This is a genomic window from Polaromonas sp. OV174 (assembly GCF_900112285.1).
In the GTDB taxonomy this organism is placed as follows: domain Bacteria; phylum Pseudomonadota; class Gammaproteobacteria; order Burkholderiales; family Burkholderiaceae_C; genus Polaromonas.
The window spans coordinates 1-55,702 of the sequence record NZ_FOKZ01000016.1 but is presented as its reverse complement, the minus strand read 5'-3'; the positions used below and the strand labels follow the sequence as shown (position 1 = coordinate 55,702).

The 55,702-nt window shown below is 62.0% G+C and carries 55 protein-coding genes and 2 pseudogenes (1 of these 57 cut by a window edge); 33 read left to right on the top strand and 24 right to left on the bottom strand.

Translation table 11 applies throughout. The annotated features are described in order from the left end of the window. From BM160_RS14795 to BM160_RS14775, 5 genes are all read right to left on the bottom strand, one after another. On the bottom strand, positions 1-1,024 hold the 5' portion of the coding sequence (locus tag BM160_RS14795) for a c-type cytochrome (protein WP_092006946.1). The gene continues 155 nt to the left of window position 1, outside the view; only the first 1,024 of its 1,179 coding nucleotides appear in the window; it begins with the start codon at positions 1,022-1,024; its stop codon lies beyond the left edge, outside the window. Next, a complete protein-coding gene (gene soxC / locus BM160_RS14790) occupies positions 1,011-2,351 on the bottom strand; it encodes a sulfite dehydrogenase (RefSeq protein ID WP_092006945.1) in 1,341 nt (446 codons plus the stop codon). The genes BM160_RS14795 and soxC overlap by 14 nt, the downstream gene beginning before the upstream one ends. Positions 2,352-2,368: 17 nt before the next feature. Further along, a complete protein-coding gene (locus tag BM160_RS14785) occupies positions 2,369-2,770 on the bottom strand; it encodes an ArsR/SmtB family transcription factor (RefSeq protein ID WP_092006944.1) in 402 nt (133 codons plus the stop codon). Between the two features lie 190 nt (positions 2,771-2,960). Next, the gene (locus BM160_RS14780) at positions 2,961-4,877 is read right to left on the bottom strand and encodes a propionate--CoA ligase (RefSeq protein WP_092006943.1); all 1,917 of its coding nucleotides are present in this window, start codon (positions 4,875-4,877) and stop codon (positions 2,961-2,963) included. 276 nt (positions 4,878-5,153) lie between these two features. Continuing rightward, the gene (locus tag BM160_RS14775) at positions 5,154-6,449 is read right to left on the bottom strand and encodes an MFS transporter (protein WP_255368915.1); all 1,296 of its coding nucleotides are present in this window, start codon (positions 6,447-6,449) and stop codon (positions 5,154-5,156) included. 186 nt (positions 6,450-6,635) lie between these two features. Here BM160_RS14775 and cyoA point away from each other — a divergent pair, with 186 nt between their 5' ends. From cyoA to BM160_RS14740, 7 genes are all read left to right on the top strand, one after another. Beyond that, complete coding sequence (gene cyoA, locus BM160_RS14770) at positions 6,636-7,715, top strand: ubiquinol oxidase subunit II (protein WP_092006941.1); 1,080 nt, start codon at positions 6,636-6,638, stop codon at positions 7,713-7,715. Positions 7,716-7,790: 75 nt separating this feature from the next. Beyond that, a complete protein-coding gene (gene cyoB, locus BM160_RS14765; RefSeq protein WP_092006940.1) occupies positions 7,791-9,794 on the top strand; it encodes a cytochrome o ubiquinol oxidase subunit I in 2,004 nt (667 codons plus the stop codon). Continuing rightward, positions 9,787-10,449, top strand: coding sequence for a cytochrome o ubiquinol oxidase subunit III (cyoC, locus tag BM160_RS14760; protein WP_092006939.1), 663 nt, complete (start codon positions 9,787-9,789; stop codon positions 10,447-10,449). Before cyoB ends, cyoC begins: the two co-directional genes overlap by 8 nt. Next, positions 10,446-10,865 (top strand): cytochrome o ubiquinol oxidase subunit IV, encoded by a 420-nt coding sequence (gene cyoD / locus BM160_RS14755; protein WP_092006938.1) that lies wholly within the window; start codon positions 10,446-10,448, stop codon positions 10,863-10,865. The genes cyoC and cyoD overlap by 4 nt, the downstream gene beginning before the upstream one ends. Positions 10,866-10,890: 25 nt before the next feature. Then, complete coding sequence (locus tag BM160_RS14750) at positions 10,891-11,712, top strand: SURF1 family protein (RefSeq protein ID WP_092006997.1); 822 nt, start codon at positions 10,891-10,893, stop codon at positions 11,710-11,712. Continuing rightward, on the top strand, positions 11,696-13,039 hold the full coding sequence (locus BM160_RS14745) for an ATP-binding protein (protein WP_255368933.1): 1,344 nt from the start codon (positions 11,696-11,698) through the stop codon (positions 13,037-13,039). The genes BM160_RS14750 and BM160_RS14745 overlap by 17 nt, the downstream gene beginning before the upstream one ends. Beyond that, the gene (locus BM160_RS14740) at positions 13,029-13,565 is read left to right on the top strand and encodes a response regulator transcription factor (protein ID WP_092006936.1); all 537 of its coding nucleotides are present in this window, start codon (positions 13,029-13,031) and stop codon (positions 13,563-13,565) included. Before BM160_RS14745 ends, BM160_RS14740 begins: the two co-directional genes overlap by 11 nt. Before the next feature lie 217 nt (positions 13,566-13,782). On the opposite strand, the gene BM160_RS14735 is transcribed toward BM160_RS14740, so the two are convergent. Continuing rightward, positions 13,783-14,406 (bottom strand): isochorismatase family protein, encoded by a 624-nt coding sequence (locus tag BM160_RS14735; RefSeq protein ID WP_092006935.1) that lies wholly within the window; start codon positions 14,404-14,406, stop codon positions 13,783-13,785. Between the two features lie 28 nt (positions 14,407-14,434). Beyond that, positions 14,435-15,064 (bottom strand): TetR/AcrR family transcriptional regulator, encoded by a 630-nt coding sequence (locus BM160_RS14730; RefSeq protein ID WP_092006934.1) that lies wholly within the window; start codon positions 15,062-15,064, stop codon positions 14,435-14,437. A gap of 116 nt (positions 15,065-15,180) precedes the next feature. Between BM160_RS14730 and BM160_RS14725 the strand changes: the two genes are divergently transcribed. After that, the gene (locus tag BM160_RS14725; RefSeq protein ID WP_092006933.1) at positions 15,181-16,815 is read left to right on the top strand and encodes a 4-hydroxyphenylacetate 3-hydroxylase family protein; all 1,635 of its coding nucleotides are present in this window, start codon (positions 15,181-15,183) and stop codon (positions 16,813-16,815) included. On the opposite strand, the gene BM160_RS14720 is transcribed toward BM160_RS14725, so the two are convergent. The 6 genes from BM160_RS14720 to BM160_RS14695 form a co-directional block, all read right to left on the bottom strand. Then, positions 16,812-17,357 (bottom strand): RcnB family protein, encoded by a 546-nt coding sequence (locus BM160_RS14720; RefSeq protein WP_218156621.1) that lies wholly within the window; start codon positions 17,355-17,357, stop codon positions 16,812-16,814. The two genes, BM160_RS14725 and BM160_RS14720, sit on opposite strands and share 4 nt — an antisense overlap. A gap of 143 nt (positions 17,358-17,500) precedes the next feature. Continuing rightward, positions 17,501-17,959, bottom strand: coding sequence for a DUF2721 domain-containing protein (locus BM160_RS14715; protein ID WP_092006932.1), 459 nt, complete (start codon positions 17,957-17,959; stop codon positions 17,501-17,503). A gap of 63 nt (positions 17,960-18,022) precedes the next feature. Then, positions 18,023-19,366, bottom strand: coding sequence for a type II toxin-antitoxin system HipA family toxin (locus tag BM160_RS14710; RefSeq protein WP_092006931.1), 1,344 nt, complete (start codon positions 19,364-19,366; stop codon positions 18,023-18,025). Next, on the bottom strand, positions 19,363-19,704 hold the full coding sequence (locus BM160_RS14705) for a helix-turn-helix domain-containing protein (protein WP_092006929.1): 342 nt from the start codon (positions 19,702-19,704) through the stop codon (positions 19,363-19,365). The genes BM160_RS14710 and BM160_RS14705 overlap by 4 nt, the downstream gene beginning before the upstream one ends. A 118-nt stretch (positions 19,705-19,822) precedes the next feature. Continuing rightward, positions 19,823-21,121, bottom strand: coding sequence for an Hsp70 family protein (locus tag BM160_RS14700; protein ID WP_255368912.1), 1,299 nt, complete (start codon positions 21,119-21,121; stop codon positions 19,823-19,825). Further along, positions 21,118-21,648, bottom strand: coding sequence for a hypothetical protein (locus BM160_RS14695; RefSeq protein WP_092006925.1), 531 nt, complete (start codon positions 21,646-21,648; stop codon positions 21,118-21,120). The genes BM160_RS14700 and BM160_RS14695 overlap by 4 nt, the downstream gene beginning before the upstream one ends. A gap of 164 nt (positions 21,649-21,812) precedes the next feature. Here BM160_RS14695 and BM160_RS14690 point away from each other — a divergent pair, with 164 nt between their 5' ends. The 3 genes from BM160_RS14690 (at position 21,813) to BM160_RS14680 (ending at position 24,373) form a co-directional block, all read left to right on the top strand. Further along, on the top strand, positions 21,813-22,031 hold the full coding sequence (locus BM160_RS14690) for a hypothetical protein (RefSeq protein WP_092006923.1): 219 nt from the start codon (positions 21,813-21,815) through the stop codon (positions 22,029-22,031). Between the two features lie 111 nt (positions 22,032-22,142). Next, entirely contained in the window at positions 22,143-23,588 is a 1,446-nt protein-coding gene (locus tag BM160_RS14685) for an NfeD family protein (protein WP_218156620.1), read from the top strand. Then, positions 23,585-24,373 carry a slipin family protein gene (locus BM160_RS14680; protein ID WP_092006921.1) on the top strand — a complete coding sequence of 263 codons (789 nt, stop codon included), beginning with the start codon at positions 23,585-23,587 and terminating at the stop codon, positions 24,371-24,373. Before BM160_RS14685 ends, BM160_RS14680 begins: the two co-directional genes overlap by 4 nt. Positions 24,374-24,449: 76 nt before the next feature. Here BM160_RS14680 and BM160_RS14675 read toward each other — a convergent pair whose 3' ends face one another. From BM160_RS14675 to BM160_RS14655, 5 genes are all read right to left on the bottom strand, one after another. Then, on the bottom strand, positions 24,450-24,752 hold the full coding sequence (locus BM160_RS14675; protein WP_092006919.1) for a hypothetical protein: 303 nt from the start codon (positions 24,750-24,752) through the stop codon (positions 24,450-24,452). 90 nt (positions 24,753-24,842) lie between these two features. Further along, on the bottom strand, positions 24,843-25,211 hold the full coding sequence (locus BM160_RS14670; protein WP_092006918.1) for a glyoxalase superfamily protein: 369 nt from the start codon (positions 25,209-25,211) through the stop codon (positions 24,843-24,845). A gap of 118 nt (positions 25,212-25,329) precedes the next feature. Next, entirely contained in the window at positions 25,330-26,013 is a 684-nt protein-coding gene (locus BM160_RS14665) for a hypothetical protein (protein WP_092006916.1), read from the bottom strand. Beyond that, on the bottom strand, positions 26,010-27,008 hold the full coding sequence (locus BM160_RS14660) for an MlaD family protein (protein WP_092006914.1): 999 nt from the start codon (positions 27,006-27,008) through the stop codon (positions 26,010-26,012). Before BM160_RS14660 ends, BM160_RS14665 begins: the two co-directional genes overlap by 4 nt. Positions 27,009-27,029: 21 nt before the next feature. Then, positions 27,030-27,842 carry an MlaE family ABC transporter permease gene (locus tag BM160_RS14655; RefSeq protein WP_092006912.1) on the bottom strand — a complete coding sequence of 271 codons (813 nt, stop codon included), beginning with the start codon at positions 27,840-27,842 and terminating at the stop codon, positions 27,030-27,032. A gap of 82 nt (positions 27,843-27,924) precedes the next feature. Between BM160_RS14655 and BM160_RS14650 the strand changes: the two genes are divergently transcribed. After that, a complete protein-coding gene (locus tag BM160_RS14650; protein ID WP_092006910.1) occupies positions 27,925-28,581 on the top strand; it encodes a LysE family transporter in 657 nt (218 codons plus the stop codon). Between the two features lie 102 nt (positions 28,582-28,683). Here BM160_RS14650 and BM160_RS14645 read toward each other — a convergent pair whose 3' ends face one another. Continuing rightward, entirely contained in the window at positions 28,684-30,129 is a 1,446-nt protein-coding gene (locus BM160_RS14645; RefSeq protein WP_092006909.1) for an aminotransferase-like domain-containing protein, read from the bottom strand. 189 nt (positions 30,130-30,318) lie between these two features. On the opposite strand from BM160_RS14645, the gene BM160_RS14640 reads away from it, so the two are divergent. The 3 genes from BM160_RS14640 to BM160_RS14630 all read left to right on the top strand — a co-directional run bounded on the left by BM160_RS14640 (position 30,319) and on the right by BM160_RS14630 (position 32,021). Further along, complete coding sequence (locus BM160_RS14640) at positions 30,319-30,699, top strand: hypothetical protein (protein WP_092006907.1); 381 nt, start codon at positions 30,319-30,321, stop codon at positions 30,697-30,699. Positions 30,700-30,760: 61 nt separating this feature from the next. Further along, positions 30,761-31,396, top strand: a complete 636-nt coding sequence (locus BM160_RS14635; protein ID WP_092006905.1) for a LysE family translocator — start codon at positions 30,761-30,763, stop codon at positions 31,394-31,396. Between the two features lie 127 nt (positions 31,397-31,523). Next, on the top strand, positions 31,524-32,021 hold the full coding sequence (locus BM160_RS14630) for a RidA family protein (protein ID WP_092006903.1): 498 nt from the start codon (positions 31,524-31,526) through the stop codon (positions 32,019-32,021). Here BM160_RS14630 and BM160_RS14625 read toward each other — a convergent pair whose 3' ends face one another. Then, positions 32,022-33,182 carry a PQQ-dependent sugar dehydrogenase gene (locus BM160_RS14625; RefSeq protein ID WP_092006901.1) on the bottom strand — a complete coding sequence of 387 codons (1,161 nt, stop codon included), beginning with the start codon at positions 33,180-33,182 and terminating at the stop codon, positions 32,022-32,024. A gap of 163 nt (positions 33,183-33,345) precedes the next feature. Between BM160_RS14625 and BM160_RS14620 the strand changes: the two genes are divergently transcribed. Next, positions 33,346-33,984, top strand: coding sequence for a C40 family peptidase (locus BM160_RS14620; protein WP_092006994.1), 639 nt, complete (start codon positions 33,346-33,348; stop codon positions 33,982-33,984). A gap of 25 nt (positions 33,985-34,009) precedes the next feature. Here the strand turns inward: BM160_RS14620 and gltS are convergent, their stop codons facing one another. Beyond that, the gene (gene gltS, locus BM160_RS14615; RefSeq protein ID WP_092006900.1) at positions 34,010-35,218 is read right to left on the bottom strand and encodes a sodium/glutamate symporter; all 1,209 of its coding nucleotides are present in this window, start codon (positions 35,216-35,218) and stop codon (positions 34,010-34,012) included. Between the two features lie 396 nt (positions 35,219-35,614). On the opposite strand from gltS, the gene BM160_RS14610 reads away from it, so the two are divergent. Beyond that, the gene (locus BM160_RS14610; RefSeq protein WP_092006898.1) at positions 35,615-36,094 is read left to right on the top strand and encodes an EVE domain-containing protein; all 480 of its coding nucleotides are present in this window, start codon (positions 35,615-35,617) and stop codon (positions 36,092-36,094) included. Positions 36,095-36,150: 56 nt separating this feature from the next. Here BM160_RS14610 and BM160_RS14605 read toward each other — a convergent pair whose 3' ends face one another. After that, positions 36,151-36,459: a hypothetical protein gene (locus tag BM160_RS14605; RefSeq protein WP_143093268.1), complete on the bottom strand. Its 309-nt coding sequence runs from the start codon at positions 36,457-36,459 to the stop codon at positions 36,151-36,153. 667 nt (positions 36,460-37,126) lie between these two features. After that, complete coding sequence (locus tag BM160_RS14600; protein ID WP_092006894.1) at positions 37,127-37,780, bottom strand: TetR/AcrR family transcriptional regulator; 654 nt, start codon at positions 37,778-37,780, stop codon at positions 37,127-37,129. A gap of 123 nt (positions 37,781-37,903) precedes the next feature. On the opposite strand from BM160_RS14600, the gene BM160_RS14595 reads away from it, so the two are divergent. The 8 genes from BM160_RS14595 to BM160_RS14560 all read left to right on the top strand — a co-directional run bounded on the left by BM160_RS14595 (position 37,904) and on the right by BM160_RS14560 (position 47,042). Then, positions 37,904-38,746 carry an ABC transporter ATP-binding protein gene (locus BM160_RS14595; RefSeq protein ID WP_092006893.1) on the top strand — a complete coding sequence of 281 codons (843 nt, stop codon included), beginning with the start codon at positions 37,904-37,906 and terminating at the stop codon, positions 38,744-38,746. Then, positions 38,746-39,624 carry a branched-chain amino acid ABC transporter permease gene (locus BM160_RS14590; protein ID WP_092006891.1) on the top strand — a complete coding sequence of 293 codons (879 nt, stop codon included), beginning with the start codon at positions 38,746-38,748 and terminating at the stop codon, positions 39,622-39,624. The genes BM160_RS14595 and BM160_RS14590 overlap by 1 nt, the downstream gene beginning before the upstream one ends. 90 nt (positions 39,625-39,714) lie before the next feature. Continuing rightward, positions 39,715-40,752: a branched-chain amino acid ABC transporter permease gene (locus BM160_RS14585; protein ID WP_092006889.1), complete on the top strand. Its 1,038-nt coding sequence runs from the start codon at positions 39,715-39,717 to the stop codon at positions 40,750-40,752. 51 nt (positions 40,753-40,803) lie between these two features. After that, entirely contained in the window at positions 40,804-41,985 is a 1,182-nt protein-coding gene (locus tag BM160_RS14580) for an ABC transporter substrate-binding protein (protein ID WP_092006993.1), read from the top strand. A 121-nt stretch (positions 41,986-42,106) separates the two neighbouring features. Continuing rightward, complete coding sequence (locus tag BM160_RS14575; RefSeq protein WP_092006887.1) at positions 42,107-42,928, top strand: ABC transporter ATP-binding protein; 822 nt, start codon at positions 42,107-42,109, stop codon at positions 42,926-42,928. Between the two features lie 168 nt (positions 42,929-43,096). After that, positions 43,097-44,896, top strand: coding sequence for an AMP-dependent synthetase/ligase (locus tag BM160_RS14570; RefSeq protein ID WP_092006885.1), 1,800 nt, complete (start codon positions 43,097-43,099; stop codon positions 44,894-44,896). A gap of 139 nt (positions 44,897-45,035) precedes the next feature. Next, positions 45,036-45,824: an enoyl-CoA hydratase/isomerase family protein gene (locus BM160_RS14565; protein ID WP_092006883.1), complete on the top strand. Its 789-nt coding sequence runs from the start codon at positions 45,036-45,038 to the stop codon at positions 45,822-45,824. Between the two features lie 30 nt (positions 45,825-45,854). Next, entirely contained in the window at positions 45,855-47,042 is a 1,188-nt protein-coding gene (locus BM160_RS14560; RefSeq protein WP_092006880.1) for an acetyl-CoA C-acyltransferase family protein, read from the top strand. Between the two features lie 84 nt (positions 47,043-47,126). On the opposite strand, the gene BM160_RS14555 is transcribed toward BM160_RS14560, so the two are convergent. Then, entirely contained in the window at positions 47,127-47,987 is an 861-nt protein-coding gene (locus tag BM160_RS14555; protein ID WP_255368911.1) for an IclR family transcriptional regulator, read from the bottom strand. Between the two features lie 335 nt (positions 47,988-48,322). On the opposite strand from BM160_RS14555, the gene BM160_RS14550 reads away from it, so the two are divergent. The 8 genes and pseudogenes from BM160_RS14550 to BM160_RS22320 form a co-directional block, all read left to right on the top strand. Beyond that, on the top strand, positions 48,323-49,084 hold the full coding sequence (locus BM160_RS14550; RefSeq protein WP_092006878.1) for an ABC transporter substrate-binding protein: 762 nt from the start codon (positions 48,323-48,325) through the stop codon (positions 49,082-49,084). Between the two features lie 81 nt (positions 49,085-49,165). Then, complete coding sequence (locus BM160_RS14545) at positions 49,166-49,825, top strand: amino acid ABC transporter permease (RefSeq protein ID WP_092006876.1); 660 nt, start codon at positions 49,166-49,168, stop codon at positions 49,823-49,825. Then, positions 49,822-50,553, top strand: a complete 732-nt coding sequence (locus tag BM160_RS14540) for an amino acid ABC transporter ATP-binding protein (RefSeq protein ID WP_092006874.1) — start codon at positions 49,822-49,824, stop codon at positions 50,551-50,553. Before BM160_RS14545 ends, BM160_RS14540 begins: the two co-directional genes overlap by 4 nt. A 73-nt stretch (positions 50,554-50,626) precedes the next feature. Next, positions 50,627-51,853 (top strand): NAD(P)/FAD-dependent oxidoreductase, encoded by a 1,227-nt coding sequence (locus BM160_RS14535; RefSeq protein ID WP_218156619.1) that lies wholly within the window; start codon positions 50,627-50,629, stop codon positions 51,851-51,853. 143 nt (positions 51,854-51,996) lie between these two features. Continuing rightward, positions 51,997-53,265 carry an NAD(P)/FAD-dependent oxidoreductase gene (locus BM160_RS14530; RefSeq protein ID WP_092006870.1) on the top strand — a complete coding sequence of 423 codons (1,269 nt, stop codon included), beginning with the start codon at positions 51,997-51,999 and terminating at the stop codon, positions 53,263-53,265. Positions 53,266-53,324: 59 nt separating this feature from the next. Then, positions 53,325-53,690 carry a cupin domain-containing protein gene (locus BM160_RS14525; protein ID WP_092006868.1) on the top strand — a complete coding sequence of 122 codons (366 nt, stop codon included), beginning with the start codon at positions 53,325-53,327 and terminating at the stop codon, positions 53,688-53,690. 13 nt (positions 53,691-53,703) lie between these two features. Beyond that, a pseudogene (locus BM160_RS14515) lies at positions 53,704-55,159 on the top strand (NAD-dependent succinate-semialdehyde dehydrogenase). Positions 55,160-55,568: 409 nt separating this feature from the next. Beyond that, a pseudogene (locus tag BM160_RS22320) lies at positions 55,569-55,702 on the top strand (IS5/IS1182 family transposase); the annotation flags it as partial.

Here is a 55,702-nt window from a genome sequence, read left to right as displayed (position 1 = left end):
ATTTGTTGGCTATATCCTTGAAGGATGGACCGACCAGCTTGGTGTCCATGCCGTGGCAGGCCACGCAAGCGTTCTTTTGCAGCAGCGGCATCACCGCAGCGGCCTTTACAGGCTCGGACTTGCCCGCAGAAGCTTCTTTTTCAGGAGCAGCCTGCGCCCGTCCCGCCTGGGCTACAGCACTATTTGACTCATTTTTAGCGAGCAGCTTTGGATCGGTCTGTATGCCCCGGCTGGCTCCCACCAGACGCGACTGATCTGCCAGATTGCCATGCGCATTGCGGGCGTAGTCGGGCAAGAAACTCTTGATCACGACCTCGGTTTTGCAATTGCTCATGCAGGCCGAGCCCTGGACATCGGGCTTGCTGGTGCCGCCCAGTTCCTTGCCAGGCCACATGGCATGCGCCGTCGTCACACCATTGCGATTGGGCATGCGCGCCTGCACCTCGCGAATGTTCTGATCGGACAGCGTGAAGTCGGCCGGCAAGATGTTGCCCAGATTCAGGATGTAGGCGGTGACGGCATAGACCTCGTCGGCGCTCAAGCTTTTGGGCGCGGTCCAGGGCATGGCCCGGTTGATGTAGTCCCACAGCGTTGACACGGTGGAGACCTTCATCAGGCTGGTCCGATTCGGCTGGTTGGCCCCCGGCATCAGGCCTTCCACACGGCCATTCTTGATGTCCTGGGCCGTCACGCCACCGGCGATGGGCGTGAACACCTCGGACGATTCGGCAAAAGTGCCGTGGCAGGACGCGCATTGCGCCTCCCACAAGACCTCGCCCTGCTGCACCGAACCCTTGCCCTTGGGCAAGCCTTTGAAGTCGGGGCGGACATCGATGTCCCAGGCCTTGATTTCCGCTGGCGTGGCACTGCGACCGAGCCCGGCCAGCGCGGCGCGCGATGCGCTAGCGGGTTCGGCCAGCTTTTTCGCTGGTGTCGACTGCGCCTGGCTGGCGCTCGCACCCAGCAGCCACAGGCCGGCCAGCAGGGTGAGCTTGGGAAGAAACTGCGACTCAAACCTGGACATTTTTTACCTCGCCGTTCTCTTCCAGTGACCACGATTGAATCGCGTTGTTGTGATAAATACTGCGCGAAGCGCGCACCTTGCGCAGCTCGCCATAAGTGGGTTGAATCTGTCCGGTTTCATCGACAGCACGGCTCTGGAAAATGGCGGGTTTGCCATCCCAGACAAAGTCGGCATTGAAGCGGGTCAGGCATTTCGACAGCACCGGCCCTTCCAGCCTGGCCGGCTTCCAGTTACGGCCGCCGTCCGTGGACACATCCACGCGCTTGATCTTGCCGCGGCCGCTCCAGGCCAGGCCGGTGATGTTGTGAAAGCCTTTTTGCAGCAGCATCTGGCCGCCGCTGGGCGAGGTCACCACGCTCTTGACTTCCTGAATGCTGGTGTATTGGCGATGCAGGCCGTCGGGCATCAAATCCACATAGTGAATGGTTTCGTCCTTGGTGCCGTAAGGCATGTCGCCGACTTCGATGCGTCGCAAATACTTGACCCAGCTCACGCCCTGCACGCCCGGCACGATCAGGCGCAGCGGGTAGCCGTTTTCAGGTCGCAGCATTTCGCCGTTCTGGCCATAGGCCACCAGCACCTCACCGCTCATCACTTCGCTCATGGGAATGGTGCGCGTCATGCTGGAGCCGTCAGCGCCCTCGGCCAGAATGAATTTGGCGCGATTGAAATCCACGCCACAGAGTTCCAAAATGGCGCGCAAGGGCACGCCGGTGAACTCGCTGCAGCTCAGCATGCCATGGGTGTACTGCACCGTGGGCACGGCGGAGTTGCCCCACTCCATGCCGGTGTTGGCGCCGCATTCGATGAAATGCATGCGACTGACATTGGGCATGCGCATCAACTCGTCCATGCCGAAGACCATGGGGCGCTTGAGCATGGTCTCGTCCGAGCCCGTGAGCATCAGGCGGTGTTTGCTCGGGTCTATGTCCCACCAGCCCTGGTGATGGCGCTCAAAGTGCAGGCCACTGGGCGTGATGATGCCAAACAGCCCTTGCAGCGGGCAAAAGCTCACGCTGCCCTGGCTGACACGCGTCAGGCCCGGGCTTTCGCGGCGCTGCAGGTTTTTTTCAAATTCGCTGGGCACGCCATAAGGCCTGGCCGCCACCGGCTGGCCCAGTCCCTTGCTGTGCGCGGGAAGGTTCAGGATGTTCGGGTCGCCAGCCGCCTCCTGGGCGCTGGCCTGCCCCACTGCCACGGCACTGGCACCGGCCGCTGCAGCGGCGAAGGCCTGGGCCAGAAAGCCGCGGCGGCCGCCATGCACTTCCTTTATCTGCTCGCGCGAGAGAAAGTTCTCGGGCGCACGTTGTATGAATCGACTCAACATATAGGCGTTTTCTCCGTTCAGGCGTCTTGAGCACCAGATAAAGGGGATGGTGGGGATTGGGGTGACAAACGCTGCTCAGTACTTACAGCGTCCGGCTCATCGAGTTCAATCGCAATCTGGGTGCAAACCGTGCGGCACAGGGCCACAGCTTTTTCACTTTGCACGCGGTAAATCACTTGCGTGCCTTCCTTGCGCTTGGCCAGCACACCGGTGCGATAAAGCACCGCCAGATGCTGCGAGAGATTGGGTTGGGTGGTATCGATTTCCGCCAGCAGCTCGCTGACGGATTTTTCGCGATCGCACAAGGCGCTCAGCACGCGCAGCCGCATGGGCGTGGACAGCACGGCAAACAACTCAGCGGCCAACTCAAAAACACGCCCTCTTTCGGCCTGGCCGCTGGCTTGAATCATTTGATCCATAAGACTTCACGTATATAAGCAATAACTGATATTGTGAACGAAAAAACAGTCATTTAGCCTCCGTGAATACCCTTTAGCGAGGAAAAAAGCACAAGGCGATGCGCTGGCAACCACCAAGCCGGCTGATCATTTGGCGGGGGATTGATGCCCCCGCCGCACAAGCTGCCTGGCCAAGCCGGCCAATCAAGGCCTACATCCGCTCCCGGATTTGCTGCAGCACGGCCGGATCCTCCATGCTCGTCAGGTCGCCCGTATCGCGATCTTCACACACCGCCTGAATCGCGCGGCGCAGCAGCTTGCCGCTGCGCGTCTTGGGCAAGGCGCTGACAAAGCGCACGCGGGCCGGCCGCGCCAAGGCACCCAAGTCGCCGTCCACGCGCTTCATGATTTCGCCTTCCAGCTTGAGCGATGCAGCCTCGTCCGCCATCAGGCTCGCATCCTTGAGCACGACAAAGGCCATGGCAACCTGGCCTTTCAGCGCGTCGGCCACACCGACCACGGCCACCTCGGCGACTTGGGCGTGGCCTGAAATGCTTTCCTCGATCTCGCGTGTGCCGAGGCGGTGGCCGGCCACATTGATCACGTCATCGGTGCGCCCCAGGATGAAGTAATAGCCATCCGCATCGCGTATGCCCCAGTCGAAGGTGTTGTAAACCGTCTTGCCCGCAATACTCTTCCAATAGGTGTTGATGAAGCGCGCATCATCCTGCCAGACGGTCTGCATAAAGCCGGGCGGCGTCGGGCTCTCGATCACCAGCACGCCTTTTTCACCGGGCTGGGTCAGCTCTTCGCCGCTGGTTTCATGCATCAGCTTGACCTTGTAGCCATACATGGGAACGCCCGGGCTGCCGAATTTGCTGGGCTTTTTCTCCACGCCGTTGGCGATGGTCAAAATCGGCCAGCCGCTTTCGGTTTGCCAGTAGTTGTCGATGATGGGCACCTTCAGGCCCTCACTGATCCAGCGTGCCGTCGGCTCATCCAACGGCTCGCCCGCCAGAAACAGCGCACGCAAGCTGGACAGATCGTATTTCGTCAGCAGCGCCGGATCCTGCTTTTTCAACACCCGTACCGCCGTCGGGGCGCTGAACATCACCGTCACCCGGTACTTCTCCACCAGTTGCCACCAGATGCCGCCGTTGGGCTTACCGTCCATACCTTGCGTCGGCAAGCCTTCGTACATGATGCTGGACATGCCGGCAATCAGCGGGCCATAGACGATATAGCTGTGGCCTACCACCCAGCCGATGTCGCTGGTTGAAAAGAAGGTTTCGCCGGCGCGGCCGTCGAAGATATGTTTCAGGCTGGCCGCCAGTGCGACGGCGTAGCCGCCGGTATCGCGTTGCACGCCCTTGGGCTTGCCGGTGGTGCCGCTGGTGTAAATGGTGTAGCTCACGGCGGCGGCGTCCAGCCATGCGCAGGCCACCTGGGCGTCAAGATGCTGCTCGCGCAAGTCGCTCCAGAGATGGTCGCGCCCGGCCACCAGCGCCATGGGGGCCAACCCGCGATCGGCCAGCAGCAAGGCCTGGGGCTTGTGGCTGGACAAACGGATCGCCTCGTCCAGCAGCGGCTTGTAGGCCAGCGCCTTGCCGCCGCGCGAACCGCCATCGGCGCTGACAATGACCTTGGGCGTGGCGTCTTCAATGCGCGATGCCAGCGAGCCGCTGGCGAAACCACCAAACACCACGCAGTGAATCGCGCCCAGGCGGGCGCAGGCCAGCATGGCGAAAGCGGCCTCGGCCATCATGGGCATGTAAATCAGCACGCGATCGCCCTGCTGCACACCCAGCGCCTGCAGACTGGCCGCCATGCGCTGCACCTCCTGGTGCAAGGCCTTGAAGCTATAGATTTTTTCCTGGCCAGTTTCGCTGGACACGCAGATCAGCGCGGCCTGCTCGGCCCGCGCCGCCAGATGCCGGTCCACCGCGTTGTGGCACAAATTGGTTTTCCCGCCTTCAAACCATCGCACAAAGGGCGGATTGTCGTCGTTGCAAACACGACTAAAGGGCTGGTGCCAGTCAATCAACTGGGCCTGTTCGGCCCAGAAGGCATCGGGTTGCTCTACGGATTGACGGTAAAAATCTGAATAATTTGTGAGCGTGTTCTGCATTGGATGTCTCCGGCTTTGTATGGACGGTGCTTGCACAGGTGGGGCAAGCATGAAACTGAATTTATAATTATTGATAACAGGCTTGCGTGACGCTGACGCGGAACCGTGAGCATTGAATTGCTATCGTATCAATAGCAATCATTGGCTATCGTTATTGGGCTGAAGGCATTTTTGACACCAGACAAGGCGCAACGCCCTGTCTGGCGGGCGACCAGACTATGCACCCCTGCCCCGGGATAGACTCAAGCGTTTGCCAGCCTCAGCCAAGCCGGCACGTCAACCACGGCTTTCCAGAACCCGATTGATGCGCAGCGCGACCAGCGTGCAAAGGGCCCCGGAAAGCAAATACACGCTGACGGCGGCGAGCCCGAAATGCACCGACAGACCCAGCGCCACCAGCGGCGCAAAGGCCGCACCAATCAGCCAGGCCAGGTCTGACGTGAAGGCTGCGCCGGTGTAGCGGTGGCGGGCCGAGAAATTGGAGGTCACCGCACCTGCGGCCTGGCCATATGACAGACCCAGCAAGGCAAAGCCAAGCAGGATGAAGACATCCTGTCCAATCGGACCGCCATCTATGAGCATCGGTGAAAACACGCTGAAGATGGCGATCAGGCCAGCCAGAATGCCCAAGGTATTGCGGCGACCTATGCGGTCGGCAATCAAACCCGAAGCGATGATGCCCAGGATGGCGATGCCGGCGCCGACGATCTGCACCGACAGCACGTCGTTGACCGGCTGGCTGGCATGCAAAGAGATCCAGGACAGCGGAAACACCGTCACCAAGTGAAATAGCGCATAGCTGGCCAAGGCGGCAAAGGCGCCAATAAAGAGGTTGCTGCCGCGGGCCCGGAACATTTCCCTGAACGAGCTCGGTTCGAGTTCATGCTTTTGCAGCAGATGCTCATACTCGTCCGTCACCACGATGCGCAGACGCGCGAACAGGGCCACGACATTGATCGCAAAGGCCACATAAAACGGATAACGCCAGCCCCAATCCAGGAAATCGGCGCTGGACAGCTCGGAATGCAGGTACAAAAACAAGCCGCTGGCCACAATAAAGCCTATGGGTGCGCCCAGCTGCGGAATCATGGCATACCAGCCACGGCGCCCGGCCGGCGCGCTCAGCGCCAGCAGTGACGGCAAGCCGTCCCAGGCGCCGCCCAAGGCGATGCCCTGGCAGAAACGAAACAGTGACAGCAGCACGATGGAAGCCACACCCAAGGTGGCATAACCCGGCAAAAAGGCCATGCCTGCGGTGGCGGTGCCGAGCAGAAACAGCGAAGCCGTGAGTTTGACGCCCCGCCCCCAGCGCTGCTGCACGCTCATGAACAGCGCCGTGCCCAGTGGCCGGGCGATGAAGGCAAAGGAAAAAATGACAAACGAATACAGCAAACCCTCAAGCCGGTCGGCAAAGGGAAAGAACACGGAAGGGAACACCAGCGCCGAGGCGATGCCGTAGACAAAAAAGTCGAAATACTCGGACGCCCGGCCAATGATCACACCGACGGCGATCTCGCTCGGGGCAACCCCGGCCGAATCATCGGCATGTCGATGCGCCGGCTCGTCTTGCATGAAAGTATCTGGATGGCTCGAACCAAGGCTTGACATGTGACCCCCTACACAAGTTGACAACATGGGAACAGACTAATTAGCCCCATAAGAAACATCATGCCATAGGACAAAATGTCCAATTGCATTGATGTGGCTCAAAGGGTAGATTCACGCTTTACCTTATTGACAACGGTTCGAGCTTTCGTCATGCCCTATCTAAAAAAACTTCTCGGCCTGCTTTTCTTCCCTGTCCTTGCCATGTTGGGCGGTTGCGACTGGGTGTTGATGCGCCCCTCCGGCGACATCGCCATGCAGCAACGTGACCTCATCCTCACCTCCACGGTGCTGATGCTGCTGGTCATTGTTCCCGTCATTGTGCTGACCTTTGTGTTTGCCTGGCGTTATCGCAAATCCAATAACCGCAGCGACTACGACCCCGAGTGGCACCACTCCACGCAGCTTGAGCTGGTGATCTGGGCGGTGCCCCTGGTGATCATCATCATTTTGGGCGCGATCACCTGGATCAGCACCCACAAGCTGGACCCTTACCGGCCGCTGGAACGCATTGACGCACAACGCACCATGCCCGCGGGCACCAAGCCCCTGGTCGTGGAAGTGGTTGCGCTGGACTGGAAATGGCTCTTCATCTACCCCGAGCAAGGCATTGCGATGGTCAATGAGATGGCGGCACCAGTCGATCGTCCTATCCAGTTCAAGATCACCGCCTCCTCGGTCATGAACTCCTTCTTCATTCCGGCCATGGCAGGTCAAATTTATGCCATGCCCGGCATGCAAACCCAGCTGCACGCCATCATCAACAAGCCCGGCGAATTTGAAGGTCTGTCGGCCAACTACAGCGGCGCGGGCTTTTCCGGCATGCGCTTCAAGTTCCATGGCCTGAACGATGGCGACTTTGAGCAATGGGTCAAAAAGGTCAAGTCCAGCAGCCGATCGCTGAGCCGCGACACCTATTTGCAGCTCGAAAAACCCAGCGAGCGCAACCCGGTTCAGCACTACGCCAAGGTGGCGCCCGACCTCTACGAGGCCATCCTGAACCGCTGCGTCGAAAACAACAAGATGTGCATGCACGACATGATGGCGATTGACGCCAGCGGCGGCCTGGGCAAGCCGGGCACCATCAACATCGCCTCCCTGGACGAAGCCACCCGCGCTCGCCTGGGACTGAACGACCAGCCCACGCGCAACTACGTGGGCGCGATGTGCAGCCCCGGCAACCCGCTGGGATTGCAGCTACCCGTCACCGAACCCGCCACCAGTCCCATCTAACAGGCCAGCTCACCCAGCCCCCCCTTTGCCGGGCCTTACCTCCCATGCCACTCACCTCCTCCTTACGGACCCACGATGTTCGACCAACTTGATTTAACGAAGCTCATCTTCGGCCGCCTCTCCTGGGAAGCGATTCCGCTCCATGAACCCATTTTGCTGGTGACCTTTGCTGCCGTCATGCTGGGCGGGCTGGCCATCCTGGCGGCCCTGACCAAATTCCGCCTGTGGGGGCCCTTGTGGCGTGACTGGCTGACCAGCATCGACCATAAGAAGATCGGCATCATGTACGTGATACTGGGCCTGGTGATGCTGCTGCGCGGCTTCTCTGATGCGCTGATGATGCGGCTGCAGCAGGCGATTGCCTTCGGCGACAACCTGGGCGTTTTGCCGCCGCACCACTACGACCAGATCTTTACCGCGCACGGCGTGATCATGATCTTCTTCGTGGCGATGCCGCTGGTCACTGGCCTGATGAACTACGTGGTGCCGCTGCAAATCGGCGCGCGCGACGTGGCCTTCCCCTTTCTTAACAACTTCAGCTTCTGGATGACCGCCAGCGGCGCCATCCTGGTGATGGCTTCACTGTTCGTGGGCGAGTTTGCCAAGACCGGCTGGCTGGCCTACCCGCCGCTGTCGGGCATCATCAACAGTCCGGACGTGGGGGTGGACTACTACATCTGGTCACTACAGCTGGCGGGGGTCGGAACGCTTTTATCAGGCATCAACCTGCTGGCCACCATCATCAAGATGCGCGCACCCGGCATGACCCTGATGAAGATGCCGGTGTTCACCTGGACCGCCCTGTGCACCAACATCCTGATCGTCGCCGCCTTCCCGGTGCTGACCGCCGTGCTGGGCCTGCTGGGCCTGGACCGCTACGCCGGCACCAACTTCTTCACGACCGAATTCGGCGGCAACGCCATGATGTACGTGAACCTGATCTGGATCTGGGGCCACCCCGAGGTCTACATCCTGATCCTGCCGCTGTTCGGTGTCTTCTCTGAAGTCGTCGCCACCTACAGCCGCAAGCGCCTGTTCGGTTACTCGTCTATGGTGTACGCCACCTTCGCCATCACCATCTTGTCCTACCTGGTGTGGCTGCACCACTTCTTCACCATGGGTTCGGGCGCCAGCGTCAACTCCTTCTTCGGCATCACGACCATGATCATCTCCATCCCGACCGGGGCGAAGATCTTCAATTGGTTGTTCACCATGTACCGCGGCCGCATCACCTTTGAGGTGCCCATGATGTGGACGATTGGCTTCATGGTGACCTTCGCCATAGGCGGCATGACCGGCGTGCTGCTGGCCGTGCCACCGGCAGACTTCGTGCTGCACAACAGCCTGTTCCTGATTGCCCACTTCCACAACGTGATCATCGGCGGCGTGCTGTTTGGCCTGTTCGCCGGCATCACCTACTGGTTCCCCAAAGCCTTTGGCTACAAGCTCGATCCGTTCTGGGGCAAGTGCTCGTTCTGGTTCTGGCTGGTCGGCTTCTACCTGGCCTTCATGCCGCTCTACGTACTGGGTTTCATGGGCGTGACGCGCCGCATGAGCCACTTTGAAGACCCATCCCTGCAAATCTGGTTCCAGATCGCGGCCTTTGGCGCCGTGCTGATCGCGCTGGGCATTGCCTCCATGATCATCCAGTTCATCGTCAGCTACCTCCGCCGTGACTCGCTGCGCGACAACACCGGCGACCCCTGGGATGGTCGCACGCTGGAGTGGTCGACCTCGTCGCCGCCGCCGGCCTACAACTTCGCCTTCACCCCCGTTGTGCACGAGATCGATGCCTGGTGGGACATGAAGAAACACGGCTATGTGCGCCCGGTGGATGGTTTCATCCCCGTGCACATGCCCAAGAACACCGCTGCCGGCGTCATCATTGCCGCCATCTGCACGGTCTGCGGCTTTGCCCTGATCTGGCAGATGTGGTTGCTGGCCGTGCTGTCTTTCGTCGCCATCGTGGGCGCCGCCATCTACCACTCGTTCAACTACAAGCGCGATTACTACATCCCTGCGGAAGAAATCATCCATACCGAAAACGAACGCACACGTTTGCTGGCCAGCCATGCTTAATACCACCGTCCCCTTGACCACCCCTTCGGCCGACGCTGCAGCGCTGCAGAGCCCAGGCGCGCTCAGCGAGCGCTTCTTCCTGCGGCGCGAGCACCATCCGGCCAACGGCACCCTGCTCGGCTTCTGGCTCTACCTGATGAGCGACTGCCTCATCTTTGCCTGCCTGTTCGCCTGCTATGCGGTGCTGGGCCGAAGCTATGCGGCCGGCCCTTCGGGCGCCGACCTGTTCGATCTGCCGCTGGTGGCCCTGAACACCTCGCTACTGCTGCTGTCCTCCATCACCTATGGTTTTGCCATGTTGGAGATGCAGAAGAAAAAGCTCAATGCCGTACTCGTCTGGCTGGGCATCACCGGCCTACTGGGCGCAGGCTTTCTGGGCCTGGAAATGTATGAATTTATGCACTTCATCCACGAGGGCGCGGGACCGCAACGCAGCGCTTTCTTGTCGTCCTTCTTCGCACTGGTCGGCACCCACGGCCTGCACGTTTTCTTCGGCATCATCTGGCTGATCACCCTGATGTTTCAGGTCAAGCGCCACGGCCTGGGCGCCGAGAACCGCCGACGCCTGATGTGCTTGTCCATGTTCTGGCACTTTCTGGACGTGGTCTGGATTGGTGTCTTCACCTTTGTTTATCTGATGGGAGCCCTGCCATGAGCGCGCATACCGACCACGACCATGACAGCGCACAGCATGCGCACGACCACCACGATGACGACCACGGGCACGATGACAGCGGCGCCAGCCACAGCACCCTGAGCGGCTATGTGACGGGCTTCATCCTCGCCGTGTTCCTGACCGCCGTTCCCTTCTGGCTGGTGATGGGCAAAGTCTTCGAAAGCAACAGCACCACTGCCCTGGTGCTGATGGCCTTCGCTGCAGTGCAAATCGTCGTGCACATGATTTACTTCCTGCACATGAACACGCGTTCCGAGGGCGGCTGGTCCTTCATGGCCCTGATGTTCACCTTGCTGATCGTCGGCATTGCCTTGGCCGGTTCCCTGTGGGTCATGTACCACATGAACGCCAACATGATGCCGATGTCGATTCACGACATGAAAAACATGCCTTGAGCCGGCGCAAGACTTGATTGCACCCATGGCCAGCCGCGCGCCGCGCTCCACGTTTGCCTGCGTCGCGCTGGCCCTGATCGCCGTCCTGCTGGTGGCCGGCTTCGCCGCGCTGGGCCAGTGGCAGCTCGAGCGCAGGGCCTGGAAACACGCCCTTATCAGCCGGGTAGAGCAGCGGGTGCATGCGCCTGCCACGGCCCTGCCTCCGCCATCGCAGTGGCCGCAAATCTCGGCGGCTGGCGATGAATATCGCCACTTACAGGTTAGCGGCCGGTTTTTGCATGACCGTGAAACCCTGGTGCAGGCCGTCACGGCCCACGGCAGCGGCTTTTGGGTCATGACGCCACTGCAGACCGAAAACGGGGAGACCGTGCTGGTCAACCGCGGCTTTATTCCGCCCGAGGCGCGCGCCCGCCAGGCGCGTGCCGCCACCGAAAGCGCAGGCCCGGTCAGCGTCACCGGCTTGCTGCGCCTGAGCGAGCCCGGCGGCGGCTTTTTACGCCGGAACGACCTGGCCGCCAACAAGTGGTATTCCCGCGATGTCGCGGCGATTGCCCAGGCCAGAGGCCTCACCCAGGTCGCCCCCTTCTTTCTGGACGCCAACGCCACGCCCGCGCCACCTGCCGGCGACAGCACGTTTGCCAGCCCAGCATGGCCCCTGGCCGGCCTGACCGTCATCAAGTTCCAGGACCATCACCTGATCTATGCCATTACCTGGTACACCCTGGCCCTGATGGTGCTGGGCGCCACGGTGCTGGTGGCACGCGAACAAGGCCGGCGTCGCCGTGATCACATGGGGGACAATCCTCCTCATGTCGCCCGCGATTCCGAAGATCCCTCTCTTGACTGATAGCCGCCCTGCCGGCCTCGCCCCCGAACCCAGCGGCCAGACCCGCCTGGACGATGCCACCGGCCTGAAAAACATGATGCTGCTGGTGCAGTTGCGCTGGCTGGCCGTGTTCGGCCAGCTGGCCACCATCGTGGTGGTGCACTTCGGCTTTGGCATAGAACTTCCCCTGCAGCCCATGCTGGCCGTGCTGGCTGGCCTGGTCGTCTTTAATGTGGCCAGCCTGCTGCGCTGGCGCAGCTCGCCCAAGGTCAGCAACAGCGAAATGTTCGTGGCCCTGCTGGTGGACGTGGCCATGCTGACGGCGCAGCTCTACCTCAGCGGCGGCGCCAGCAATCCCTTCAGTTTTCTATTCCTCTTGCAGGTCACGCTCAGCGCGGTGTTGCTGCAAGCCTGGTCGGTCTGGGCCATGGTCAGCATCACCGCCGCCTGCTTTGCCCTGCTGGCGGTGTTCGGTCGGCCCCTGCCCCTGCCCCTGGACCTTGAGCTGGGTCTGGCCAGTCCGCACATTCAGGGCTTGCTGATCTGCTTTGTGCTCAATGCCAGCCTGGTCGTGATCTTTATTGCCCGCATCAACCGCAATCTGCGTGAGCGCGATGCCCACCTGGCCAGCCTGCGCCAGCGTGCGGTAGAAGAAGAGCACATCGTGCGCATGGGCCTGCTGGCTTCGGGCGCGGCGCATGAGCTGGGCACGCCGCTGTCCACGCTGGCAGTGATTTTGGGCGACTGGCGGCACATGCCGGCCTTCACCTCCGACCCAGAGCTAGAGCAGGAGATTGCCGAGATGCAGGCCCAGCTAATACGCTGCAAGGCCATTGTCAGCGGCATCTTGCTGTCAGCCGGCGAGGCTCGCGGGGAGTCCTCAAAGAAAACCTCGATTTGCGCCTTTCTGGATGAGCTGGTTCAAGAGTGGCGCACCTCACGCCCGGTCATTTCCTTTGACTACAAAAATGCTGTGCTCGAGGATCTGCCCATGGTGTCAGAGTCCGCCCTCAAGCAAATGATCTGCAATGTGCTGGACAACGCACTGGAGGCCTCACCGCACTACCTCAGCCTGGAGGCCACGCGCGACGCCCACACCCTGACCCTCACCGTGACCGACGCAGGCCCCGGCTTTTCACCCCGCATGCTGGCCCAACTGGGCAAGCCCTACCAGTCAAGCAAGGGGCGCGCCGGCGGCGGCCTGGGTTTATTTCTGGTGGTGAACGTGGCACGCACGCTGGGCGGCGGCGTGACGGCCAGCAATCGCCGGGAGGGCGGCGCGGTGGTGACCATCACCTTGCCGCTGGCTGCCGTCACGCTGGAAAAAATGGCAAGACATGAACATTGAACGACAGCTACTCATCGTCGAGGACGACGCCGCCTTTGCCCGTACCCTGGGCCGCTCCTTCGAGCGCCGCGGCTATTCGGTACTCCTCGCCGCCAGCCTGGAAGCGGTCGAGATACTGCTGCAGCGGCATTCGCCAGGCTACGCCGTCGTCGATTTGAAATTGAACGGTGATGCGTCGGGACTGTCCTGCGTGCAAGCCCTGAACAGCCACGCCCCCGACATGCTGATCGTGGTCCTGACCGGCTTTGCCAGCATTGCCACGGCCGTGGAAGCCATCAAACTGGGCGCCTGCCACTACCTGGCCAAGCCCTCCAATACCGACGACATCGAGGCCGCTTTCGGCCGCACCAGCGGCGACACCGAGGTCAGCCTGACGCAACGCTCCACCTCCATCAAAACCCTGGAATGGGAACGCATCCACCAGGTGCTGGCCGAGACCGATTTCAACATTTCCGAAGCCGCGCGCCGACTGGGCATGCACAGGCGCACGCTGGCGCGCAAACTGGAAAAGCAGCGCGTCAAGTGATTTTCCGCGCATTGGCAACTTGCTGCCAATGCTATATTTTCAATAGCTGCTTGCGCTTATCTGTATTGGGCTAGCGGCCTATTTCATTCAAATAAAGCGCTGACCGCCTTACGCCTTATTCCGTTTCCAAATCATTCGTGTCTAGGCGCGAAGCCGCAGACAGTGCTATAGCACGGCAAGGCGAAGCAACAACGACACGGATGGTTTAGAAATGGAATTACTTCACCTGCGCCAGAATTTCCTTGAAGTCAGGATGCTCGGCGGTGCGCAGCCATTCAAAGGCCACCATCTCGGTGGTCACCAGCTCGGCGCCATTGCCGGCCAGGCGGTCAAATGCCGCATCGCGGTTGCGCTCGCTGCGTGAGCTGCAGGCATCGGTCACCACCCAGACCTCAAACTCTTCTTCCAGCAACTCCAGCGCCGTCTGCATCAGGCAGACATGGGCTTCGCAGCCCGCAATGACGATGGTGCTGCGGCCGGCGTCTTCTTCGGGTGCTGGTTTTTGAAAATGCTTGGGCAGGCTGCGGGCATTGCCGCCCGTGGGCGCCTTGCGCACCGGCGGGCGCAGCCACTCGCCCAGACCTTCGGCGGCTGCGCTGAAATGCATTTTGGACAGGGTCTTGCCGCCCGCCGCTTCAATCGCCGCCTGCACGGCGGGCACATTGGGCCCCAGCTTGTCGGGGTTTTGGGCGCTGGCCCAGACCGGCACTGCCAGCGCCTGGGCCATGCGCGCCAGGCGCACGGCGTTGGCGATGACGAGTTCGTTTTCAAAAATGACGGGCATCAAGCGAGTCTGGTAGTCCACCAGTACGAGTTGGGAGTCATCGGCATCGAGCAACATGGTTAGTCCTGAAATTCAAAAAAAGGGGTCAAGGCGCAGGCGCATCGCGCTGCAGCCGCTCCACCAGGGCAATCAGATAGGCCGCAAACAGCAGCGTGGCATCTTGCCCGAACATGCGGATGCGGCCGGTATGTTGCAGCAGCAACAAGCCCACGCCGTGGGCAAGCAAAGACGTATTTTCGCGCAAGGCGTCTTCACCGTTCAGGCCCATGGCTTGCAAGGCCATTTCGCAGGGTCGCAAGGCATCATGCAAGCGGTCGTTCAACTGGTAATTGAGCTCTGCCGTCAGGCCACGCGGCTGCATGCCCTGCACCAGGTAAAAGCCCAGGTCCAGGTCGCGCGGATTGGCGGCATAAAAACCAAACCAGGCGCTGGCCTTGGCTTCCAGCAGATCGGACGGGCTGGCGGCGTCCAGGCCGGCCGCATCGACCAGCACATTCAGGCGCTCCAGCGATTCGGCCAGCAGCGCGCCGTAAATCGCTTCCTTGTTTTCAAAATAGGAGTAAATCGCGCCCGGTGTGTAGCCGGCCTGTTTGGCAATTTCACGGATGCTGGCGCCTTCGATACCCAGCCGCTCAAACACCGAGCGGGCGGCGTCGAGCATCAGCGCCCGGCGCGAATCATTCATGGCCTGTTGGCGGTCTAGTCTGGCTTGCATGGGATGAATATACCCCCAAAATCCGGGCCATCCACTTTTAATTGAACACCAAAACAATGTATTGAACAGTGTTTAATTTATCACTAGAATTGCGAAAACAACCCAGGAGACAAGCCATGAATGCACCCGCCCCTGCCGCCACACTGATGTCCGGTGATGACTTTCGCGAGTCACTGCGCCGCTACAAACCCCGCGTTTTTCTGGACGGCCAGCAGGTGGTCAGCGTCGCCGACGAGCGCGGCTTCGGCCCCGGCATCAACGCCATTGCGCTGACCTATGACTACGCCCTGAAGGCTCAATACGCACCCATCATGACGGCGGTGCAGCAAAGCAGCGGCAAGCTGGTGAATCGCTTGAGCCACATCAACACCAGCAGCGGCGACCTGCTCAACAAGCTGGAAGCCGTGCGCCTGGTCTGCCAGGAAACCGGTTGCGCCCAGCGTTACCTGACGCACGACGCGCTCAATGCGATTGGCCAGGTTTCAAGCCGCATCGACGACGCACGCGGCACCACGGAAAACACCGCACGCTTTTTGAACTACCTGCACCGCATTCAAGACCAGGACCTGACCCTGGGCATCGCCATGACGGACGCAAAGGGAGACCGCAGCCGCAGGCCGCATGAACAGGCCAATGTCGACAGCTATGTGCATGTGGTCGAGCGCAATGCCAAGGGCATCGTCATCAGCGGCACCAAGGCCATCGTGACCGGCGCGCCTTATGTGCATGAGCTGCTGGTCATGCCCTGCCGCAACATGGGCAAGGAAGACGCCGACTTTGCGGTTTGCTGCGCCGTGCCTCTGGATGCGCCCGGCATCACCATCATTGCGCGCCCGGCCGGCAGGCCCGGTGAAAAAGTCGAGCACGGTGCGCCCCTGTTCAGCCGCAAATACGGCCAGAGCACCGGCGTGGTGATGTTCGACAAGGTGTTTGTGCCCTGGGACAGCGTGTTTTACGCCGGTGAATGGGAACACTCAGGCCACCTCACCTACAGCTACGCCACCCACCACCGCCACTCCTGCATAGGCGCGCGCGCCGGCTTTGGCGACCTGCTGATTGGCGCTGGCGCTTTGATGTGCGAGGCCAATGGCTTCGATCCGGCCAAGGAAACGCATTTGCGCGAACAGATGGTCGAGCTGATCACCATCACCGAAAGCTTTTTTGCCTGTGGCGTGGCGGCCAGCGTCTATGGCAAGGTTGACGAACACAGCAAAACCTTCATGCCAGACCCGGTGTTTTCCAACATCGGCAAGCTGCTGCTCGCTACCAAGATTTACGACATGCACCGCATTGCCCACTACGTCAGCGGTGGCCTGATCGTCACCCTGCCCGGCCCCGACGAAGACCACAACCCCGAAACCGGCGCCAAACTATCCGAAGTGCTGCGTGCCAACCCCGATGTGCCTTATGAGCAGCGCATTGAAACCGCGCGCTTCATCGAAGACCTGAGCGCCGGTTACCAGGGCGGCTGGTACAGCGTGATCAGCCTGCACGGCGGCGGCTCGCCGGCCGCCATGAAGCAGGAGATTTACCGCAACTACCCGGTGGGCAGCAAGGTCGAGCTGGTGGAACGCATCCTGGAGCGCGGCGTGGCGCACGACCCCGACCGTGCGATTACCAAGAACCGCCAGCCCGGCAAATGCTGCGACACCGGCTGCACCACACCCGGCCAGCCGGTGATGGTGGATCTCCCCGCGGTGGTGGCTACTTTGCCTTCACAGCGGGGGGCAATCAATTCGCCAAGCGCCTAGAGCGAGCCCAGGTCCTGCATGGCGTCCACCACCATGCTGGTGCCCACCGCAATCAGCAAGATATCGGTAGCGACGCGCACATATTTATGCCCTGCGGGGGGAGCCCCCAGCTGCACCACGACGGACGCAGGTACGGGGTAGAACACGACATCGCGGGGCAGTGGCTGACCTATGGCGTATTTTTTGGCTTGCCCGGGTGGTAGGCAGCCATTGTTTTTCTTGGCCAGACCTGGAGGGCAATGACCCGCTTTGGACTGCTTGCCATAGTAGTTCTGGACCACCACGCGCTGCTGCGGCACAAAATAGCCGCCGACCCGGACCTCGGTCGACTGCTGGTTCTTCTTCGCCTTTTGGCCCAGTCCGGAATTGCCGTGATCGGACTGCTCCGCCTGCTCGTGCTTGTTACCCTTGCCGTGCTTTCCGCCGCCCGCCCATTCAGGTTTTTCGGCAAAGCTGGAAGAGCAGGCCAAAGCGGCTGCCATGACCAGTGCAAAGCTGCGGCCGTAGAGGTAAGGCTTGCTTGTTTTCGTAGGTATTGTCATCGTGGTACTACCGTGGTTTTAAGTTAAAGACCTGAGCGGCAGCGAACTGCTTGCTCACCATACACCTCAACACCTTGAACGAAGCCTTCCCGTCAACCGTTGACAGAGACTTCACCTATCAATAAAACAACTGCTGACAACAATCACCCCGGCCGCGAAGGCTCCGCAAACTTCAACAACCGGGTCGCCAACAAAGTCTCGGCCAAAAAACAAACCAGGGCCGACAAAAAGCAGATCACGCCCGACAGAAAACACACGGTGGCGATCTTGAGCGTGGGCATCTCGATGGTTTCGCCGAGAAACAGCAAAATAATCGTGCTGCCGATCAGAATGGCGCAAAAGGTCAGCAGGGCAATGCAGCCGTTGACCAGCCAGCCGCGCTTTCTCAGTTGCTGTAACTCGGCATACATCTTCGTGGCACGACTCTCTTCAACGCCCCCTGCCTCCAGCCGGTTTTCAAGAAAACGGGCTCGGTCGATGATGCGTGCCAGGCGGCCCGCCACGGCACCAATCATTCCCGATACCGCCGTCAACAAAAACACCGGCGCCACGGCCAGCTGTATGCCGTGGGTAACCGTCGAAAGGTCAGTCGCAAAGTTCATCCAGGTGCTCCAAATTGCAGATGTCTAACAATGAGCGATTGTCTAGCAAGCATCGTGCAAGCTTTACCGGGTCACCTTGCGCCCGGCGCTGCCAGCGCGCCTGCTCCGCCAGCTCTGCACCGCGTCGCAGGCCTCGAAATGCCTGAGCAGATTCTGTTTTTGCTGATTCAGCAGGCTGCTGGCCTCGATCAGCGCAGGCCATGAGGCGCAGGCCAGACCCACCGCCTCGTTGAGCACGCCGCGCACCCGGGTTTCGAACATGCCGGTGGCATTGCAAAAGCTGCGCACGGTTTGCGGGCTGAGCCGCGCCTGCTTTTCACCGCCCGGAACAAAACGCAGCGCATGGCCGCGCCCACCCAGGTAGGCGGCATAGGCCACCACGTCGTAGGCCGGAGACAACTCCGGCGTGCGGCCATCCGGGTAGACCACGCCGAAATTCTTCACATGGGCGTCGTAGTTGCCCAGCATTTCATTGACCATCACACGCCGGATCAGCTCTTCGGCCGCGCCCTCCCCCAGCTCGCCGTTCAGCCCCATGCCGCTGCGCAGCGTGCTGGCCATGGTGGCGTAGGTGGCGGCCGGGTGGGTGTATTTTTCTTCCGGGGGGATGCGCAGGATTTGCGCAAAGTCTTCGCAATGGATGTGGCCTTGCGGGCTGCGGTCAAAGCGCTGCACGGCCAAAAACTGCCGGCTCTCGCCCAGCACAAAGGGCTGCTCGGCCAGCATCTCGCTCATGGGCGCCAGCCAGGCGCTGCAGACCTTGACGCCGGCGGCCTGCGCCAGCCGTAGCGACAACTCCTCCACCTCGGGCAGCAAGGCGTATTCCACCGTGGGCAGCTTGGCGATGATGTGCGTGCCCTGCGCGTCCTTGGTGCGCGCCACATAGCGCCCCTGCTGCGCCAGCAGCGCCAGCTTGGGCTGCACGCCCGACAGCGAGGTGGCCTCGGGCAAGGGGTCGGCCGTCACCGTCATCTCCAGCGCATCGTTGTGCTGGGTCACCACGCCGGCCAGCGCATCGGCATCCAGGTGCGCCGGGTAGGCATAGACATTGCCCGGCAGGTCGGTGCCGCAGGCGGCCAGCAGGTCGAAGTGGTCGCCCGGCCCGCAGCCGCGCAGCTCTTCCAGATGGCGGCGCAGCGGGCCTTCGGGCAGCAGGTTTTGAAAAAAAGCCGGCAGGCGGCCGCCTTCGGCATTGAAAAACGGCGTGCTGACATAGCTGCGCCAGAAAATTTCGCGCCGTTGCGGGTCGTCGTCCATGGCGGCCCACGACAGCACCGGCGAATCAGGCCTGGACCAAAAGGCTTCGTCGGGAATAAAACGCGTCAGCGCGCTGTTGCCCGTGCCGTACTGGAACAGCAGCCCGGCGCGCGCAGCGCCTACATAGATGTCCAGCGCCAGCACATTCATTTTGTCTGCCCGCTTTTTGGGTTTTGGGCGCCGGCAGAGCGCAAGGCTGTTTCAGCCACGATGCGGTCGACGCTGGAAAGCGCGGGCGCAGGCCCTGCCTCGCCAGCGGCTTTCGCCTGCAAGCCCATCGCCACCACCTTGGGCAACAGCAGCACCTCCAGCCCCAATTGATCGGCAATCGCCATCAAGGTGGTGATGCGCGGCGCGGTGCGGCCCTGCATGGCGCTGCGCACCGACAACGGCGTCAGCCCGGTTTTCTCGGCAATCGCCTGGTAATCGAGCTTGAGCCGCTGCCGCTCGCTTTCCAGGCGCTGCGCCATCTCCAGCAAGGTTTTCATGATAAAAAAGTATCGTTATGGAACTATTCGATAGTATTTTATCGATTTAATTCAATAACAACAATAGTTAACTATTCATTTAAATAAATTCAATAGTTAACTATCGTTCTGGTAGCCATCAGCCAAACTTGCGCTGGGCATCGAGCGCCAGGCCGGCGCCAATGCTGCCAAACAGATCACCCTCGACGGAACGCGCCTGCGGCAGCAGCGCCAGGATGCGCTGGCGCAGCAAGGGCACACCGCTGGAGCCGCCGGTGAAGAACACCGTATCAATGCCGTCGGCGGCCAGGCCGGCGTCGCGCAGCAGCTTGCTCACCGTTTGCTCCACCGTCGTCACCAGCCCGTTGATGGACCTATCTAGGTCATCGCGGTGCAAGCTCACGCTCTCGCCCGCCGCGATACGGCCTATGTCTATCTGCGTCTGCGCCGAGTTCGACAAGTCGATCTTGGCCGCCTCCACCTGCAGCGCCAGCCAGTGGCCAGCGCGCTCGCGCACCACGCTTTGCAGCCGCTCCAGCTTGGGCTTGTCGCTGGCCTCGCGGTGCAGGTCGCTGATTTCCGACCAGGCCTTTTTGCTATAGGCCATGTTGATGGTGTGCCAAGTCGCCAGATTGAAGTAAGGCGCAGAAGGCATGGCCAGACCGCTTTTCAGCGAACTGCCCAGGCCCAGCATGGGCATCATGCTGGCCAGGCTCAGGGCCCGGTCAAAGTCGGTACCGCCTATGTGCACACCGCCATTGGCCAAAATATCGTCGCGCCGCTCGGCACGGCCGGCGCGCTTGGGGCCGACGCGAATCAGGCTGAAGTCCGAGGTGCCGCCGCCAATGTCGACCACCAGCACCAGTTCTTCGCTCGAAATTTTCGATTCGTAGTCAAACGCTGCGGCAATCGGCTCGTACTGAAACGCGATCTCGCGCAGGCCGGCCTTGCGGGCGACGTCTTCCAGCGTGTCCTGCGCGCGCTGGTCGGCGGCGGCATCGTCGTCGATGAAGAACACCGGCCGGCCCAGCACGGCGCGGGAGAACTCATGCCCGGCGGCCAGCTCGGCGCGTTGCTTGAGTTCCCCGACAAAGCGTGCCAGCAGCTCCCGAAACGGCAGTGCCCGGCCGGCAACCTCGGTGAAGTCGTCAATCATGGAGGTGCCCAGCAGGCTCTTGAGCGAGCGCATCAGCCGTCCCTCATAGCCCTCCAGGTAGTCGGCCAGCGCGGCCCGGCCGTAGCGGACTTCCTCGTCTTCGGCATGGAAAAAAATCACCGAAGGCAAGGTCAGCTTGTCGCCCTCCAGCGGCAGCAAGGTGCCATGGCCGGGCCGGACCCAGCCGGCCGTGGAGTTGGAGGTGCCGAAGTCAATCCCGCAGGCCGGTGCTACCTTTAACGTGTTCAGCCCATTCATTGGGGCGCTATGCGTGCGGCTCATGCTCGGTCTTTCGGTTTGGCAAAGTCGCTGTCGGCCCAGGCCACCGCGCTGCTGCGGTTGAGCTTGAAGGACGGCGCCACGCGAACCTCGGCCAGCGGCTCGCCGGCCTCGTCGTGAGCGCTGAGCAGCGCATGCGGATGGTCTTCGTCGGGAACGATGTCCAGCGACACCGTGATGCGGCCGGCATTGGCCGTCACCGTGATGCGCTGGTGCAGCGTGGCGTGCAGCTGCTGCTCGTGGCGGCGCACAAATTCAGAGGCGGTTTTCACCAGCGTGCTGAAGGCCGGGCCGTCCAGCGGCTTGGGGTTCTTCTTGTCGCGCCCCATGGTCCAGGGGCCTACCAGCGCGGGCTCGGGCTCGCCGTCCTTGATCATGGCCACGGCCCAGCCGTCGTCGTCCTCGTTTTTCAGCACGCGGGCGGTCCAGCCCTCACCGCACCAAAGCCGCGGCTCTTGTATTTTGGAAAATTCCTGGGGAGAAGATTCGGCCGTCTGGTCTGGCGTCGGGGTGCGGGGGGCGTCTGTCAAGGATCAATCACTCAGGTCAAAAAATCGCACTAAAAAAGCGTACGCTAAGCCTGTCGCGCACAAGAGTGGCGCGCAGGCGGGGGCAGATTTTACTGCCCCCGAGTAATTACATACTTTGGCCAGGCCGGTTTTTCCCGGGCCTGGCAGGAAAACCGGGGGTGGACATGAGTGAATGGGTGACAAAAATGCTGGCGCTGATCAAAAGCGGCAATCTGACGGCGGCGGTGGCGCAAATCAAGGCCACGACCAGCAGCAAGGATTTGCGCCTGCTGCAGGCGGCGCTGGAAAAGGCACAAGTGCTGCCAAAACAAAAGGCCCTGGATACGGCCATCAACGACCAGTTGCAGGCCTTGGCCTCGCCGCGCTTGAGCCGCTCGCCCTGAATCCCGGGATCACCGCAGGGGATAAACGCCCGCTTGCCAAGACCAGCGGCTACTGGCGCATAGTGATGGATTGAACTCCGGCTGGAGTTCGTGGCGTTCCGGGAGGTCTTCATGGCATCTGCGCGCAGCTTGCGACCGGGCCGGTTGATAGCGGCCATGCGCCATGGCAAGCGGGGCTGGCACCTGTTGTTGGTGTTGCTGCTGGCCCTGCTACTGCTGGCGCTGGCATTGCCTGCCGTCAGCGCCAGCCCCGTGCTGGTGCTGACACTGCAAGACGCCATAGGCCCGGCCAGCGCCGACTACCTGATTCGTGGCCTACGCAAGGCCGAAAGCAGCGGCGCACCGCTGGTGGTCATAGAGCTCGACACCCCGGGCGGCCTTGACAGCTCGATGCGGCAAATCATTCAGGCGATTTTGGCGTCTCCCGTGCCGGTGGCGGTTTATGTGCGCCCCGAAGGCGCGCGCGCCGCCAGCGCCGGCACCTATATTCTTTATGCGGCCCACATTGCCGCCATGGCCCCGGCCACCACGCTGGGCGCGGCCACACCGGTGGCCCTGGGCATGCCGGGCATGCCACGCGAAAAGCCCCCTGGCACGGAGACGGACAAGGCCGAGGGCAAGCCCTCAGCCGGCCCGCCCGACCCCATGGCCGCCAAACAGGTCAACGATGCCACCGCCTTCATACGCGGGCTGGCGCAGTTGCGCGGACGCAATGCCGACTGGGCCGAGCGTGCAGTGCGCGAGGCCGCCACCCTGACGGCCAGCGAGGCGCTGCAAGCCAAGGTGATAGACGTGGTGGCCAAGGATTTGCCCGACCTGCTGAGCCAGATCGATGGTCGCACGGTACGCCTGCGGGGCGCCGAGGCGACGCTGGCAACGCGCGGCCTGGCCTTTGAAACCCGGCCGCCCGACTGGCGCCAGCGTCTGCTGTCGGTGATCGCCAATCCGGCCCTGGCCTTGATCCTGATGATGATTGGCATCTACGGCCTGATCTTCGAGTTTTCGGCGCCCAGCTTTGGCCTGGCGGGTGTGGCCGGTGCGATCTGCCTGTTTCTAGGCCTGTTTGCGCTGCAGCTGCTGCCGGTGAACTACGCCGGGCTGGCGCTGCTGCTGTTCGGCATAGGCCTGCTGGTGGCCGAAGTGCTGTCCCCCAGTTTTGGCGCCTTCGGTGTGGGCGGCGTGATTGCCTTCATTGCCGGCGGCATTTTGCTGTTTGACCATGACGCGCCCGGCTTTGGTGTTCCGTTGCCGCTGATCTTGGCGCTGGCCGCCACTTCGGCCGCCGTCATTTTGCTGGGCTGCGGCATGGCCATGAAGGCGCGCCGGCGGCCTGTGGTCAGCGGCCGCGAAGTCATGGTCGGCGCCCCTGGCCAGGTGCTGGAGGTCGGCCAGGGCGAAATCTGGGCGCAGGTGCAAGGCGAGCGCTGGCGCGTCAGCAGTAGGCAGCCGCTGGCAAGCGGCCAACGCATACGGGTGATCGGCCTGCACGGGCTGACGCTGGACGTTCAGCTTGATACCGCATCAACAGCAGCCCAACCACAAGGAGCGACGCCATGAATCCCGGTTTCAACCTCGGCCTGGGCAGCGTGCTGATCCCGCTGCTAGTCCTGTTTGTCGTGCTGGCGGTGAACACCATACGCATACTGCGCGAATACGAGCGCGCCGTGGTGTTTCAGCTCGGGCGCTTCTGGAAGGTCAAGGGTCCGGGGCTGGTGCTCTTGATTCCGGCGCTGCAAAAAATGGTGCGTGTTGACTTGCGCGTGGTGACCATGAATGTGGACCCGCAGGACGTGATTTCGCGCGACAACGTCTCGGTCAAGGTCAGCGCGGTGCTTTTCTTTCGCATCATCGATCCGCAAAAAGCCATCATCCAGGTCGAAAACTACCTCATGGCTACCAGCCAGCTGGCGCAAACCACCTTGCGCGTGGTGCTGGGCAAGCATGAACTCGATGAAATGCTGGCCGAACGCGAACGCCTCAACGTCGACATCCAGCGCATCCTGGACGCGCAGACCGACGGCTGGGGTATCAAGGTCACCAACGTCGAGATCAAGGACATCGATCTGAATGAATCCATGGTGCGCGCCATCGCCCGCCAGGCCGAAGCCGAACGCGAACGCCGCGCCAAGGTGATCCACGCCGAGGGCGAAAAACAGGCCGCCGCCGCGCTGCTAGAAGCCGCCCAAATGCTGGCCCGGCAGCCCGAAGCCATGCAGCTGCGCTACCTGCAGACCATGACGCAGGTCGCTGGCGACCGCGCCTCGACGATTGTGTTTCCCCTGCCCATGGACTTGCTGGGCTCGCTGCTGGGCAAGGGCAAGCCGCCGAGCAAAGATGAATGAGATGCTCCGGGAGCGCCAGCATCAACTATGTTTTTGATAGCTGTCGGCGCTCATCTACAAAGGGCTGGAGGCCTTTTTAAGCCCCAATTTCGAACTGAGCCTCGCCCATGTAACGATTCGGCCCAAAGGCCGCCGTGACGGCCGCCGTTTCGGCCGCCTGCCACTGGTCAAGGATTTGCTGCTCGGCGTCCGTCAGCGTATCTGGCGCTGGCGCTTCACCGTAAATGGAGACGATGCGGCGATAGGCCTGGTAAACCGGAAGCACCAGGCTGGCGTCGCCCAGCGTTTCATCGAGCGCCTTGCGAAAGCGCTTCTCGGCATCCCGGCGCTCCTGGTCGGTGGCGTCTTCGTAGGCGTAAAGGGTCAGGGAGTAACTCAAAATTCAAAACCTGTGGGTACATCGTTGGTGGAGGAAGGCGAAACCGTCAGTGCTCAGCTTCTTGCCCTTGAGGGGGATCCCCTGGACTGCTCAGGTGCTGATAGCGCTGGTAAACGTCAGTCTGTTGCCGAAGGGATCGCGAATGGACATATCTTTGCTGCCCCAGGGCATGTCTTCTATGCCAGGCCGCGCGTACTTGTAGCTCTTGGCCAGCAGCTGTTGTTGAAACGCCTCCAGTTCGTTGCATTCAATTCTGAGCGCGGCGCCCGGGCTGCAGTCTCCATGATGCTCTGACAAATGGATGAGACAGTCGCCCTTTGAGATTTGCATGTACAGCGGCAGGTCCGCCTCGAAGCGGTGCTCCCAATCGAGCTTGAAGCCCAGGAAATCGATGTAGAACTCCTTGGCCTTGGCTTCGTCGAACATCCGAAGGATGGGGGTGGTTTTTCCAAAATTCATGTCTGAAACTTTCCTGGCACCAAAAACCTAAACACCAGCCTGTCAGCCCAGCTCCCGGCAATCACTATCAAAACAATAGCTACTTGCGCATAGAGTTAAAGGGCTGGCGGCACTTTTTTCATAAATAATCAAGGTTTTTCTTGGCCGCATTCGCCTGGCCCTGGGTGAGCGCTATGCGCCGGCGCAAGCGGGCAGCTTCCTCGCCGTCGCCGCCCTTCTCCGCCAGCTGCGCCTGCACGTTCAGCCAGGCCAGCAGGGGGCGGCGCCAGCCTTGCGCAGAGGCGGTATCTACCGCCTGCTGCACCACGGCCGGGCTGGCCTGGCCTTTCTGGAACAGCACGCCGGCCGCCACCAGTTGCGACAGCGGATCAGCGATGCCCTGAACTGCCGCTGCACTGCCGCCAGCAGCGGCGCGCTGCGGCTCGGGCAACAGGGCAATGCCTTGCGGCGGCAACTGGCCGCGCAGGTAGTCGGCATAGGCCTGTTGCGCGGCGGTGCTGTCCTGGCGCAGCTTGTCAAAACCGGCGCAGGGCTCAAACACCAGGGCGGCGACGCGGCCGGCGCAGTGCAGCAGCTCGGCCGTGGCCAGCAGATCGGCGCGGCCGGTGCTCGAGAGCTGGCTGCGTGCGCGTTGCAACTCGGCCATCTCGACCCGGCTATTGCCCTCCATGTAAGCGGTCACCGAACGCTCCATGGAGCCCTTGGCTTCGACTTGCCAGTCGGGCGGCTTGGGGCCGCTGGCGCAGGCGCCGAACAGCACAAGGGCTGAGAGCGAAAGAATGAGTTTGATGGCGCGGCTCATGGCAGTTTCATCTCCGCATCCTTGGCGTCCTTGGCAAAAGGCCATTTGCGGCTGATGTCATTGATCAGGCCTTCCACCTTGCGCAGATTGGCCTCAACATCGGCGCGCAGGGCGCCCAGGTCGGCCGTGGCGTCTTTGGCGTTGGCGCTGATGGCCTGGGCATCCTGCAGCACGGCATCAACCCGTTTCAGGCTGCCGCGCGCCTCGCCCAGCATGGCGTTGAGCTGGACGATGGTGGCGCGCGTTTCGGGCATCACGCCCTTCTCGCCAAACACCTGGGTGTCGGCCTTGGCTGCCATGCCGTCTACCTTGGCCAGCAGCGCGTTGGTTCGATCCAGCGTGGCGGAGAACTTTTTCGCTTCGGCTTCGCTGCCCAGCAGCACGGTGAGCGCGCCGCCGGGGCCGTTGAGTCGCTCGGTCAGGGTCTGCAGATTGGCCAGGCTGGCGCCGACGGAGCCGCTGCTGCCGGTCAGGTTGTTGAGGTTTTCGATCAGGTCTTTGGCGGCGGCAATCACCTTGGGGATTTCCGCGCTGGCATCGCCTTGCAACACGTTGCGCACCGCGCCATCGGGCAGCAATGGGTCGGTCAGCACGCCAGTGTAGGCGCGGATGTTGGTGCCGCCCACAATGCCCTTGACCAGCGTGAAAACGCTGGTGGTGCGCAGCCAGTGGGCATCCTTGCTAGCCACATCCACCAGGATACGGGCCTTGCCGTCTTCGGCCAGTTCGATGCGCTGCACCCGGCCAATCGGAAAGCCGGAAAACGTCAGGTCCATGCCAACCACCACACCCTCGGAGTCCTCTGCCACCAGCACCAGCCGCTGGGTGGCATCAAACGCGCCCCGGGCGTAGAGCACGAAGAGCGCCGAGCCGCAGATCAGCAGCAGCATGAAGAGCAGCAGCAGCCTGGCCTTGAGCTCCAGGTTGTCCGTCCTGGCAGCGGCTGGCGGCGACAACGGGTCCGAAGGATCTGAAGGGTCTTGAGGAGAACTCATGGTGGTACGGTTTGAAAGAGGTCAATAGTAGTTGCCGACCAGCGAGGCCACTTCAATCAGCAAAATCACCGCAAACATGCGTACCAGCCCGCGCAGCTCGGCACTGGTACGCACGCTGTTGTCATGCATGCCAGACAGGCCGTAAAGCGCCGATGCCATGGGAATCAGGGAGACGGCAAGGCAGAAAAACAAGGTCTTGAGGACAAAAATCAGGGTCACGGCAGGACTGAACACCTGGCCAAACAAGCGGGTATAGATTGGCAGCCCAGACACATTGAAGCCGTAGACCGCCAGATAAGCCACCACCAGCGCCACCACGCAACTCAGCACCGCCAGCGTAATGCCCGAAAACAGACCGGCCACCACGCGCGGCAAGACCTCGCGTCGCACCGGATCCTGGCCGCGCTGACGCATGGCGTCAAGCTCGCCGCTGGCCTGCATGGCCGTGAGTTCGGCGCCATCGGGAATGGTGCAGCGCAGCGCCACGAAGAGCGCCGCCGTCAGGGGAATCAGCTCCAGCACCAGCACGCGTATCACCACCTGCAGCGCGTATTGCGACAGGCCGTAGCTCAGCGCCGTGACCAGCACGATGCGTGTAATGACCACCGTGACCAGTGCGCAGAGCACGGTAAAGCCCAGCAGAATCGGCGCGGTGTTGACATAGATGTGCCGGGCCAGCAGCGCGCGGTTGTCACGCCGGTAGCTCGAAGGCGACAGGACCAGCACCATGATCACCGCGCCCAGGTGCACCAGTTGCCACCACTCGATGAGCCACTGCTGCGCGGCGCGGCCGGTTTGAGCCAGCAAACGTTGCCAGGAGGCCATTGAATTCATTCGGCCATGATAACGGCGGGCTGCCGCAATGACGTTAGGATGGCGGTCTTCCGTTTTAGCCTCACGCCCGTACGCACACATCATGGATCTTCATACCTGGACCGCTTTTTTCTTCGCCTCTATCCTGATAGCCATCTCGCCCGGCTCGGGTGCGGTGCTGGCCATGAGCCACGGCCTGAGCTATGGCGTGCGGCGCACCCAGGCCACCATCGTCGGGCTGCAAGCCGGCCTGCTGGTGATTCTGATCATCGCCGGCGCCGGTGTCGGCTCGCTGCTGATCGCGTCTGAACTGGCTTTTAGCCTGGTCAAGATTCTGGGCGCCGGCTACCTGATTTACATAGGCTGGTCGCAGTGGCGTTCCTCGGCGGCGCTCACGCCCGATGAAACCGGAGCCCCCTCCAACGTGAACATGCTGTCGGCGCGTCGGCGCTTTCTCACCGGCTTTCTGACCAATGTGACCAACCCCAAGGGCATTTTGTTCATGGTGGCGGTGCTGCCGCAGTTCATCAGCCCCAGCCGTCCGCTCTGGCTGCAGTTGCTGCTGATGGCGCTGACCTCTGTGACCGTGGATCTGGTGGTGATGCACGGCTATGCCTTTGCCGCCAGCCGCCTGCAGACGCTGTTCAAAAACGCCCAGGCCATCAAATGGCAAAACCGCCTGTTTGGCGGCCTGCTGATGGCCGTGGGCGCCGGCCTGTTCTTCGTCAAGCGCGGCCAGCAGGCGGTGTCGGCCGTCTGAGGCCGGCCATGCCTGCTCTGGAATTACTATCAAATAAATAGCGCCTTGCGCCCTAGAACAAAGGGCTAGAGGCCTGAAACGCTTAAAAAATCGGGCTGAGCATCAATCCTTGGGCACATGCTGCGCCGTGATGGCCGCCAAGGTGCGCAGGCTGTCCGCAGCCTCTTTGGTAAAGGGATAGCCGCAGCTGATGCGCAAGAAATGGTCGTAGCGGCTGGAGTTGGAAAACATGGCGCCGGGCGCCACCCGTATGCCTTGCAGCAAGGCCGCGTCAAACACCGCCGACGCCGAGGTGCCCGAGGGCAACTCCACCCAAAGCATCATGCTGCCGCGCGGCACCGTGAGCCGGGTTCCGGCCGGAAACGAGGCCGCAATGGCGTCGGCCGTCTGCTCGCGCTGCGCATTGAGCTGACGGCGCAGGCGCGACAAATGGCGGTCATAGGCGCTGGAGCCCATGAACTTGGCCACGGCGATCTGCGCCAGCGCCTCGTTGCTGCGGCTTTGCGCATACTTCAGCATCTGAATCCGGGCATGCCAGCGCCCGCCCGTCATCCAGCCCAAACGCAAGCCAGGCGCCAGGGTCTTGCGCAGCGAGGCGCAATAAATCACGTAGCCATGGCGGTCCCAGGCCTTGGCCGCCTTGAGCGGCACATCGTCGGCGCCCAGGGCGCCATAGGTGTCGTCTTCTATCAGCGCGACCTGCTGGCGCTCGCAAAGCCTGACCAGCCGCTCCTTGTCGCCATCCCGCATCACGCAGCCCAGCGGGTTGTGAAGATTGGGCATCACCACCACGGCCTTGACCCGCTGCTGGGTCTGAAAAGCCAGCTCCAGCGCCTCCACCGATATGCCCAGCGTCGGGCTGGTGGGGATTTCCAGCGCCCGCAAGCCCAGGCTTTCCAGCACCTGCAGCAAGCCGTAATAACTGGGCGACTCCACCGCCACCGTGTCGCCCGGCAGGGTCACGGCGCGCAGCGCAATATTGAGCGCCTCTATGCAGCCATGCGTGACGACGATGTCATCGCTCGACAGCTGCATGCCCTGGGCCAATGCACGCCGCGCCAGCACGGCGTGCAAGGGGGAGTCGCCGGAGGCGGCCACCGCGCTCACCAGCAAATGGGGCTGCTGACGCAAGGCTCTAACCGCCTCGTTCTTCAGGGCCTCGGCCGGATACATCTCGGGCGCGCAATAGGCGGCGGCCAGATTGTGGGTCAGCGGATAGCGCTCGCACTTGCTCACGTAGTCCGACACCCGGTCGTGAATCCCCACATACTGGGCCGGGTCCAGCGTACGGCCCGGTTCCGGCTCGGTGAGCGGCGCCAAATCCATGCTGCGGCGCTTGAGCACAAAGTAACCCGAGCGCGGCCGCGCCTCCAGCCAGCCCTCGTCTTCCAGCCGGTGGCAGGCTTGCACGGCGGTAGACAGGCTGACCTGATGCAAGCGCGTCAAGGCCCTGACCGATGGCATGCGCTGGCCGGGCAGTAAAACGCCTGAGTGGATTGCCTGGCGATAGTGGCCGGAGAGTTGCAGGTAAAGCGGTTGCGGGTCCATAGACCGATGATCAATCAAGAGAGCGCTGCGACACAGACACAGATGGGACGAAATCGGACCATAACAGATGGCTTAACTGGATTCTGTAGCGATACAGAAAGGCCTCAATTGCATCTGTCGCAAAAAATGGCTGCGTTCTAAGCTTGCGGCATTCCTCATCACCTGCACCTGGATCCACCGAAACCCGCCATGAAAGCCGAGCACCACCTGAACCATAGCCAGCGGCTCCAACTCGGAGCCAACGAATCCCTGCACATTCAAACCCGCGCAGGCAGCGCCCTGATCAGCCACTCGGGCCGCTTGCTGCTGACCAGCACGCCCGGCTGGCTGGGTGAGCAGGTTTGCCGCGCCACAACGCCGCTGGAGCCGGGGCAGATGCACACGCTCGCCGAGAGCGGCTGGGTCACGCTGAAGGCGGGCCCGCAGGGGGCCACGCTGCATCTGATGCAGCGCCAGGCAGACGCCACGCTGGCGCAAGCCCTGGGCAAGGCCTGCAAGGCGCTGCGGGCCGGCCTGCTCGCCAGCGCCAGAATGGCACGCGCCCGGCTGCGCGGCGCCGGACCTGCCTGAATTAGGGTAAATTTCACTTCCGCTTTTCAGCCTCGCCTGTTTTCACTTCAGCACTGCACCCATGACCACCTCCACCTGGCTCCTGTTCTTCACCATCTCGCTGGTCACCGCCTTCAGCCCGGGACCCGGCACCTTGCTGGCCGTCTCCAACGCCGTCGCCTGGGGGCCACGCAAAACGATGTGCAGCTCCGCCGGCAATGTGCTGGGCGTGTTCACCGTATCGGGCGCGGCCATGGCGGGCCTGGGCACCTTGCTGCACACCTCGGCCTGGCTGTTTGCCGTGCTGAAAACCCTGGGCGCGCTGTATCTGATGTACCTGGGCTACCGCCAGTGGACCAGCAAGACATCGATGTTCGACAAGGCCTTGCCCACCGAAGCACAGACCGAAAAAACCAATGCCGCCCTGTTCCGCCAGGGCCTGCTGGTGGCACTGACCAATCCCAAAAGCATTCTGTTTTTCACGGCGCTGTTTCCCCAGTTCATACGCCCCCAGGCACCGGTACTGCCGCAGTTCCTGGCGCTCACCACGGCCTTCACCGCTTGCGTGCTGAGCTCCCATGTCGCCTACGTGCTGCTGGCGCGCAACGCCCATCGCTGGTTGGGCGCAGCCCCGCGGGCTCGCCTGTTCAACCGCATCTGCGGTGGCGCCTTTGGCCTGTTGGGGCTGGGACTGCTGCGCATGAAAGCCCCCGCCTGAATAGGCCGCTGGCGACTTTTCCCCAGGATGGTGATCGGCTATTGGTCAACATGCTGGCAAAGCCTGCCGAAAGCTCCCCGCATCGCCACCTCACTCAAACGCTAGTCATATTAGGAACCCAGCCCCCATGGAAAATTCACGCGACGCCCGCTTTGCCGCCATAGCAGCCACGCTCGGCTACAGCTTCGAAGGAGAGATACAGAAAGGCGGAAATTACACCTCCACCGTGCAGCACGGCGATCAGGTCTACGTCAGCGGCCAGATTCCACGTGTCGGCAGCACCGTGGTCGTCACCGGCCGCGTCGGAGCTGAGGTTTCGCTGGTTCAGGCCCAACTGGCGGCCAAGGTCTGCGTCATGCGGGCACTGGCGCTGCTGCGGCAAAGCCTGGGCAGCCTGGAGCGCGTGAAACACATTCTTAGAATTTCGGTCTACATTCAATGCGCGCAAGACTTCACCCAGCAAAGTGAGGTCGCCGATGGCGCATCCGAGGTGCTGTATGCCGTGTTGGGCCCGGCCGGCGTTCATACGCGCACCTCGGTAGGTGTATTTCAGCTCCCCAAAAACGCCTCGGTCGAAATCGACCTCATTGCCGCCGCAGAGCCGCCCGCCCCTTCAGTCCAATAGTCACTTGCCGGGCAGCAGGCGTATCAGCTTGCCGTTGGGGCTGCTGTCGGTCAGCACATAGAGCAGGCCATCCGGGCCCTGGCGCACATCGCGAATGCGCTCTCCCACCTCGGCGAGGAGCTTGCTTTCGCGCACCACCTTGCCGCCGAAAGGTTCTGACAGCTCTATACGGTCGAGATAGGCAAACTTGAGCGAGCCGACAAACAGGTTGCCGCGCCAGGCCTTGCCGTAGCGCTCGCTGCTCAGAAAGGCCATGCCCGAGGGCGCAATCGACGGCACCCAGTAATGCAGCGGCTGCTCCATGCCGGCCTTGGCCGTCAGGCCCTCGCCAATCTTGCCGCCGCCGTAGTTTTCACCATAGGTGATTACCGGCCAGCCGTAGTTGGCGCCGGGCTTGGGTAAATTGATTTCATCTCCGCCCTGCGGCCCGTGCTCGTTGGTCCAGAGCGTGCCGTCGGGCGCCAGCGTGGCGCCCTGAACATTGCGATGACCGTAACTCCAGATCTCTGGCAGCGCACCGGGCTTGCCGACAAAGGGGTTGTCCTGGGGCACAGAGCCGTCCTTGTTGATGCGCACCACCTTGCCGAGATGGTTGTCCAGCTTTTGCGCGTCGTCCTTGCGCGAAAAGCGCTCCCCCAGCGTTAAAAACAGCTTGCCATCAGCTTGGCCGCTCGGGCCGGGCGCCCGGCTTTCAACGATGCGGCAGCCAAAATGCGCCGAGCTGGCGACCTTGGGCTGCTGGCTGAAAATGACCTTGACCTCTTCCAGCTGGGCCTGGTCCGCGCTCAGGCTGGCGCGCGCCAGCGCCGTGCTGTTGCCATTGCCGCTGGCCGCGGGTTCAGAAAAACAGAAATACAGGCGGCGATTCCGGGCAAAGTCACTGTCCAGCAGGACATCCAGCAGCCCGCCCTGGCCACCGCTGGCAATCGCAGGTAGACCAGCGATGGGCGGCCCCAGTTTCCCGTCAGCCTCCACCACGCGCAGGCGACCGGGGCGCTCTGTCACCAGAAAACGTCCGCCGGCCAAGAAGGCCAGCGCCCAGGGGTTTTGCAGGCCAGTCGCCACGATTTCCGGGCGAACCGTCTGCGCCTGGGCCCCCAGGCATCCAGAAGCTATAAAAACAATAGCTACTAGCGCCCGTCTATATTGGCCTACACGCATATTTCACTCCTTGAATTACTGGAAACACAGCGCCCCTAACGCTCTGCCTCCCGAAAACCATGCACCATCAGGCCATAAATCCTTACGAATCAATAGCTTGGCGCAGGCACTGAATGCCGACAAGGATTGACTTGGGAGCAGCCCATCAAGTATGCTTCAGCCCATGCGAATGATTACCCCTACTCTCGTCATTGCCGTTTCCGCACTATGGGCTGCCAGTGCTCATGCAACTCCCGGCAATTCTGGCGACGAGATGGATAGGCTGCTGCTCGATAAAGGCCTGCTGACACAAATTGATCAGGTCCGCCAAAACGTCAGCCACAAGGCGTCGGAACTGGTGGTCAACGCCATGGGTTTCCTGGGTGTGCCCTACAAACGGGGCGGCAACAGCGCTGAAACCGGCTTTGACTGCAGCGGTTTTGTCCGTTCCATCTACCAGCAAAGCGTGGGCTTGCTGCTGCCACGCAAGGCCGAGCAGCAGGCTGCTGCCACCGAAAGCATAGACAAAAAAGACCTGCAGCCCGGTGATCTGGTGTTTTTCAACACTTTAAAACGTGCGTTCAGCCATGTCGGCATTTATGTCGGTGATGGCAAATTCATACACTCCCCCAAGCCCGGCGCCCAAGTGCGGGTTGAGAGCATGGGCGTGAGCTACTGGCAAACGCGCTTCAACGGCGCCCGCCGCGTCACCACCACCGATACACCCGCACCCACGCAGGCAGCTGTGCTTGCTCCGCTCGCAGCAGCACCTTCATCGCCAGCCGTCTCGGCCTTCGCCAACGACAACAACTCGCTGCGCTGAGCCGGCCGGCGGCAAGCCGCTGCCGCTAGCTGAAAATGCCGACGAACGCCGTGATGATGGTGGCGTTCACAAAGTCGATGAACAAGGCGCCCACCAGTGGCAGCACGAAGAAAGCCTTCACCGATGCCCCGTTCTTCACGGTGAAGGCATCCATATTGGCCATCGCGTTAGGCGTGGCGCCCAAGCCAAAGCCGCAGTGCCCCGCCGCCAGAACGGCAGCGTCATAGTCCCGACCCATCAGGTTAAAGGTCACGAAGTAGGCGAAGACGCCCATGATCGCCGTTTGCACGCACAAAATGACCAGCAAGGGGCCGGCAATCGCGCCCAGCTCCCAGAGTTTCATGGACATCAAGGCCATGCATAAGAAGAAAGACAATGAAATGCTGCCGGCGACCTCTATCTGCTTGGCTGGCAGCGTCAAGTTCTTCCAGTCAATCACATTGCGCATCACTGCCGCCACCAGCATGGGGCCAATGTAAGCTGGCAGCGTCAGGCCGAAACGCTTGACGAAAGGCACGATCAGGCTACCTATGCCCATCGCAATCACGATCAGCATGACGGCGTAGATCACGGTCTTCTCGTTGGTAACCTTGGTTTCGCGGGCGGTTGCAAGGTTGGTTTCATAGTCCATACCCTGGCTTGTTGCCGGCCGATCATTCAGCTTGTAACGCTTCATCAGCAGCGTTCCCACCGGCCCGCCAATCATGCAGCCGGCCACCAGGCCCCAGGTCGATGCGGCAATCGCCGCTGGCAGCGCGGCAGTGGCGCCAGCCTGCTCAAGAATCGGCCCAAAGGCGGCGGAGGTGCCGTGCCCACCCGTCAGGGACACCGAGCCGGCCGACAAACCGATCAGGGGATGCAGGCCCAGCATCTCGGCCAGTGCAACTCCGGCCGTATTCTGGATGACCACCAGCACAGTGGCGGCCAGCAGGAACAGGGCAACGCCGACGCCGCCCTTCTTCAGCAACTCCAGGCTGGCCGAAAAGCCAATGGTGGTGAAGAAGACCATCATCAGCAGATTGCGGATGTTGGCGTAAAACTCGAACTCGAAGGTTTGGGTCTGGTAGCCGACAAGCGCCACGATGGAGAAAATCAAGCCCCCGATGACCGGACCAGGAATGAAGAAGCGCTCCAGGATGCTGAAGCGCTTCTTGACGAATTCGCCGACGAGAAGCAAAACGGCGGCCATGGCCAGCGTCTGCGCGATGTCAAGTTGGATGATTTCTGGTGTCATTGGGGTCAAGCCCTGATCTCAAAAAACAGCTTGCGCTGCATGTATAGCGTTGATTCGTGTTGCCTGAGCCATCAGCCTTCGGCCAATAGCCAACCCGTCACAGGCAAGTGCCTGATAAGGAGCGGACAAGCTGCCCGCAGTCATCCAGGGGGGAGGAAAGGGAGAAGAAAGAAGCTATTGCTTCAAAATATCGAGGCCAAATTATAACGATGAGGCAAGAGTCCAAAAAATAGAAGCTATTTATCGCCTGATCGAAGTTTTTACCGTCGGTTCACTCCAGGTGCAGCCAGCGTGCTTGGCACGCTTACAGATGGTTTTATCGATGGCCGCGATATTCCCCCAGCATTGCACCAAACGCCTTGAGCTCTGCCCTACTCTTTTTGCCACAATGAGGCCATGACCCGCCCCACCCGCTATTGGCTGATGAAGTCCGAACCAAACGAGTGTTCCATCGACGACGCCCTCGCCGCGCCCAAGGCCACCGTGCCCTGGACCGGCGTGCGCAACTACCAGGCCCGCAACTTCATGCGCGACGAGATGCAGGTAGGCGACGGCGTGCTGTTCTACCACTCCAGCTGTCCCGAGCCGGGCATTGCCGGCATTGCACGCGTGGCCTCGGGCACACGAGCCGACCCGACGCAGTTTGATCCGACATCCCCCTATTACGACCCCAAGTCACCGCCCGACAAGCCGCGCTGGCTGCTGCTGGATGTGCAGGCCGTGCACAAGACACGATTGATCAGTTTGGGGGAGTTGCGGGAGCATCCGGAACTGGCTGAGATGCGGGTATTGCAGCGGGGAAATCGGCTGTCGATTACGCCAGTGGACGCCAGCGAGTGGGCTGAAATTACCGAGAAATTGCTAGCCGGCAAATAGACGCTGATCAGGCGTCTTGAAGGGAAATAGTCGGTGAGCCCAAAGCCAGCCCAAAGCTAGACGCGACTAAGACCGCTCCATGCCCTGCCCGCAGAAGCCGTGACCAGGACCGCGTGTCGCTTTCCTGTCATGGTCGCCGCATTGCTGCAAATCTTGCGCACATCCTCCGCACTTAGTTCGCCCTGGCACTGATATTCGGCGGACGGCAGCTTGTACCTGGCACCGTCATCGGCAGTGATGACATCAGTGATGTTTTTCGCTGCCAAGGCGGATGCGAGCCGCTTGTAGTCTTCCCATGTAGCGTTGTCATACAAAACCACTCGAATTGTGAAATGGAACATCGTTTTTCCATTGATTTCAGACAACGCCCTGTTTGGCACAAACGCTATTACAAGCAGGCATCGCTATGCCACTGATCACCCATGACACCTAAAGAATCAAGGCGGCGTGCTGCTGACCGAGGCGTCGATCAGGACACCCAGCTGAGTGATTAGAGCGGCATGAGCGGCCAAGCTGGAAAAAGCAATTTAAATGCCAGTTCATTTAATTTCTTTTATATCAATGTGTTACGTATTTTTTTGAAACCAGAATAAGCCACTCTGTAAAAATTTTCGACAGTCTGCGGAGGGTAACGAGGCTCTCCCAAACGAGTGCGGCGCTGAATATCGCCAGAAGTGGCGGCAGCCTTGCTGCCATTGAGCCGCCACATCTGTGCCGCGCAGAATGAAGGCGCAGGGCTTCTCTCCGGCGGCAGGCAAGCGGAATCAATAAAACAGCCTGTTGCTGCTCGGTTTTGAGGGTGGCAATATCTATTTGGGAAGCAAGGGGCCAATCGGATTTGGGCTAATGGCCCCTCATTCCCCAACCAAAGCCCGGCTAGCTCTGGGCCTGTCCAATCGCGTCTCGGCTGCCTGAGATCTAGCTCCGTTACCCAGACCTTGCCCCGCCACCCTTTAGCTTCTCTATTTAGCGTCACCGGCCTAGCCCGCACCTCTGCGAACTGCGACCGCCTTTGATAGCGGCAGTCTCGTTCTAACGCGGCAAAATTCCATTGCGCAGAGTGGAAATGAACTGAGCCGCAATATCTTCAGGCTGGTACTCGCCAGCAGGCTGATACCAGCGTCCAATCCAGCTCAAAGCGCCTGCAATCAGGAAAGCCGTCATCTTGGGATCACACTCTTTGATGGAGCCTTGCGAAACGGCTTCGGCTACCAGACGGCGAAACTCCATATCAATGTCAGATTTCAGCCGACGCAACTCCTTGCGACTTTCCGTGGGCAGCTCTTCATCGCTGACACGGATCAAGCACATACCGAAATCCATGGTGACAATGCGCGCGTAAATGCTCATGCAGGTCATGAGCTGATCGATGGCCTTGCCACCGGCATTGCGCGTCTCCTCTATGCCCTCGAGCATCATCTGCAGGCCCTGGCGCACGCACTCGAGCAGGATCTGGTCCTTGCTTTTGACGTAGTAATACAGCGTGGGTTTGCTTACGTTCAGACGCGCCGCAATGTCATCGAGCGACGTTGCATGAAACCCGCGCTCATTGAACAGCTGCGCGGCTGCCTGCAGCACGGCATGGCGTTTGGCCTCCCGTTGCTGCGCGCGCCCGGACACCGATGCCCAGGGAGATACGAGTGCCTTGGTGGCGGCGGGTTGAGGTGCAGATGTTTTCTTGGGCATATGAGGGCCCCGGGTAAGTCCTGATGCTGGCTTGGTGAGTCGATTCCAGAATCTACTGGCAAGTAAATAGTTTACGCAAGAGTAACCCCCCTTCTGGTTCGCATAAACCCGCATAAGAGACCGATGGAGACAAACACCCCCGGCGGCCCGGCCGCCCCCCTGCTGCAGGTGGATGGCGTCACACTGACATTCGGTGGCGTGCGCGCGCTCGCAGGCGTGGGCTTTGATGTGGCCCCGGGCTCCATCACCGCCGTCATAGGCCCCAACGGTGCGGGCAAAACCTCGCTGTTCAACACCATCTCGGGCTTTTACCGGCCCACGGCGGGCTCCATCCGCTTCAAAGGCCAGGACATCACCCACGTGCCCGCACCACAGCGCGCCAAGCTGGGCCTGGGCCGCAGCTTCCAGAACATCGCGCTGTTTCGCGGCATGACAGTGCTGGACAACATCAAGCTAGGCCGCCACGCCCACCTCAAAACCAATGTGCTGGACGCGCTGCTTTACTTCGGCCGCGCCCGCCGTGAAGAGGCCGAGCTGCGCGCCGATATCGAGGAACGCATCATCGACTTTCTCGAAATCGACCATATCCGCCACGCCCCCGTTTCTGCCCTGCCCTACGGCCTGCAAAAGCGCGTTGAAATGGCCCGCGCGCTGGCCATGCAGCCGCAGATCCTGATGCTTGACGAACCCGTCGCCGGCATGAACCGCGAAGAAACCGAAGACATGGCGCGCTTCATCCTCGACGTGCGCGCCGAATGGGGTGTGACCGTGCTCATGGTCGAGCACGACATGGGCATGGTGATGGACCTGTCCGACCATGTGGTGGTGCTCAACTTCGGCCAGGTGATTGCGCAGGGCGCACCTGCCGCTGTGCAAGCCGATCCTGAGGTGATTCGCGCCTACTTGGGCTCGGGCGATGTCGGCGACCTGCGCCAGAAATTTCAGGCCCTGGCGGGAGTGGTCTGATGGATTGGGCCTACCTGTTTGAAATCTGCCTGACCGGCCTGGCCAGCGGCGGCCTGTATGCGCTGGCCGCGCTGGCCTTCGTCATGGTCTACAAGGCCACGCGCGTGGTCAACATCGCCATCGGCGAGCTGCTGATGGTCGGCGCCTACCTGTTCTTCACCTTCGCCGCCACGTTCGCGCTACCGCTGTGGCTGGCCATTCCGGCCGCCGTGCTCGGCTCTGGGCTGCTGGGCGCGGTGATAGAGCGCACCATGATCCGTCCGCTGCTGGGCGAGCCACCGATCTCGGTCTTCATGGTCACCGTCGGCCTGGGCTCGGTGCTGGTCGGCCTGGTGGAACTGATCTGGACCGCCGACCAGCGCCGCCTGCCCGAATTCATGCCTACCAAACCGGTGATGGTGGGCGAGGCCTTCCTCGCGCCCAAGGTGTTTTACGGTGCCTTGATCGCCATCGTCTTCATTGCGGCGGTGCTGCTCGTCTTTCGCTTCTGGCGCGGCGGCGTGGCGCTGCGCGCCACGGCCTCGGATCAGGCGGCAGCCTATTCCATGGGCATCAACGTGCCGCGCGTGTTCTCGCTGGCCTGGGTCGTGTCGGCCATGATCGCCGCCGTTTCCGGCATCATCGTCGGCTCGATTGGCGGCATTTCTTCATCGATGGGCCTGTTCGGCCTGTCGGTGCTGGTGGTGGTGATTGTGGGCGGCCTGGACAGCGTGCTGGGCGCGCTCATAGGCGGCCTGTTCATCGGCCTGGTGGAAGCCCTGGCCGGCTCTTACCTGGGCGGCGAATACAAGCTGCTCGCCACCTTCATCATGCTGGTGGTGGTGCTCATGCTGCGCCCTTACGGCCTGTTCGGCACCCGCGAAATCGAAAGGCTCTAAAAACATGCACCCCCACGTTCATCACTTCGTGTATTCACTGCCCCCCGAGGTGGCCCAGGCCTGCCTTGGGGCGGCCCGGCGGGAGGCCTGATGCGCATCGGAACGCTCAAGGAAAGCTACACCGCCGACGCGACGCTGTTCGATTCGCTCACGCAGAAAGTCTGGCTCGCCGTGGCCGCCGCACTGCTGCTACTGTTTCCGTTCATGGCCAGCGACTACTGGCTTTACCTGGCCTGCCTGGTCAGCATCAACGTCGCCAGCGCCACCGGGCTCAACATACTCACCGGCTACACCGGCCTGGTAAGCCTGGGCCAGGCGGCCTTCATGGGCCTGGGCGCCTACACCGTGGCGGTGCTGGAAATCCGCTACGGCACGCCGTTCCTGCTCAACATCCTGGCAGGCGGTTTCGTCGCCATGCTGGGCGGCCTGATCGTCGGCATTCCGTCGCTGCGCGTCAAAGGCCTGTACCTGGCCATCGCCACCATCGCTGCATCGTTCATCGCACATTTCCTGTTCGCCAACTTCACCTTCACCGGCGGCACGGCCGGACTCACGCTGCCGCCGGCGCGATTTTGGGGCACGGCGCTAGATACCTCGTTCCGGCTTTACTGGGTTATCGTTCCGGTCACCGTGCTGATGGTGCTGGGCGCCGCCAACCTGTTTCGCACACGCGTGGGCCGGGCCTTCATCGCCATCCGCGACCGCGACATTTCGGCCGAGGTGCTGGGCATACCGCTGCTGCGCTACAAGCTGCTGTCGTTTGGCCTGTCGTCGTTCTACGCCGGCGTCGCGGGTGGCCTCTGGGCTTACTTTTTCCGCGTCGTCACGCCCGAGAGTTTTCCGCTCCTGATGTCGATCTTTTTCCTCGCCGCCATCATCGTCGGCGGCATGGGCACCATCCTGGGCGCCATTCTTGGCGCGGTATTCATGACCATGGTGCCCGAGCTGCTCAAGCTGGTCGTCGATCTGCTGCCTGGCGGCACCGAGCTCACGGTGTTTTTGTCGCCCGTGCGCACCGTGATTTTTGGTCTGTTGATCATTGGGTTTCTGGTGTTCGAGCCGCATGGGCTCGCAGAAGTGTGGCGGCGCATTCGCCGTTTTTTCCACCTGTGGCCCTTCCGCAATTGAGCGGTGGTGCTGCCAGGCATTGAGATCGTGCAAAACGACAAGGAGACAAGCATGCAAAAGACCCTGACCTCGCAGCGCCGCCGCTCGCTGCTGCTCGCAGCCGGCGCCACGCTGGCCGCACCCCTGGCCGCACACGCGCAAGCGGGCGGCGAAGACATCGTCATCGGTGGCTCCATCCCCATGACGGGCGTGTTCGCCTTTGCCGGCGTGGGCATCAACCTCGGCATGGGCGACTATGTGAAGATGGTCAACGATGCCGGTGGCATCAAAGGCCGCAAGCTGCGCTACGTGCCCGAAGACACCGGCTACAAGGTCGATGTGTCGGTGGCCGCGTACAAGAAGATCACCAGCCAGAACAAGGTCAACCTCTATTACGGCGACTCCACCGCCTTCTCCAAAACCATCAACCCTGAGCTGGAGCGCACTGGCACCACGCTGATGACGGGCGCCTCCTTCGCCACCGAACTCAACGACCCGAAGAAGTACCCGCACCAGTTCCTGGTCGGCCCCGACTACACCGAGATGTTCGGCATCCTGCTCAAGCACATCGCCAAGGAAAAGCCCGGTGCCAAGGTGGCCTTCGTCTACTCCGATTCCGAGTTCGGCCGCGACCCCATCGACAGTAGCGAAGCGCTGGCCAAGAAGCTAGGCCTGTCGGTACCGGTGAAGATCATGACGCCAGCCGGCAGCGTGGACGTGTCCACCGAGGTCATCAAGCTGCGCCGCGCTGCGCCCGACTACACCATCTTCCACGGCTACATCCTGGCGCCCATCCCCGAGTTCATCACCCAGGGCAAGCAGATGGGCATGACCAGCAAGTGGATGGGCACCTTCTGGACCATGGACAGCTCCACCGTCATGAAAATGGGCGAGGCCGGCGACGGCTTCATGGGCGTTATGCCCTACCGCTACTACTACGACACCTCGGCCAAAGCGCCCATGCTGGACAAGATCCGCGCGCTGCGCCCCGAGTACCAGAGCACGGCCTACATCCAGGGCTTTCTCGCCGCCATGCTGTTCACCGAATCGGCCAAGCGCTGCCTCGATGCCGGCAAACCGCTCACGGGCGACAACCTCAAGGCCGCGCTCAACACCATCAAGGACTTCGACACCGGCGGCCTGATCGGCGTGCCCATCACCATCAAGGGCAACTCCATTCCCGTGGGCCGCGTCTACAAGGCCGACATGAAGGCGCAAAAAATGGTCGCTGCCTCCGACTGGATAGCTTTGTGAGCCCCCACGCTCCCCCACTGCGTGTGGGTCGCTGCCCCCCCGAGGGGGCCCGCCCTGCCTTGGGGCGGCCCGGCGGCAGGGGGAGCGTGCCCATTTCACACGTCTTCTCTCACATAACGCCATGACAGAGCACGCCGCGACGGACCACGTCCTCGAAGTCAACAACATCGAGGTCATCTACAACAAGGTGGTGCAGGCCCTGCGCGGTCTGTCGCTGGCCGTGCCGCGCGGCCAGATCGTGGCGCTGCTGGGCAGCAACGGCGCGGGAAAATCAACAACGCTCAAGGCCATCTCGGGCCTGCTCGCGCTTGAAGACGGCGAACTGGAGAACGGCAGCGTGCTGTTCAACGGCCAGTCCACAGCACGGCTGGAGCCGCAGCAGCTGGTGCGGCGCGGCCTGTCGCACGTGATGGAAGGGCGGCGCGTTTTTGAAGATCTCACGGTCGAAGAAAACCTGATCGCCGCCACCTACGCGCTCACGGGCCGGCCGGACATCAAGCCCGACTTCGACCTGGTCTACAGCTACTTTCCGCGCCTGCACGAGCGCCGCAAAGGCCTGGCCGGTTATCTGTCGGGCGGCGAGCAGCAGATGCTGGCCATAGGCCGCGCGCTGATCGCGCAGCCGCAGCTGATCCTGCTCGACGAACCCTCGCTGGGCCTGAGTCCCAAGCTGGTCGAAGACATCTTCACCATCATCGCCCGCATCAACGCCGAGCGCGGCACCTCAATGCTGCTGGTCGAGCAAAACGCCACCGTGGCACTGGCCGTGGCGCACAGCGGCTACATCATGGAAAACGGCAAGATCGTCATCGACGGCAGCGCCGAACGCCTGGCGAACGACCCCGACGTGCGCGAGTTCTACCTAGGCATGGGCGGCAGTGGCGAGGCGCGCAGCTTCAAAGACATCAAACACTACAAACGCAGAAAAAGGTGGCTCTCATGAGCCATCCCCCTGAGTCACTTCGTGCCTTCCCCCTTCTCTCGCCTCGCTGCGCGACGCGGGAAGGGGGACGCCGCCAGTGCGGCGGGGCGGCCCTTGCACGGCGGCCCTGGCCTTGGGCGCGCCAGTTTCATAGGCCACTGGCGGCACGCAGCGCAATGGATCACTGACATGCATCTCCCTGACCTGACCCTGCCGCAAATGCTGCGTGAGCGCGCCCTGGCCATGCCCGAGCGCCTCGCCATCCGGCAAAAAGACTTCGGCATCTGGAAGCCCTTTACTTGGGGCCAGTACCACCGCCGCGCCAGCCACTTTGGCCTGGGCCTGCGTGCCCTGGGTCTGCCCGAGGGCGGCCATGTCGGCGTGATTGCCGAGAACCGCATCGAGTGGGTTCTGACGCAAATGGGTGCGGGCCTGGTAGGCGCGGTGACCGTGGGCGTGTACTCCACCAGTCCCGCCTCGGAGGTGGCCTACGTGGTCGGCCATGGCGACGTGGAAATCATGGTCTGCGAAGACCAGGAGCAGACCGACAAACTGCTAGAAACACTGGCCCAGTTGCCGCGCCTGCGCAAGATCATCGTCATGGAAACAAAGGGCCTGCGCAGCTTCTCGCCCGAAGTGCGCGACCTGATCGTGACCTTTGCCGAAGTTGAAAAAGCCGGCGCTGCAGCCGGCAACAGCGCGCTGATAGACGCCGCGCTGGCGCACCAAAAGCTCGACGACATCGGCCTCATGATCTACACCTCGGGCTCCACCGGCAAGCCCAAGGGCGCGATGATTTCGTGGCGCAATATGCGCGGCGTGGTGCCCGGCATCGTCGAGCGCCTGGGCATCACGGGCGCCACCAGCCACCTGTCCTACCTGCCGCTGTGCCATGTGGCCGAGCAGATGCTGACCACCTTTGTGCCGGTATACATAGGCTCACAAGTGAACTTCGGCGAATCGATACGCACCGTGCAGGAAGACCTGCGTGAGGTCGCGCCCACCATGTTTCTTGGCGTGCCGCGCATCTGGGAAAAAATGCACGCCACGCTCAGCATCAAGCTGCAGGAAACCGGCGGTCTGCGCCGCAAGCTGTTCGACCAGGCCTATGCCGCCTGCCTGCCGCTGGCCGAAAAACCGCGCAGCGCCTGGACGCTGGGCGACAAGGCGAAATACCGCGCGAGCTACTGGCTGATCTTTCGCGCACTGCGAAACTTCATAGGCCTGCGCAATGTGGCGGTGGCGCTCACCGGCGCCGCGCCAATTGCGCCCGACGTGGTGCGCTTTTTCCGCGTGCTCGGCGTGCCGCTGATCGAGGTCTATGGCCTGACCGAATCCACCGGCATGGTGCTGGGCCACGAACCGCGCGATGTGCTGATAGGCACCGTGGGACAACCCACGCTGGGCGTGGAGCACCGCCTGGCCGACAACGGCGAGCTGCTGCTGCGCGGCGACATGGTGTTTGCCGGCTACTACAAGAACCCCGAAGCCACGGCCAGCAGCATCATCGACGGCTGGCTGCACACCGGCGACGTGGTGCGCGAGGAGCGCGGCCAATTGAAGATCGTCGACCGCCTGAAAGACATCATGATCACCGCCGGCGGCAAAAACCTCACGCCGTCCGAGATCGAAAACACCATGAAGGGCAGTCCCTTCATCAAGGAATGCATCATCGTCGCCGAGGCGCGCAAGTTCGTGGCCGCGCTGGTCATGATCGACTTTGAAACCGTCGGCAAATGGGCCGAGGCGCAGCGCATTTCATTCACGCATTTCCGCTCGCTGGTCGAGCTGCCGCAGGTGCGAGCGCTGATCGACGCCGAGATCGGCCAGGGCAACCAGCGCCTGGCCCAGGTCTCGCAGATCCGCAAGTTCCATTTGCTCACCAAGGAGCTGGACCATGACGACGGCGAAGTCACGGCGACCATGAAGGTGCGCCGCTCCAGCATCTACAAAACCTACGCCACAGAAATCGAGGCGCTGTACCGCTAGTACGCCGCCGCCCACGCAGACAGTCAGCCCTTCATCAAAAACAGGAGCAGCCAGCGCACGTGTACCTTAGCTTTCAAGCCATTTCCTCTTGAAATACTTGCTACACCAGCGCCAGGCGCTCCTTTTTCAGGAGTAACTCATGAGCACCCCCTCCTCCGCGCCGCTGCAGTTTGAACGACACGGCGCCATAGCAACGCTGCGCTTTGCGCGCCCAGAAGCCCTGAACGCCATCAATGTGCCCATGGCGCAGGCGCTGCTCAGCGCCGCGCGCCAGCTCGCCGCCGACCCCACGGTGCGCGCCGTGGTGCTGTGCGGCGCGGGCAAGGGCTTTATGGCCGGCGGCGATTTGGCCACGCTGCGCGCCGACCCGGTGCAGGGCGCGGCCGACCTGTTGGGCCCGCTCAACGAAGTGCTGCAGGTGTTTGCCACCATGAACGCGCCGCTGATTGCGCAGGTGCACGGCGTGGCCGCCGGCGCGGGCCTGTCACTGATGCTGCAGGCCGACTTTGTCATCGCCGCCGAAGGCACGCGCTTCAACCTGGCCTATATCAACCTGGGCACCAGCTGCGACGTAGGCGCCTCATGGGCGCTGCCACGCCTGGTCGGCCTGCGCAAGGCGCTCGAGATCGCGCTACTCGGCGACACCCTGACCAGTGCCGACGCCGAGCGCCTGGGCCTGGTCAACCGCGTGGTGCCGGTCGACCAGCTTGATGCCGAAGTGCAAAAATTGGCCGAGCGCCTGGCCAAGGGCCCCACGCTGGCCTACGGCGCGATGAAACGCCTGATGCGAGAGTCCTTTGAGCGCAACCTGGGCGCGCAGCTTGCGGCCGAAACCACGGCGTTTGCCGGCTGCGCCGCCACGCAGGACATGAAGGACGGCATCGAGGCCTTCTTCGCCAAGCAGCCCGCCACCTTCCACGGCCGCTAAGCCCATCACCATCAACATCAGGACCGCATCATGAGCTTCCCAGACATCTTCGTCATCGCCACTGCGCGCACCGCCATCGGCACCTTTGGCGGCGCGCTCAAAGACGTTCCCAACACCCAGCTCGCCACCACCGCCGTGCGCGCCGCCATAGAGCGCAGCGGCCTCGCGCCCGATGCCATCGGCCATGTGGTGATGGGCAACGTGATCCCCACCGACACGAATGACGCCTACCTGGCTCGTGTGGCCGCCATCGACGCCGGCTGCCCGATCGAGACACCGGCCTTCAACGTCAACCGCCTGTGCGGCTCGGGACTGCAAGCCATCATTTCGGCGGCGCAGGCGATTGGCTACGGCGACTGCGACATCGCCATAGGCGGCGGATCCGAATCCATGAGCCGCGGCCCCTACTTCGACCAGGCCGCGCGCTACGGCGCGCGCATGGGCGACACCAAAAGCATCGACTACATGCTGGGCATCCTGCACGACCCCTGGCAAAAAATGCACATGGGCATCACCGCAGAAAACGTCGCCGAGCGCTACCAGATCACGCGCGAAATGCAGGACCAGCTGGCCTATGAGAGCCAGCGCCGCGCCGTCGCCGCCATTGCCGCCGGTCGCTTCTTGGAACAGATCGCCCCGGTCGAGATTGCCACGCGCAAAGGCGTCGTGCTGTTCGACACCGACGAGCATGTGCGCGCCAACACCACGCTCGACGTACTGGCCGGCATGAAGCCCGCATTCAAGAAAGACGGCGGCAGCGTCACCGCCGGCAACGCCTCGGGCATCAACGACGGCGCTAGCGCCGTGGTGCTGGCCTCGGGCGCACGCGTACAGGCGCTAGGCCTCAAACCGCTGGCACGTCTGGTCGGCTACGCCCACGCTGGCGTCGAACCCGCCTACATGGGCATAGGCCCGGTGCCGGCTACGCAAAAAGTGCTGCAGCGCACCGGTCTGAAGGTGCAAGACCTGGACGTGATCGAATCCAACGAAGCCTTCGCCGCCCAGGCCTGCGCCGTCATACAACAGCTCGGCTTGGACCCGGCCAAGGTCAATCCCAACGGTTCAGGCATCTCGCTCGGCCACCCGGTCGGCGCGACCGGCGCCATCATCACCACCAAGGCGATTGCCGAGCTGCACCGCACTGGCGGGCGCTATGCACTGGTGACCATGTGCATTGGCGGCGGCCAGGGCATTGCGGCGATCTTTGAGCGCGTGTAAACAGGATGAATGAGCCAGCTCGTCGCTGAGACTTGAACACCACACTGTGCAAACCGAGGTTCGCAGGGGTGCTCAGCGGCGAGGCTAGCTCAGCGCCGCCACATCAGAGCCGCCCTCGCCGCGCGGTATCCGCAGCTCGGTGCGAAACGGCCGCTGCGCTGCCAGGTTGGGCGGCGTGGTGGAGATCAGGCGCGCTGTCTCCAGCATCAGCGGCACGAACTTGGTGATCGCGCGTTTGACGGTCCATGCCGCCGACGACACGGAGAGGTTGAGCCCGGCAATGACATTGCCCGCCGTATCCCGCACCGGTACCGCCAGGGCCAGATCGCCGCGATAGAACTCCTCATTGCAGTAGGCAAATCCGTCCTCGCGCGCTTGTTGCACCAGCGCCAGCAGCGCCTCCACATCGGTTTCCGTTTTCGGCGTGTAGCGCACCCGGTCGCTGCGGTCCAGGATGGTACGCGCCGCATCGTCTGACAGGCCGGACAAATAAGTGCGCCCGGTCGAGGCGCAAAACATGGGAATGCGCTGCCCGATAGGCATGTGCATGATCAGGCGCACCAGGCTGGAGAAGCGCCCGATGTACACCATGCTGTCGCCTGCGGGTTCGGCCAGATTCACCGTCTCGCCGGTGCGTTGATTCAGGTCCAGCAAATAGGGATTCGCGCGCTCAAGCAAGGGGTGGGACTGCAGATACTGGTAGCCCGCGTCCAGATTGGACGAAGAAAGGGAGTAGCGTTTCGAGTACGGATCCTTGTTCAGCATGCCCAGCGCTTCCAGCGTGAAAGCAAAGCGCTGTGCCGCACTCTTGGAGATGCCGACGGCCGCGGCGATCTCCGGCAGGCTCATGGAGGAGCGCTCGGAGTTGAACGCTTTCAACACCGACACGCCAGTGGCCAGCGACTGCACGTACAAGGTAGACGATTCCGGGTTCACAGAGCTCATGTTGGCCAATCCACAGGCTTGGCACATGGTGCGCCAAGCCCAAAAATAAAATCGCTAAAAAATATACATCTACTGTATAGAAATACGATTCACTATTTCTTTCTTGCCCAAGGAATTCGGCAAAAATCAATGAATCCGAGGGTAAATCCTAGGAATTTATGGCCACAGAGCCTAATCAATTCAGACTTTTTTCAGTAATATCACAGCCATGAATCGTTAAACAATTCATGTGTATCGCAATACGATACGACTTCATTCACTCGACTGATCTGTTCCGCAAGGCATCCAGCCCCGTCACCCTAGTGCGGCACTGGATCAAACACTGAAAGCTTCTCATGTTGAAAATTGCTCTGAAATCGCTGGTGGCTGCAGCCTCCATGGCCTTCGCCTTGTCGTCAGCCCAGGCGCAGCAACCCGTCATCAAGGTAGGCGCCACGCCCACCGCCGTACCCTTCAACTTCCTCAACCCCAAGACCAACGCGCTGGAAGGCGTGATGGTGGACGTGGCCCATGCGGTGGGCAAGGAGCTGGGTGTCACGCCGGAGATCTCGGGCATACCTTTTGCCACGCTGATCCCTTCGCTGCAAACGAAAAAGATCGACCTGATCTCATCGGCCTTTGCCAAGACCCCGGCGCGCGCTGAAGTCGTGGACTTCTCGGACATCGTGCTGACCTACAAGGAAGCCCTGCTGGTGCCCATGAAGGACACCACAGCCTACCGTAACTACGACGACCTCAAAGGCAAGGTCGTGGGCGTACAGATGGGCACGTCTTATGTCGAGCCGCTCAAAGCCGTCCAGGGCTTCAAGGAACTGAAGATGTACGACACCATGGCCGATCTGGTGCGCGACATCGCCCTGGGCCGCGTGGACGCCGGTTTTGGTGACGGTCCGGTCGTGGCCTATCAGGTGCGCATGTCCGCCTCCAAGCAAGTGCGCCTGGTCGACACCTACCAAAGCCTGCTGGCCACCGACATCGCTCTGGCCGTGCGCAAGGGCGACACCGAGATGCTGGCCAAGCTCAACACGGCCGTTGCCAAGATCAAGAAAAACGGCGTACTGGCAGGCATCCTGAAAAAATGGGGCGTGCCGCAGTAACGCCACCACCCGACCCTGTGAGCCCCGCCCTTCCTGGGCGCCGGGCTCACAGACTTTGTTCGTCTTTGCCGAGGCTCCCAAATGTTTGACACTTTTTTCAGCGATGCGGTTGAGTACCTTCCCGTCCTCATGCAGGGGGTCTTGACGACCATCGCCATCACCGTTGCAGCGTTGCTCATCGCCACGCTTTTAGGCCTTTTCTGGGCCTTGCTGCGCGTTTCGGGCATCAGCCCCCTGGCCCATGCCAGCCGCATTCTCACCAACGTGATCCGGGGTATCCCGATCGTCGTCGTGCTGTTCTACATGTACTTCGTGATGCCCGACTTCGGCATCAGCCTGAGCGCATTCCAGGCCGGTGCGCTGGGCCTGGGCATTGCGTACTCGTCCTATATGGCCGAGGTGTTCCGCGCCGGCATAGACGCCGTGGATACGGGCCAGTACGAGGCCGCCCAATCGCTGGGCATGTCGCGCACCATGCTGATGCGCCGCGTGATCTTTCCGCAAGCCTTCAAGATCGCACTGCCCCCGTATGGCAACAACCTGGTGATGATGCTCAAGGACTCGTCCCAGACCGCAGTGATCACCGTCGTCGAGTTGTCCATGCAGAGCAAGCTGATCTCTGCCGCCACCTTCAAGAGCGCCACCATCTTCACGCTGGTGGCCCTGATTTATCTCGCCATGAGCCTGCCCATGATGTATGGCGTGGGCAAGCTGGAGCGCCGCCTGGGGAACCGAAAATGATCAAGATCGAGCAACTAAGCAAGTCCTACGGTACCCACCAGGTTCTATCTAACATCGACGCCGAGATCCAGCGCGGCGAAGTGGTCTGCCTGATTGGCCCCTCGGGCTCCGGCAAATCGACCATGCTGCGCTGTATCAACGGCCTCGAACAGTACCAGGGCGGCAGCATCACCATTGACGGCGAGCGCGTGAACGCGAATTCGGCCAGCATCCAGAAGATCCGCCAGCGCGTGTCCATGGTGTTCCAGCGCTTCAACCTCTTTCCGCACCGCACCGCGCTGGAAAATGTGATGGAGGGACCCGTCTACGTCAAAAATGAGAGCGTCACCGAGGCATCGGAGCGTGCACGCGACATCCTGGCTTCGGTGGGCCTGGCGGAAAAAATGGCCCATTACCCCAACCAGCTGTCGGGTGGGCAACAGCAGCGCGTGGCGATTGCGCGGGCGCTGGCCATGCAGCCCGACGCCATTCTGTTTGACGAACCCACGTCGGCGCTGGACCCGGAACTGGTCGGCGAAGTGCTGGGGGTGATACGCAAGCTGGCAGAAAAAGGCATGACCATGGTCATCGTGACCCATGAGATGAAATTCGCCCGCGAGGTCTCTAACCGGGTGCTGTTCCTCGACGGCGGTCGCATTGCCGAGCAAGGCCCCTCCGAGCAGGTCCTGACCCAGCCCCGTAATGAGCGCATGCAGGACTTCCTGCGCCGCGTCACGCATGCCGAGTAGCGTCATGGGCGCCGGATTTTCCACGCCCTCGGCGTCACTCTGGGCCGCCACGGCGTCACCACGCACCGCATCCATGACGTTGCAAGCCCCGCTCCAGGTCGACGTGGCCATCATCGGGGGCGGCTTCACCGGACTGTCGGCGGCCCTGCACCTGGCCCAGGCCGGCGTCAACGCCGCCTTGTTCGAGGCCTTTGAAATCGGCCACCGCGCCTCTGGCCGCAATGGCGGCCAAGTCGTTCCCGGCTTCAAGCCCTCACCCTCGGCACTGATCAAGCGATTCGGAGAACCTGCCGCGCGCCGCATGATGCGCCTTGGCTACGGCTGCGCCGACGATTTGTTCGCGCTCGTGGAACGCCACCAGATCGACTGCCAGCCGACGCGCAATGGCTGGCTGCAGGGCGCTTATTCCCAGGCCTCCAGCGACTACCTGGGCCAGCGTTCCCGGGAAATCAACGCTTATGGCGGCAGCACCAGCTACCTAGACCGGGACGCGCTGCGCGCCGCTACGGGCTCAGCCTACTGGCCTTCGGGCCTGCTCGAACAAAGCGCCGGTGCCGTGCAACCCCTGGCCTATGCCCGGGGCTTGGCAAGAGCCGCGTCCGACCTCGGGGCCGCGCTGTATGACTATTCGCCGGTTCAGGCTATCGCCGCCGCAGCGCGGGGATTTCAGCTGCAGGTCAACGGCCATGCGGTGCACGCCCAAAAGGTCATCGTGGCGACCGATGCCTACACCGACCAACTGGTCCCCCAAGTCGCACAGTCCTATGTGAATGTCGCCAGCGCGCAAATCGCCACCGATCCCCTGCCCGCCTCATTGCAGCAGCGCCTGTTACCGCTGCGCGCCGGCATCTCCGAAACCCGCAAGATCACCTACTACTGCCGCCTCGACCCCGAAGGTCGCTTCGTGATTGGCGGCCGGGGCCGCAACAGCGACAAGCTCGACCCTGCCACTCGCGAGCAATTGCGCCAAGCGGCCTGCCAGCGCTTCCCGGAGTTGCACGATGTGGCTTTCAGCCACGGCTGGGCCTGCCGCGTCGGGATGACCATAGACGATCTGCCCCACCTGCACCAGCTGGCGGATGGCTTATGGACTGCCTACGGCTACTGCGGCCGGGGCGTTGCCATGGGCACCGCCCTGGGACGAGTGCTGGGCGAAGCCGTGCGCGGCACACCTGCGGCCGCACTGGAATATCCGGTCACGCCCGTCAAGCGGCTGCCCCTGTATCCCGTGCGCCAGATCAGCGCGATGGCCGCGCTGCAGTGGTACCGGCTACGCGACGCGATGGGCTACCCCGGCTGATGCCTGGGCCGGCCTGCGCCGCAACAGGCGGCGGCAGGCCAGGCCTTGAACACAACACAACAGTCCGTTGCCTGGCGGCTGCGGCGGGAATTAACCCGCCTTGTCGCCATGCTCATTCACCTATCTCTTTTCTTACCCGCACCATGCCCTCCTCACTTCCACAGCAAGTCGACGTTGCCATCATTGGCGGCGGCATCATCGGCATCAGTACCGCCTGGGCACTGACCAAGGCCGGCTTACGTGTCGCCGTTTTTGAAAAAGGCGTTCTGGCGGGCGAACAATCGTCCCGCAACTGGGGCTGGATCCGCAGCATAGGCCGCGACCCGGCCGAGCTGCCGCTGGCCCACCGCGCCAACAGCCTGTGGCGCGAGATCCAGCAGCAAGTCAACGTCGGCTACCGGCAGGTCGGCCTGGCCTACCTGGGCGAAAACGCGGCCGACCAGGCCGAGCTGAACAAGTGGCTTGACTCTGCCCAGCAGCACCCCACGGGTGCGCGCCTGCTCACCGGAGATGCCGTGAACCAGGTGCTGGCAGAACCATCCCAGCGCCCATGGAGCAGTGCACTGCACAGCGCTGAGGACGGAGTGGCCGAGCCCCAACTCGCCACCGCAGGCATAGCGCAGCTGGCGCGCGCCGCAGGATGCCAGATTTTTGAACAATGCGCCGTGCGCGGCTTGGACATCGCGGGCGGCCGGGCCGCAGGCGTCATCACAGAACACGGCCGGGTGGCGGCCGACCGCGTGGTGCTGGCCGGTGGCGCCTGGAGCCGCCTGATGTGCGGCAACACCGGCGTCTTCCTGCCACAACTCAAGGTGCACGGATCCGCGCTGCGCACGGACGCCCTGCCCACAGGCTTGGACCTGGCGGTCAACGGCAAGGAATTCACCTGCCGCCCCCGGGCGGATGGCGGCTACACGGTGTCCAAACTCTCGGCCTCGGTGGCCGATGTGACGCCCGACAGCATTCGTCTGCTGCCGCTTTTCTTCCGGGCCTGGATGGCGCAAAAGCAGTTTCTCAAGATCCGCTTCGGGCGGCGCTTTTTTGAAGAGCTGTTCACACCCACGCGCTTTGCGCTCGACAAGCCCACGCCCTTCGAAAAAACCCGCACGCTCGACCCCGGGCCCAACACGAGCTCCGTGCATGCCGCGCTGCGGCAACTGCAGCAGGCCTTCCCGGCTTTCAAAGGTGCGCAGGTGGCCCAGGCCTGGGGCGGCATGATGGACGTCACGCCCGACGCCCTGCCCGTGATCTCGGCGGTGGACGCCATCCCTGGCTTCTTCATTGGCACCGGTTTCAGCGGCCACGGTTTTGGCATAGGCCCGGCCGCCGGCGAGCTGCTGGCCCAACTGGTACAAGGCATAGCTCCCACCGTCGAGCACCACGCCTTTCGCCTCTCGCGGTTTCGCGCCTAAGGACGCGGCAGCCCGCGCCCCCTCACCTCATTTGCCCCCCCCCAAGGAGTACCGATTCCATGACAAGCCCTCAAGCCAAGCTGGTGCGCTGGCAAACCGCCGAACTGATCAATCCAGTCATAGGCGCCCCCAAACGCCCAATGTCCGGCAGCACCCAGACCCAAACCATGAATGTCTTTGAAGGCCATGCAGGCAAGGCCTCGGCCGGCGTCTGGCAAGCCACCGCAGGCAGCTTCCGCTCGGACACTACCGGCTACATCGAGTTCTGCCACATCGTGGAGGGCAGCTGCCGCGTCGTCGATCCGGACGGCACGGTGCACGCCCTGAAAGCGGGTGATCCCTTCGTCATGCCCGAAGACTACAAAGGCCACTGGGAAGTGGACGAGTTCGTCAAGAAGGTCTATTTCGTGACCGTCATCGCCTAAAGGTGCTTCGCCCATGGCACACATCATCACCGAATGCAGCGCAGAGCCTGCAGTCCTGAGCTGCATCATCAATGGCGCCCCTGCCGGCAACGCCCAGCAGCCCATCAATGTCATCAACCCCTTCGATGGCTCCTTGCTGGCCAAAGTTGCCGAGTGTGGGCAAGCCGATGCCAAGGCTGCTGTCGATGCGGCGGCCAAGGCGTTCCCCGAGCTAACGCACGGCGGCGGAGCGCTCGGGCCTGCTGCGCAAGTGGTTTGACCTCATCAAGGCCAACACCCAGGCCCTGGCCACCCAGCTGACCCTGGAGCAAGGCAAGTCCATCACCGAGGCCCAGGGCGAGATCGCCTACGCGGCCAGTTTCATTGAGTGGTTCGCCGAGGAAGGCAAGCGCGTCTACGGCGAGACCATCCCATCGCCGGCCAAGGACAAGTTCCTCATGGTGGTGAACCAGCCCGTGGGGGTTACCGCGGCCATAACGCCCTGGAACTTCCCTGCAGCGATGATCACCCGCAAAGCAGCGCCCGCACTGGCGGCCGGCTGCACCATGGTGATCAAGCCATCGGAGCTGACCCCTCTGACCGCCCTGTCCCTGGTAGCGTTGGCCTATGAAGCAGGCATCCCCGCGGGCGTCATCAGCGTCGTCGTAGGCGATGCCCGCGCCATCGGCGGTGAATGGATGCAGGACTCGCGCGTGCGCAAGGTTTCGTTTACCGGCTCCACCGCCGTCGGCAAGATTCTGTACGCGCAGTCTGCCGATACCGTGAAGAAGCTCTCCCTGGAGCTAGGCGGCAACGCCCCCTTCATCGTTTTCGAGGATGCCGACATCGATGCAGCCGTCGAAGGCGCCATGGTGTCCAAGTACCGCAACTCGGGCCAGACCTGTGTATGCGCCAACCGTTTCTTTGTTCAGGCCGGTGTCTACGACGCCTTCGTGCAGAAGTTCTCCGCCAAGGTCAAGCAACTCAAGCTGGGCAACGGTCTGAATGCCGGCGTCAACCAGGGCCCGCTGATCAATGTCCAAGCCATTGAGAAGGTAGAGCAACACATAGCGCAAGCCGTGGCAGCCGGCGCTACCGTGGTGTGTGGCGGCCAGCGCAGCGATGTCGGCGAGCTGTTCTTCGAGCCCACGATCCTCTCCAATGTCCCATTGGATGCCCTGTGCATGCAATGCGAGAGCTTCGGCCCCTTGGCTCCCATTGCAAAGTTCACGTCCGAGAGCGAAATGCTGGACCATGTCAACGAAGCGGACGTTGGCCTGGCATCTTATTTCTATAGCAAAGACATGAGCCGCTGCCTGCGTGTGTCCCAGAAGCTGGAGTCCGGCATGGTGGGCGTGAACACCGGCCTGATCTCTAACGAGGTGGCCCCGTTCGGAGGGGTCAAAGAATCCGGACTGGGCCGCGAGGGTTCACGCCATGGCATTTCGGAGTACACCGAGATGAAGTACGTGTGTTTCGGCGGCCTGTGAGCGGCGAGTGAGGAAATGAGCGCTTAGGTCGAAAGGCCTGGGCCCTTTACCTTTGGACCCACGACCTTGTCCAGCACTGTGTGGGCTTGCACTTGATGCCATTGGGTTTTAAGAAAGCTGACGGTGGCGGGCGCCCGCTTTCGCTGCGTTGCTGACGATCAAAGGGGGTCGGCGACCGACTACAAGAGACTGACTGCTGACACGGGCTTATCTAAGCCGCGCGCTCAATCTGTTTGCCGTTGCCTTGAGGTTGGTAGCCTGCACAAACGAAATGGCAGGGAAAATGATCCGCCCCAAGCCCCTAGCAGGCTGCTGAAATACCTCGGAGCGGAGTCCGCCAATACGCAAGCTCCAACGTTTATCTCAGGTAGCCCATTTTTCCATCACCAGATACAAGCAATTCAATTCCATGCGCGGAGCCGACACCTTCACCGAAAGCCTGTTCACGATGCGCCATCTGGAAGACTTTGTGCCAAGTAATCATCCCCTGCGGCCCATACGCCAGATGGTCAACGAGGCTTTGGTGAAGATGGATACGCTGTT

Bases quoted from the DNA above. Each gene is read 5' to 3' on its own strand.
- BM160_RS14775 (WP_255368915.1), bottom strand. From the start codon at position 6,449: ATGCAAGACGAGCCGGCGCATCGACATGCCGATGATTCGGCCGGGGTT.
- BM160_RS14550 (WP_092006878.1), top strand. From the start codon at position 48,323: ATGTTGAAAATTGCTCTGAAATCGCTGGTGGCTGCAGCCTCCATGGCC.
- BM160_RS14620 (WP_092006994.1), top strand. From the start codon at position 33,346: ATGCGAATGATTACCCCTACTCTCGTCATTGCCGTTTCCGCACTATGG.
- BM160_RS14735 (WP_092006935.1), bottom strand. From the start codon at position 14,406: ATGTTGCTCGATGCCGATGACTCCCAACTCGTACTGGTGGACTACCAG.
- BM160_RS14580 (WP_092006993.1), top strand. From the start codon at position 40,804: ATGCAAAAGACCCTGACCTCGCAGCGCCGCCGCTCGCTGCTGCTCGCA.
- BM160_RS14750 (WP_092006997.1), top strand. From the start codon at position 10,891: ATGGCCAGCCGCGCGCCGCGCTCCACGTTTGCCTGCGTCGCGCTGGCC.
- soxC (WP_092006945.1), bottom strand. From the start codon at position 2,351: ATGTTGAGTCGATTCATACAACGTGCGCCCGAGAACTTTCTCTCGCGC.
- BM160_RS14685 (WP_218156620.1), top strand. From the start codon at position 22,143: ATGGCATCTGCGCGCAGCTTGCGACCGGGCCGGTTGATAGCGGCCATG.
- BM160_RS14610 (WP_092006898.1), top strand. From the start codon at position 35,615: ATGACCCGCCCCACCCGCTATTGGCTGATGAAGTCCGAACCAAACGAG.
- BM160_RS14575 (WP_092006887.1), top strand. From the start codon at position 42,107: ATGACAGAGCACGCCGCGACGGACCACGTCCTCGAAGTCAACAACATC.
- BM160_RS14705 (WP_092006929.1), bottom strand. From the start codon at position 19,704: ATGAAAACCTTGCTGGAGATGGCGCAGCGCCTGGAAAGCGAGCGGCAG.
- cyoB (WP_092006940.1), top strand. From the start codon at position 7,791: ATGTTCGACCAACTTGATTTAACGAAGCTCATCTTCGGCCGCCTCTCC.
- BM160_RS14525 (WP_092006868.1), top strand. From the start codon at position 53,325: ATGACAAGCCCTCAAGCCAAGCTGGTGCGCTGGCAAACCGCCGAACTG.
- BM160_RS14630 (WP_092006903.1), top strand. From the start codon at position 31,524: ATGGAAAATTCACGCGACGCCCGCTTTGCCGCCATAGCAGCCACGCTC.
- BM160_RS14670 (WP_092006918.1), bottom strand. From the start codon at position 25,211: ATGAATTTTGGAAAAACCACCCCCATCCTTCGGATGTTCGACGAAGCC.
- BM160_RS14740 (WP_092006936.1), top strand. From the start codon at position 13,029: ATGAACATTGAACGACAGCTACTCATCGTCGAGGACGACGCCGCCTTT.
- BM160_RS14715 (WP_092006932.1), bottom strand. From the start codon at position 17,959: ATGAACTTTGCGACTGACCTTTCGACGGTTACCCACGGCATACAGCTG.
- BM160_RS14530 (WP_092006870.1), top strand. From the start codon at position 51,997: ATGCCCTCCTCACTTCCACAGCAAGTCGACGTTGCCATCATTGGCGGC.
- BM160_RS14600 (WP_092006894.1), bottom strand. From the start codon at position 37,780: ATGCCCAAGAAAACATCTGCACCTCAACCCGCCGCCACCAAGGCACTC.
- BM160_RS14710 (WP_092006931.1), bottom strand. From the start codon at position 19,366: ATGAATGTGCTGGCGCTGGACATCTATGTAGGCGCTGCGCGCGCCGGG.
- BM160_RS14635 (WP_092006905.1), top strand. From the start codon at position 30,761: ATGACCACCTCCACCTGGCTCCTGTTCTTCACCATCTCGCTGGTCACC.
- BM160_RS14570 (WP_092006885.1), top strand. From the start codon at position 43,097: ATGCATCTCCCTGACCTGACCCTGCCGCAAATGCTGCGTGAGCGCGCC.
- BM160_RS14540 (WP_092006874.1), top strand. From the start codon at position 49,822: ATGATCAAGATCGAGCAACTAAGCAAGTCCTACGGTACCCACCAGGTT.
- cyoC (WP_092006939.1), top strand. From the start codon at position 9,787: ATGCTTAATACCACCGTCCCCTTGACCACCCCTTCGGCCGACGCTGCA.
- BM160_RS14665 (WP_092006916.1), bottom strand. From the start codon at position 26,013: ATGAGCCGCGCCATCAAACTCATTCTTTCGCTCTCAGCCCTTGTGCTG.
- BM160_RS14690 (WP_092006923.1), top strand. From the start codon at position 21,813: ATGAGTGAATGGGTGACAAAAATGCTGGCGCTGATCAAAAGCGGCAAT.
- BM160_RS14590 (WP_092006891.1), top strand. From the start codon at position 38,746: ATGGATTGGGCCTACCTGTTTGAAATCTGCCTGACCGGCCTGGCCAGC.
- cyoD (WP_092006938.1), top strand. From the start codon at position 10,446: ATGAGCGCGCATACCGACCACGACCATGACAGCGCACAGCATGCGCAC.
- BM160_RS14720 (WP_218156621.1), bottom strand. From the start codon at position 17,357: ATGACAATACCTACGAAAACAAGCAAGCCTTACCTCTACGGCCGCAGC.
- gltS (WP_092006900.1), bottom strand. From the start codon at position 35,218: ATGACACCAGAAATCATCCAACTTGACATCGCGCAGACGCTGGCCATG.
- BM160_RS14725 (WP_092006933.1), top strand. From the start codon at position 15,181: ATGAATGCACCCGCCCCTGCCGCCACACTGATGTCCGGTGATGACTTT.
- BM160_RS14640 (WP_092006907.1), top strand. From the start codon at position 30,319: ATGAAAGCCGAGCACCACCTGAACCATAGCCAGCGGCTCCAACTCGGA.
- BM160_RS14730 (WP_092006934.1), bottom strand. From the start codon at position 15,064: ATGCAAGCCAGACTAGACCGCCAACAGGCCATGAATGATTCGCGCCGG.
- BM160_RS14535 (WP_218156619.1), top strand. From the start codon at position 50,627: ATGACGTTGCAAGCCCCGCTCCAGGTCGACGTGGCCATCATCGGGGGC.
- BM160_RS14595 (WP_092006893.1), top strand. From the start codon at position 37,904: ATGGAGACAAACACCCCCGGCGGCCCGGCCGCCCCCCTGCTGCAGGTG.
- BM160_RS14650 (WP_092006910.1), top strand. From the start codon at position 27,925: ATGGATCTTCATACCTGGACCGCTTTTTTCTTCGCCTCTATCCTGATA.
- BM160_RS14780 (WP_092006943.1), bottom strand. From the start codon at position 4,877: ATGCAGAACACGCTCACAAATTATTCAGATTTTTACCGTCAATCCGTA.
- BM160_RS14655 (WP_092006912.1), bottom strand. From the start codon at position 27,842: ATGAATTCAATGGCCTCCTGGCAACGTTTGCTGGCTCAAACCGGCCGC.
- BM160_RS14680 (WP_092006921.1), top strand. From the start codon at position 23,585: ATGAATCCCGGTTTCAACCTCGGCCTGGGCAGCGTGCTGATCCCGCTG.
- cyoA (WP_092006941.1), top strand. From the start codon at position 6,636: ATGCCCTATCTAAAAAAACTTCTCGGCCTGCTTTTCTTCCCTGTCCTT.
- BM160_RS14785 (WP_092006944.1), bottom strand. From the start codon at position 2,770: ATGGATCAAATGATTCAAGCCAGCGGCCAGGCCGAAAGAGGGCGTGTT.
- BM160_RS14560 (WP_092006880.1), top strand. From the start codon at position 45,855: ATGAGCTTCCCAGACATCTTCGTCATCGCCACTGCGCGCACCGCCATC.
- BM160_RS14625 (WP_092006901.1), bottom strand. From the start codon at position 33,182: ATGCGTGTAGGCCAATATAGACGGGCGCTAGTAGCTATTGTTTTTATA.
- BM160_RS14565 (WP_092006883.1), top strand. From the start codon at position 45,036: ATGAGCACCCCCTCCTCCGCGCCGCTGCAGTTTGAACGACACGGCGCC.
- BM160_RS14545 (WP_092006876.1), top strand. From the start codon at position 49,166: ATGTTTGACACTTTTTTCAGCGATGCGGTTGAGTACCTTCCCGTCCTC.
- BM160_RS14700 (WP_255368912.1), bottom strand. From the start codon at position 21,121: ATGAGCCGCACGCATAGCGCCCCAATGAATGGGCTGAACACGTTAAAG.
- BM160_RS14645 (WP_092006909.1), bottom strand. From the start codon at position 30,129: ATGGACCCGCAACCGCTTTACCTGCAACTCTCCGGCCACTATCGCCAG.
- BM160_RS14660 (WP_092006914.1), bottom strand. From the start codon at position 27,008: ATGAGTTCTCCTCAAGACCCTTCAGATCCTTCGGACCCGTTGTCGCCG.
- BM160_RS14585 (WP_092006889.1), top strand. From the start codon at position 39,715: ATGCGCATCGGAACGCTCAAGGAAAGCTACACCGCCGACGCGACGCTG.
- BM160_RS14555 (WP_255368911.1), bottom strand. From the start codon at position 47,987: ATGAGCTCTGTGAACCCGGAATCGTCTACCTTGTACGTGCAGTCGCTG.